Below are 57,671 nucleotides of genomic sequence, written 5' to 3' on the forward strand. Positions count from 1 at the left end.
CTGTGGGGGACGGTCTTCGACCCGTTCGACCAGCACGTCTTCGAGCAGGGCGTCCGGCAGTGGGGATCGGAGACCGGTCGGCAGACCGGCGGAATCGCCCTGCGCACCACCAACTTCAGCAGCGCCCTCTTCGGCAAGGGCAACGGCCTCGCCGACCTGGAGATCATCTGCGACCAGGCCCCCGTCCACATCGGCAACCGGACCTGGTTCGACACCGACCACGACGGCCTCCAGGACCCGGCCGAACCCCCGGTCCCCGGCATCAAGGTCACCGCGACCGACAAGGCCGACCCGACGAAGTCGATGACGACGACCACCGACTCCAACGGCGAGTACTACTTCGGCACCGCCCAGGGCCTTAAGCCCAACACCGCCTACGACCTCGTCTTCGACTACAACGGCATCGACCCCACCACCCTCCCCGGCTCCCCGAACATGGACGACCTGCGCTGGACCAAACAGACAGCCAGGACACGGGCCCAGTCCTCCACCTACATCGACTCCAACGTCGACCCGGCGGGCAGGACCTCCTGGACCGTCGGCTCCCCCGGCTACGTCGACCACACCATCGACGCCGGCATCCACGCCCAGCCCAAGGCCCCGCTGAGGATCGTCAAGAAGGACGCGGTCACCGGAAAACCCCTCCAGGGCGCCGTCTTCACCGCGTGGAAGGACAGCAACGGTACGCCGGGCCTCCAGACGGCGACCGACACCAAGGTCGGCACCTGCACCAGCGACAAGTACGGCACGTGCGCCTTCCCGAACAGCCTCGACACGGACGCGACCTACTACGTCCAGGAGACGACCGTCCCCACGGGCTACCGCAAGCCGAAGACGACCGCCTTCGGCCCCTACACCCTCACCACCACCGGCCGGACCATCACCCTCACCAACCAGCCCGACCTGCGCCTCACGGTCGCCAAGAAGGACGCCACGTCGGGCTCCGCACTCGCCGGCGCGGTCTTCGAACTATGGCGCGACACCAACGGCAAGAAGGGGCTCCAGACCTCCGGCACCGCCAAGGACACCCGCCAGGGCGCGGGCTGCGCGACCGACGCCAAGGGGCGCTGCTCCTACACCGGCCTGCCTGCCGGTACGTACTACCTCCGCGAGACGGCCGTCCCCGAGGGGTACAAGCGGCCGGCGAACCCGGTCACCGGGCCGTACGTCCTGACCGCGGCCGACGCGGGCAAGGGATCCGGCAAGGTCGTCCCCCTCAAGAACCAGCGGGGGGAGGTGTGTTCGGGCAAGAAGTGCTGACCTGAATCCACCTGATCAAAGCCCCTCCCGGCCGCGCGAGCGCCCCCGCAGAGGCGGAACACCGCGCTCATGCGGCCGGGTATTTCCGTGGCGAACGGTGACGAGGTCCTGCGCGTCGGCACGCCCGCCTCCGCCGGCATCCTCCACTCTCACCCATCCACGACGGCACGCTTCACTGCGTCTCCGCCACGGGAACGAACCGGTCCGTGTCGGAGAGTTCCAGGACTCGGTGAACACCGTCGATAGGAGGCGAGTCGTTGTCGGTCACGATGATCTGCAGCCGATCGACGTTCTCGGTGGCCATCTCCAGGAGGGTGGCGTACATCTTGCGCAGCCGTTCCAGGTCGACGCCTTCGTGGCCGACGTTGCCGCTGATGCCGTCGATGACGAGAAGGTTCGGGAGCGGAACCCCGTCGTCATGCGGGGCTACCTTCTGGTGGGCGAGTACGTGCGCGACGTTCACCAGCACCTCGACCCCTTGTGACTGGAGGTCGGCGAAGGAGCGGCCGTCGACGACAGGCATGTACGTCTCCCGGTTGACGCGAGATCCCGGCCGGGTGTCGAAGCACGGTGCGTCAAAGCTTCGGAGCGTGGCTTCGAAGGCTTCGTCGAGCTTGTCCAGCCTGTCCTGGACAGCCAGGTTGCTGTGTCGAGAGGCGGCAATACGGTCGTTGAGGTCTTCCTGTTCGCGTTCCAGTTCGGCGATCCGTCCGCTCTGTCCCTGGAGACGATCGTGCAGGGCGAGGGCGTCGTCGATCCGGGCCAGGTGTTCCTCCAGCCGGGCCTGCTGAGCGGCGACTGCGCGGATGCGTTCGGCCTGGTCGGTGACGTAGGTGGCTGTGGCCCGGTCAAGTTGCTCGCCGAGTTCCACGCGGTGGCGCGTCTGGTCGGCGCGGGCGGCCTTGAGTTCGTCGAGACGGCGTTCGCTTCGCTCGATCAGTTCCTCGGTCTCGGCGACCTGTTCGATGACACGGTCCTGTTCGGCGGCGAGCGTGGACGGGGCCGGGTTCTGTGGCGGGGTCTGGAGACACAACCTGCAGGTGTCGTCGTCCCCTCGTTCTGGCACTCCGGCGCCGCAACGGGGGCAGGTGTGAAACTCGAAGTCGTTGAGCAGCCGCTCGGCGACCAGGGCCCGTGTGAGGCGGCGGCTCTGCGCGATGAGTTGGTCGCGCAGTTCCCGAAGGCGGGAGACGGAGACCTCTTCCGCGGAGGACGCGTCCGAGATGTGGGCGAGTTGAGCCTCCGCGTCGCCGATCCGGGCACGCAACGAGACGGTCGCGGAATCCGTGAGTTCACGCGTCAGATTCAGGTCGCTCCGCCGGACCTGCGCCAACGCCTCTTCGGTTTCCTGCCGTTGCGCTTCGAGTCGCGCGCGGGAAGCGAACGCGGTGGTGTCCAGAATGCGTTCCAGGGTGGTGGCGTCCGCCGTCAGGGCGTTGAGTTCGGTCGTGACGGCGCGGAGGCGTTCACGTAGTCCTGCGGCTTGTGGATCGTAGAGACCGTAAAGGATCTCGAAGACGTACTTGCGCTTGATGTTCTTCTGCGCGTTGTCCGGTGTCCCGAAAACGGAGGTGTCGATCTCCTTCTGCCGCAGAACGCGGTACATGAGGTAGTCGCTGATGGTGACCGGGACCAGGGGACTGGTCTCATCGGTGGGAGCACGCGGGACGCGGATGCGGGGCAGTCCCAGCATGGCCGGCCACCAGTCACGGAAGGTCTGGTCATAGCCCGCCTGCAACTGGCCGGCCGGGAGACGCCACACCTCTTGCTCACCGCCGATCTCGGCGATGTCGACCTTGTCGGTGGTGGTGACCAGTTGCCGCACGATGCGGAACCGGCGATCGCCTATGAGCACGGTGCCGGAGACGGCCCGCCCCCTCAGCTCAGGCACGACGCTCCCCTCGGCGCCCAGCAGCGCTCGCAGGCAGCTGACCGTTGCGGTCTTGCCCCCGCTCATGGAACCCACGATGGCGTTCATGCCGGGCTCGAAGCGCACGGTGCGGCTGGTGCCGACCAAAGTCAGCTCTTCGATGCGCAGTCTCACAGGTGAGTCCCCCAGTCCGCCTCGACGATGTCGGGGAACGTCTCGTAGATGAGGTCTTTCAAAGTCGTGCCGGTCAAGTCGAAATGTCGGCGCAGCAGCCGAGCCCGGTCGCGGACCGGCCGCCAGCTCTCGGTCCCGGCAAGAGCACGCGCGACGTCGTGGCCGGACCGGGTCGTGCAGTAGGTGGCGACGGCATCCTCGTGCTTGGGCTCGATCAGGCCCTTGCCGGTGAGCGCGCCGAGCAGGGCATAGTAAGCGGGGTCCCATGGTCCGTAGCGGTACCGGATCATGCTCTGCTCGATCGCACCGGTCAGCCAGGGGTCCTCGCCGGCATCGACGCCGGGCCGCCGCGCGGACAGAAGTTTGCGGAAGTGCCCTGGGTAGCGCAGCAGGAAGTCGAGCTTGGCAAGCTTCATCCGTCCCTCGATGCCCTTGCTCCCCTTGGTTTCGGAGAAGACATCGATGAGCAGCAGGAGGCGCGCCTGGGCGTCGATGGAAGGCGGTCGGCCATCGGCGGGCCGGTCCTCCAGCGGGGGCTCGGCGTTCTCAGGAGGCATCACGCGCGTCCCCCCATTACCGTCTTCGTAGCCCCGCAACGGAGTTACCGGCCTTCGGGTCGTCCATCCGCGGCGAACAGCCCTCACGGAGAGGAAACAAGCAGCTCAAGCGGGCCTTCTTCCTCTCCGCGTTCGCCGCACTGGCCGACCCGGCCTCCCGCACCTACTACGACAAGAAGATCGCCCAGGGAAAGCACCACACCCAGGCCATCCTCTGCCTCGCCCGACGCCGAGCAGACGTGCTCTTCGCGATGCTCCGCGACGGCACCTTCTACCAACCACCAACCCCAGTTGCCCCTTGACCGAAGTCATAGGGGCACCCCCCCGCAGGGAGCCCCACCGAAAGCCCCGCCGCGAGGGGTGCGTGCAGTGCCGCCCCGCACGACAACCCCCCGTCGGCGAGCACCGTCTGTCCGGTGACGAACCCCGCCTCCTCGCTCGCGAGGAGCACCACCAGCCGGGCGAGGTCGGTCTCGGTCGGCAACCTCCCCCACGGCGTCGCGGCCCCGGTCGTCCGCTTCATCCGCTCCGCGTCCGGGAACATGTCACCGACCCGGTTGTCCATCACCTGGCATCCGGCGACGTTCACCCGCACCCCCCGGGGCTCGAACTCCACGGCGAGATACCGGCTGAGGCTCTCCATCGCCGCCTTGGTGACGCCGACGACGCCGTAGTGGGGGACGACCTGCCGTGCGCCGTGGCTGGAGACGTTGACGACGCTGCTGCCCGGGCGCCGCGCGAGCAGGTCGAGTGCGGCGAGCGAACAGTGGCGCACGGCATGGAGGTTGAGGTCCAGCGTGCGCCTCCAGTCCTCCTCGGTCAGCTCCGCGAGGGGCAGGAACGCCCCTCGGGCCGCGTTGTTGACGAGGATGTCGAGACCGCCGTGCTCCTCCCCCACCCGCGTCATCATGCGGGTGACGTCCTCCGCCCTGGCCACGGACGCCTTGATCACCTGCGCGGACAGCCCGCGTGCGGCGAGGCCGGCCACCAGGCGGTGGGCGTCCGGCTCGCTGTGGAAGCAGTTGACGACGACGTGGGCGCCGCGTAAGGCGAACTCCTCGGTGATGAACCTGCCGACGCCGCGCGCCCCGCCGGTGACCAGGACGGTCTTCCCGGCGAACGGACCGCTCACCGGGCGTCTCCCGCGACGTCGGCGAGGAGGCCGGCCACCCGTTCCAGGGTGGTGTAGGTGGTGACGCGCAGCTTCGCGTCCGGCTGCGGCAGCCCGTAGCGGTCGAGGGCGCGGGAGAACAGTTCGATCTGTTTGACGGAGCCGACCGCGAGATCGGCCTCCAGATCGGCGTCCGCCGTCATCACGTCGACCGGGTACTCCAGATCCCCCGCGTACAGGGTCCTCAACTCCTCGATGAGCGCGGCGCGTTCGGGCAGACCTCCGGCGCGTTTACCCGGCGTCGGCAAGGCCGGCGCGTCGCCCGTCAGGGCCGCCCGCAGGCCGTCGAGTCCGACGCGGGTGCGCAGCGGAGCGACGCACACGGCGGCGGGCAGGGACTGTTCCACGAGGTCGGCCAGGGTGGCTTTGGGGCCGGTTTCGACGAAGCGCTCGACGCCGTCGCCGTACAGCGTGGTGACGGCCCGTCGGAAGTCGACGGGTTGCACGAGGTGGTGCGCGAGGGCTGAGCGGATGGACTCGGTGTCGCGGTGGTGGCCGCCCTGGGTGGGCGAGTGGACGGGGAGCGCGGGCAGGGACACGGCGGTGTCGGCGACGGCCGGTCCCAGGAGGGCTGCGGCCGGGGCGAGCAGCGGGCTGTGGAAGGGGTACGCGGAGCTCAGCCGGAAGTGGCGCAGGCCGAGCGTGTCGAGGGTGGCCGCGAGGGTGTCGAGTTCGTCGTCGGGTCCGGAGACGACCGTCTGGCGCGGCGCGTTGTCGGCGGCGACGTGCGTACGGGTCAGCCCGCACCCTTCGAGGAGCCGGGCGATCCGGCGGGCGCCGAGCGGGACGGCGAACATGCCGCCGGGCGGAGGCGGGGCGGCCCGCAGCGCGGCGTCCCGGGCGGTGAGGAGCCGGGCTCCGTCGGCCACCGTGAGGGCGCCGGCGGCGACGAGCGCCGTCAGCTCTCCGACGCTGTGGCCGAGCACCAGGTCGGGGGTGAGTCCGAGCGGGCCGGTCAGGAGCCTGAAGGAGACGAGTGAGGCGGCGTACAGGGCGAGGTGGAGGCGTTCGGGTTCGTCGCGGACGAGGGTGTCGGCGTCGGGGGCGAGGCGGTCGGTGAGCAGCGCGGACACGGACGCGGTCCCGGCCTCGGTGGCGGCCTGGTCGGCCTGGTCCAGTACGTCGCCGACCGCTTCGGCGGCGCGGGCGTCGCGGTGCAGTTCGCTGAGGGAACCGGGCAGGTAGGCGCCCTGGCCGGGGAACATGACGGCGGTCGCGGGCATGGGTGTGCTGCCTTCGGGCCGGTGGCCGGGGGGTTCAGTCGAGGCGGGCGTCTCCGTAGTACGCGGTGCGCATGAGGGTCTCCAGCTCCGTGCGCAGCGGCAGGCGCGGGTTGGTGGAGACGCACGGGTCGTCGTAGGCGTTGGCGGCCTGTTCGGGGAGCCGGTCGAGGAAGGTGTGCTCGGGTACGCCGAGCGCTTTGAAGGACGACTCGATGCCGGCGCTCTCGCGCAGGTCCTCCACGGCCCGGGCGAGCGCGCCGACCGCCTGCCGGGGGTCGTCCGCCGGGAGGCCGAGGTGGCGGGCGATGTCCTGGAGGCGTTCGGGGGCGCGGTAGGTCTCGTACGCGGGCCAGGCGGTCGGCCGGGCGGGGACGGTGCCGTTGTAACGGATGACGTGGGGCAGCAGCAGCGCGTTCGTGCGGCCGTGGGTGATGCCGTAGGTGGCGCCGAGGGTGTGGGACATCGCGTGGACGGCGCCGAGGAAGGCGCTGCCGAACGCCATGCCGGCGACGGTGCCGGCGTGGTGCAGACGGGTCCTGGCCTCGGGGTCGTGCGGGCCGCTGCGGACGGCGCGCTCCAGGTGGCCGAAGACGAGCCGGATCGCCGTGAGGCAGAGTCCGTCGGTGAGGTCTCCGGCGTGCACGGAGACGTACGCCTCGATGGCGTGGGTGAGGGCGTCGAAGGCGGAGTCGGCTGTGACGGCCGGGGGGAGGTCGGTGGTGAGGGTGGCGTCGCACAGGGCGACGTCGGGGGTGAGGGTGGGGTCGACCAGGGGGTGTTTCAGGCCGGTGACGGGGTCGGTGATCACCGCGAAGGGGGTGACTTCCGAGCCCGATCCGGCGGTCGTGGGCACGCATACCAGCCGGGCCCGGGGGCCGGTGGCCGGTGCGGTGACCCGTTCGCGGAAGTCCATCGACTTCTGGCGCAGCGCCGTCAGGTCGACGTCCGGCCGTTCGTACAGCAGCCGCATCACCTTCGCGGCGTCCATGGCCGAACCGCCGCCCAGGGCGACGACGGTGTCGGGGCAAAACGCGCGTAGCCGGTCGGCGCCGCGCCGGACGGCGGGCAGGGCGGGGTCCGCTCCGATGTCGTCGAGGACGTCCGTCTCGACGGGTGCGGGGCAACGGCGAAGGACGTCGAGGACGCGTCCGACGTGCCCTCGGCCGCGGGCGCCCGGACCGGTGACGAGGGTGACGCGGCGCAGGTCCGGGAGGTCGGCGAGGCGGCGGAGGCTGTAGGGCTCGGTGTGGATGAGGGGCGGCACGGTGAACCGGCGCGGGCGCGGGGTGCGTCGTCCGACGCGTTTGACGTTGAGCAGGTGGCCGGCCTGGATGTTGCCGGCGACCGCGTTGCCGCCGTAGGTGCCGCAGCCCAGGGTGAGGGAGGGCGGAAAGGCGTTGTAGAAGCCACCGATGCCGCCGAGGGAGGAGGGTGAGTTCCAGACCACGCGGGCCGCCTTGACGCGTCGTCCGAACTCCGCCACGAGGTCGTCGTCCGTGCCGTGGACGGCGGCGGTGTGCCCGAGGCCGTCGAAGGCCACGGTCTGTTCGGCGAGCCGCATACCGTGCTCGCGGTCGGCGGCTCGCACGACGGTCAGGACGGGGCAGAGTTTCTCCCGGGTGAGGGGTTCGCGGGGGCCGACGGCGGCCACCTCGGCCAGGATGAGCGAGGTGGAGGGAGGTACGGCGAAGCCGGCGGCCTCGGCGATCTGTGCGGCGGAGCGGCCTACGGCGTCGCTGTTGAGGTCGCCCGGGGCGCAGGAGGATCGGGCCGTCTCGGAGTCCCCGGTGCCGTCGGCGTCGCTGCCGAAGAGGTAGCGCGTGAGCAGCCGGGTCTCCTGCGCGGTGGTCACGTGGGCGTGCAGGCGCCGGAACTCGCGCAGGGCGGCGTCGGCGATGGTCTCGTGGAGGATCACCGTCTGTTCGGAGGCGCAGACCATTCCGTGGTCGAAGGTCTTGGAGAGCACGATGTCGTGCACCGCACGGGGGACGTCGGCGGTGTGGTCCAGGTAGGCGGGGACGTTGCCCGCGCCGACGCCGAGAGCGGGTTTGCCCGCCGAGTAGGCGGCCCGTACCAGGCCGTTCCCTCCGGTGGCCAGGATCAGCGCGACGCCGGGGTGGCGCATCAGGCGGTCGGTGTTCTCCCGTGACGGGTCGTCGAGCCACTGGAGACAGTCCAGGGGTGCCCCGGCGGCGACGGCGGCCTCCCGCAGGATCCGTGCGGTCTCCGCACAGCAGCGCTGGGCGGCGCGAGGGAAGGAGAAGACGACGGGGTTGCGTGTCTTGAGAGCGATGAGCGACTTGAAGATCACCGTGGAGGTGGGGTTCGTGACCGGGACGACGGCGTGGATCACCCCGACGGGGTCGGCGATCTCCACGACGCCGTCGATGTCGTCACGTCCGATGACGCCGACGGTTCTGAGGCCGTCGAGGTGGCGGGCGACCCGCTCGCAGGCGAACAGGTTCTTCGCCGCCTTGTCCTCCACGAGTCCACGTCCCGTCTCCTCCACCGCCAGCCGGGCGAGATGGGAATGGCGCCGCAGCACCGCCTGCGCCGCCGTCTCGACGATCCGGTCCACCAGTTCCTGGCCCATCCGCTCGAACGCGGCGAGCGCCGCCGTGGCGCGGTCCACCGCGCTGTCCACCGGACACGGCTCGCGGCCGTCTCTCTCCTGGGTCGAAGCGGGTTGGGACATGCTCACTCCTGTTCCGGGAAATGACGGGGCCTTGAACGTGCCGCTGTCTCCTGTCCTCAGCCATGAGAAAGGGGACCCGCCGCATCGCACCACCTGCCGGACCGCTCCAGCGGGTTGAACGGGTTGAACCGGAGTGCTTACCCTGTCCGGTCTCCGTCCCTCTCCTCTCCTCACTCTCCGGGCGAGCAGGCGGCCTTGTGGTGGAGTTCGCCCTTGCGGTACAGGTTCCAGGCAGTGGCGCGCTGTGGCTTGCCGCTTGTCGTCATGGGAATGCCGCCACGGCCGACCCACAGCACGTGCAGCGCCACTTCGCCGCCGGTGAAGAGCCCGACAGCTTCCTGGATCTGGTGCAGATGCGGTGCCGGATCGAAGGTCGTCAAGACGAGCAGGGCCGGTTCTCCCTCGTCGCCGCCGGCGGCCAGGACACGCCGTGGTCCGATGCCGAGGCGTCCAGCGAGCCCGAGTTCGATGTCTTCCATGAAGACGGTGCCGTGGTCCAGACGCAGCGTGTCCGCGAGCCGACCGACGACGTACAGCTCACCCTCGTGCAGGAAACCGGCGTCGCCCGTGTACAGAACGTCCCCCGCCAGCCGGGCGGTGCCGCCGACGTTCCCGGCGAGGTAGTCCGTGGCGAGTGCGGGGGAGGTGACCCGGATCTCGCCGAGCGAACCGTCGTCCAGAGGCCGGTCCTCCTGGTCCACGATGTCGATGCGTACGCCGCGCAGAGCGGGGCCGCAGCTCGTGTGCCACAGCCAGGGCTCGTCGACGGGTGTGCCCGACAGCCGGCGTTCTCCGTCGTTCGGCATCCGCCGGCCGATGGACCGGGCACCCTCGGGAATCCGGATCAGCCGGGCAGGGGTCGCGTCGGGGGTCCCGCAGGTCACCGCGAGGACCGTCTCGGCCATCCCGTACGCGGGCGCCACCGTCGTACGGTCGAATCCGTACGGCTCCAGGAGGGACGTGAAACGGGCGAGGACAGCGGAGTCGACGCGTTCGGCGCCGGTGATGACCGTGCGCACGTGGGAGAAGTCCAGACCCTCCAGGTTCATCCGGTCCAGATGTTTGTGGACGCGCTCGAACCCGAAATTCGGCATCGTCATGATCGGATACGGACTGCGGCCGTACTCGGTGAGCCAGGCTCCTGGATTCAGGACGAACTGCTCGGGGCGCATCAGGGCGTGTTCCCACTGCTTCGCCACGGGAAGCAGCAGATTACCGATCAGTCCCATGTCGTGATAAAGGGGCAGCCACGAAACCCCGCACCACCCGGTGTCGGGAAGAGCGGAGGAGAGCAGAAGCAATTGCGCTCGCAGGGCCTGGTCGGACACCAGCAAGGCACGCGGGAGACCCCGCGATCCCGAGGTGAACTGGATCAGGCCGTTGCAGTGGGCCTCCACCGCACCGTCGGGCTGTGCGTCACATTCCGGACCCAGCACCGTGATGTCCCAGCCGCAGGCGGCCGCGGCCTCCGTCACGGCGTCGGCGTACTCGGGCCAGGCCACCGCGAACCGGGGCGGGCAGAAGGCGGCGAGGTCCGCGAGGTAGGCGCTGTAGGGGGTTCGGCCGCTCAGCGCCCAGGGCAGCGGCAGGACCACGGGCCGCGCACCCGCGAGCAGGGTTCCGTAGAAGGCGGTGACAAGGTCCGGGCCCGTGGGCATGACGATCGGCACGACGTCGTCCGGGCCCACCCCGGCGGCGCGCAGCGCCGCCGCCCGGCCGCGGCTGTCGGTGGCGAGTTCCGCGTAGGTCAACCGCTGCCATCCGCCGTCCTCTCCGCAGAAGCGGATGCCGCGGTCGTAGCGGGGGTACTTGATCCAGTCGGTCATCGAAACGGTGTCGGAGAGACGGGGCACGGAGAACTCCAGGAATTTCTCGGCGGACTTTTTCGGTCGCATACAAGCGACGGGAAAATAGTTACCGATTCCCTCCGCCCGGTCATGGATCCCCACTTCTCTACGGGCAACCGAAAATGAAATGAACACATCGGAGATCCCCTCAAGGTCCCGGCACATTCAACACTCCGAGTGAATCCCGATATGCTGATCAGTTGCCCGGAACGGTTCTGCTCACCGCGATTCACGGATCTCCCTTCAACATGTTCAACACCGATGAAGCTCCGGGTGTCGCGGGCAACTCAACTGCCTGTCAGCGCAGACGCAGTACCGGCCACCCCTGCGCGAGGGCATGACGCCGCAGAGCCGTGTCCGGATTGACGGCATGGGGCCGGCCGACCATGCCCAGCATGGGCAGGTCGCTGTGGGAGTCGCTGTAGGCGTAGCTCGCCGCCAGGTCCCAACCGTGCTCGGCGGCGAGAGCGGCCATCGCCGGGACTTTCGCAGCGCCGTAGGGGTAGTCCGAGACGGCGCCGGTGTAGTGGCCGTCCTCGACCACGAACCGTGCGGCGATCACGTGATCCGCGCCGATCAGACGGCCCACAGGTTCGGCGATGACGCTGCTGCACGCCGTGACCAGCACCACGGGGCGGGCGGCAGTGCGGTGTTCGTCGATGAGTGCCTGGACGCGGGGGTGGATCAGCGGTGCCAGGACGGTGCCGACGTGTTCCTCGACGATCTTCCCGACCCGGTCGTGGGGCCAGCCCCTGAAGAGCGTGGACAGTACGGCGCGCAGCCGCTCCACGTCCTGGTCGTCGGCGCCCTTGAGCAGGAACCGCGCCTGGCCGAGGGCGGCGCGGAGCATGGTGGAGCGACGGATGAGTCCGGCCCTGCGGAAGGCAGGGGCCAGGGCGAGCGTGCACGACTTCAGCGTCACGGTCTTGTCCAGGTCGAAGAACGCGGCGGCGACACCGGACCCGCTGTCCTCGCCGCTCCCCCGCCCTCCCCCGCTCCGTGCCTTCGACGCGTACACGTCGACGTACTCCTGTCCCGACAGTTCCCCGATCCGCCGCATCACGGCGCGGGTCACCCGCTCCAGTTCGCCCCTGTCCGGCGAGCCGTCGACCGCCTGGGTGAACGTCATGGGTGCCCCGATGCGGACGGTGGGCCGGGCGAGCCGGATACCGCGGGTGCCGCGTGGCTGGATGCGGTCCGTACCGGTCAGGCCGACCGGTACGACAGGTGCGCCGGAGGTGAGCGCGTTCATCGCGACGGCCCCGACGCGCCCCCGGTAGAGCCGGCCGTCGGGCGAGCGGGTGCCCTCGGGGTAGACGCCGAGCAGCCTCCCCTCGTCCAGGACCCGTGCGGCCGAGCCGATGGCGCGGACGGCGCCGCGTGCGTTCGCGCGGTCGACGGGCAGTTGGCCGGTGCCTCGGAAGAAGGCGGCCATGGCTCGCCCTTTGAGGCCGGGCCGGTCGAAGTAGTCGCTCTTGGCCAGGAAGGTCAGGGGCCGCCGGACGACCATGGCCAGCAGCAGGGAGTCGCAGAACGCCAGATGGTTCGCCGCGATGATCGCGGGGCCAGTGCCGGGGACATGGTCCAGGCCCTCGACCTTGGGCCGGAACACGACGCGGCAGAGAGGGCTGAAGCAGGTGCGGATCAACCGGTAGAGCAGGGGAGCCTTCTCTCGTCCGGTCATCGCACGGGCACCTGGAGCGTCGTGGTAGCGCTGTCGAAGGTCAGGGAGCCCAGAAGGGAGTTGCGGCTGACGTACAGCGGGTCGCGGCTGTCGATGACCAACTGAAGGCGGTGGCCGGCGGGGAGGTCGTAGGCGGTGGCCGAGAGGTCGAGGTCCACCGGGAAGGGGTGGTGAGGGGCGCGGTCGTGGAAGGAGTGGGGGGCGTGGGTGATCAGTCTGCCGAGGCCGGTGGGGCCGACGTCGTACAGGTAGGCGTAGAAGGTGCCTTGGGAGGTGCCAGGGGTCACCGTGGTGTGCAGTCGGGGGATGCCGCGCAGGCGTTGGACTCCGTCTGCGGGCGGTGCGCTCCAGACGGCGGCGGAGCCCGGCGGCAGCAGAGGGGCGGCGGCGAGCGGGGGCAGGCCGACGAGTTCGTCGGTGATCCCGCCGAACTCGAATCCGGCGTCGGCTCCGGAGTCCAGGGCGGTGAGGACCGTCGGGTGTTGTCCGGTGACCGGGGTGAGGGGCGGGGTGAGAGTGCGGGCGGAGATCGCGGACCAGGTCGCGTAGTGCTCATCGTCCTGAGGCTCGGACAAGAGGCCGTTACGGGGCTGGAGGACGAGCGGGGTGGTGATGTCGGGGTCGCCAGTGGTGTGCCGTAGATGCCGGTCGAACCAGCGGCGGGTGTTCTCCCAGGGGAGGGTCGCGAGGCCGGTGAAGCCCTCGATCTCGCGGGTGGCGTGGTCACCGGGGCGGATCTCCAGCCGTTTCGGTCCGGTGTAGCCGTCGAAGAAGTCGGCGATGCGGTTGGGGGTCTGGGCGGTGTCGAACCAGGTGGCCGCCATGAACACGGCCGGGTGGTGGGCGTTCAGCCGGTCGAGCCGGGTGAGGGGGGAGCGAGTGCGCGCCCACTGCTCGAAATGGGGGCTCGGGTCCGGGTTCTCGGCGTACTCGGCCAGGATCTGTTCGAGGTCGGCGTCCGGCCGTGCCTCGGCCCGGATGATGGTCTTCTGCGTGAGGAAGGTCTGAAGCCGCCGGGTGTCGCCGCCGTAAAGTACGTCCTGTTTGTCCACCCAGCCGGCCAGGGAGGCGACGGCTTTGATCCGGGGGTCCTCGGCGGCGGCCAGCAGGCTGACGACGGCACCGTAGGAGACCCCGGCCATGCCCACCCTGCGGGGGTCGGCGGTGGTGTGGGCGAGGGCCCAGGAGGTCAGCCGGGACGCGTCCGCGACGTCGGCCGGGCCTGCCCAGCCGCAGGTCCCGCCGGAGCCGAGATAGCCGCGCGGCTGGTAGGCGACGACGACGTAACCGGCCTCGGCCAGGCGTTTCGCCTGAAGCAGATACGCCTCCACCGGGTAGAGGAACGGACCGGGCATGACGATCAGCGGATGCGGTCCGGGGCCGGCGGGCTCGTACACCTCGGTCCGCAGCCGTACCCCGGGTTCGACCTCGACCGAGGTGATCGCGGGCAGGACCGAGAGGGCGAGATGACCGGCCGGGGACGGCGGTTGCTCGGCCGCGGAGGCACCGAGGGCTCCTTGGGCGAGGGCGAGCGCTGCCGCCATAGTGACGACGAGGGGGCGTGCGGGCACAGTGGGCTCCGTTCCGGAAGCTAGAAGGGGGTGCAGTGCGGGAGTCCGGCCGTGGGGCGGCCGGCGAAGAAGTGCCGGAGCATCTCCACGTAGCGCTGAGGGTGTTCCAGGAATGCCACGTGGCCGGCGTCGTCGAAGGTGACGCACACCGAGCCGGGGATCATGCGGGCGACATCGCGTCCGACCTCCGGCGGAGTGCAGCGGTCGTGTTCCCCGGTGACGACGAGGGTGGGGACGGCGGCGTGCTCGAAAGGGCGCAGCCGGGGGTGTCGCAGGTTGCGCAGGGCGTTCTGGAGCAGTTGGTCGGTCTCGTCCCGCGACATACGGCAGAACTGAGCGCGCAGCATCTGGCTGAGCGCCTCGCTGCGGCCGGGGTCGGCGCTGTCGGCGCCCAGCGACATGAGCGAGAGCATCGCCTCCGCGAACTCGAACGTGCGGCTGGCGTCAATCAGCTCGACCATGAGTTCGTAGGTGGTCCGCATGAGGGTGGGGACACCGTCGAACACGCCGTTGAGGACCATGCGGGCGACCAGGTCCGGGCGTCGCCGGGCCAGCCGGTAGGCGACGAGGCTGCCGTAGGAGATGCCCACCAGGCTCACCCGCCGCAGCCCGGTCTCGGCGAGCACGTGTTCCAGCGCGTCGGCCTGGAAGTCGTGGCCGTAGCGCGCGGGCAGGCTGCCGGCGCTGCCGGAGCCGGGCAGGTCGACGGTGACGACGTCGGCGTCGGGGCCGAAGTACCGCTGGTGGGTCCACCAGGAGTCCTTGTTCTGAAGCGCCCCTCCGACGACCACCACGGGGTCGGCGACGGGCGTGCGCCGCCCGAAGACCCGGCAGCTGCACGGATAGCCCTTGAAGACGAAGTCGCGGACGGTGTCGGCCGAGTCCATGGGCAGGGGAGGGGAGGTCGGGACGCACAAGAGAGCGGCTCCTTCGGACGGTGGGAAAAGTGGGTCGGTGCGGATTCCCCTGCGCCACGGCGGTGCACGGGAATCCGCACCGGTCGGCTCAGGACGGCCGGCGTCTGAGCCTGGGGAGCGTGCGCCGGGCCAGATCGTCGAGGTCGGTGGCGGTCATGACCTCCAGCGACGGAAGATCGCAGCCGAACCGCCGGCGGACGGCGACGACGAGTTCGGTCGCCATCAGCGAGTCCAAGCCGAGTTGGCCGAGCCGGCGGGACCGGCCGACGCGGTCAGCGGGCAGTCCCAGGACGCGCGCGGTCTCTGTCACGAGGGCGTCCGCCACGATGGTCAGCGCCTCGCCGTCAGGCAGTTCGGCAACCTGTTTCCGCAGGTCCACGCCGTCGCCGTCATCGTCCCGGACATCGTGCGCGACGCCTTGGGTGAACCGTGCCGTGTCTGTCGCCGGCATGACCTGCCGCAGCCGGGCCCAGTCGAAGTGTCCGACGACCACGTTCTCCCATTCCACGGCCAGCAGCTCGCCCAGCGCACCACATGCCTCGGCCGGGGCCAGGGGCCGCAGCCCGGTGTGGCTCAGCCGGTCGCCGATCCGCCGGTCGCGGGCGGCGACGCCGGTCTCGCCAAGGGCTCCCCAGGCGACCGCGAGACCGGACCGGCCTTCGCGGCGCCGGCGCCGTACGAGCGCCTCGATGAAGAGGTTCCCGGCGGCGTACGCGGCCTGGCCCATCATGCCGACGGCGGCGGAGACCGACGAGTACCCGACGAAGAGGTCCAGCGGGCCGGTCACCTCGTCGAGCAGCGCGACCCCGAGGAACTTGGGCGCGAGGACGGCCCGGACACGGTCCTCGGTGAGGTCGGCGAGCGGCGCGTCGTCGAGGTGCAGGGCACTGTGGACGACGCCGCGTACGGGGTGCCCCTGCGCGTCGGCTTCCTTGACGATCCGGCGCAGCGCCTCCGCGTCGGTCACGTCCGCCGTGTGCACGCGGGCGTGGACCCCGAGGCGGTCGAGATCGGCCAGGAGTTCGGTGGCGCCCGGGGTGCGGGTGCCACGTCGGCCGGCGAGCGCGAGATGGCGTGCCCCGTGCGAGGCGAGCATGCGTGCGGTCTCGGCGCCCAGTCCACTCAGTCCGCCGACGACGAGGTAGGTGGCGTCGGAGTCGAGCGGGGCCGGTTCGGAGGGCCGTTCGACGGGAGGCGGGGCGGTGAGGTCGACGACGATCTTGCCGATGTGCCGGGAGCGCTGAAGGGTGTGCAAGGCCCGGTCCAGCCGCACGGCCGGGAACACGGTGTGCGGCAGGGGCGGATACAGACCCGCGTGGACATCGCGGGTCACCTCGCGCACGGGGATTCCGGCCGCCTTCGGGGTGAGCGCCGTCAGCCGCAGGACATCCACCACGAACACGCTGATGTTGTCGCGCAGCAGCCGCATCGGCAGCGGGCTGTTGCCGTAGACGTCCTGTTTGCCGAGTTCGACGAAGCGGCCTCCGGCACGCAGCAGTTCGAGGCTGCGGGTCAGTGCCTCGCCCGCGAGGGAGTTGACGACGACGTCGACGCCCTTGCCTCCGGTGGCCCGCCGGACATTGTCCGCGAAGGTGAGGGCACGGGAGTCGAAGACGTGCTCGACGCCCAGCGCGCGCAGGATGCTGCGCTTGGCCGGAGTGCCGGCGGTGGCGATCACTCGCGCGCCGCACGCACGAGCGACCTCCAGGACGGCGAGGCCCACCCCGCCCGCGCCACCGTGCACGAGAACGGTCTCGCCGGGGGCGATACGAGCCAGAGAGCGCAGGCCGTGATGGACCGTCAGGTAGACGGCGGCCAGGGTCGCGGCGGCGGTGAAGGCCATGCCGTCGGGCATCCGGCCGACGAGATGCTGGTCGGCGAGGGTGTGCGAGGCGAGCGAGCCGACGGCGTTGGCGAACACGCGGTCACCCGGAGCGAACTCCGTGACGTGACTGCCCACGGCGGTGACCACCCCGGCGCACTCCAGGCCGAGGCGGTGGGCGTCGGGGATGCCGGCGTCCGCGCCCGCGGGCATCAACCCCGCGGCGGACAGCGCGTCGTGATAGTTCAGTCCGGCCGCCCGCACCTCGATGAGGACCTCGTCGGGTCCGGGCGTCGGGAGCTGGGCGGGTACCCAGGCCAGCCGGGGGGTCAGCGCGGGTGTGCGCAGTTCGAGCCGGTAGGGTCCGTGCGCGGGTTCGGTGACGGTGCGCAGCGGGACCAGCCGGGGGACGAATCGGCCTCGTGCGGTGAGCACGACTTCCGTCTCGTCGGCGGGTCCGGTGAGTTCCCGGGCGAGCCGCCGGGCGTCGTGCGCCGCGTCGCTCCCCCGTTCCAGGGACACTCTGCGGACCGTCACGGACGGGTGCTCGTTGGCGAAGGTGCGGGCCGCTCCCCACACCGCCGCGTCCCGGACGTGGGTGGCGGCCTCAGGTACGGGCAGAGCGCCCGAGGGACGGGTGATCACCGTGAGCGCGGCGCCCTGGGCCGCGACCAGGTGGGCGCAGGCCGCGAGTTCCGTCAGTGTGCCCAGCCTTCGTACGGCCTCGTCAAGCGCCGTCCGCGCGTCGGCGGCGGCGTCCGGGTCCTCGTCGAGCAGGACGACGACGTGCGGCTGGCCCTCGCACGGCACCAGTTCGTGGACGCGGCCGTGTGCCGAGCGGACGTCGGCCACGGACACCCGCGTCCCCGGGGTCTCGCTCAGAGCGTCGGCCAGCCCCCGGACCAGGCCGCCCGTGGCGTTCTCGGCGAGCAGGAGCCAGTCGGCGGGTTCCAGGCGTGAACCGTCTCCGGTCGGCGTCCGGACCGTGTCGGACCGGCGGGCGAGGACCACGGACCGGTCCAGGGCCGCCGGGTCGGGTGTCTCGCCGGTGTGGCGTACGTCGGTGAAGCCGCACTCGGCCAGGAGCTCGGCCCACTGCGGGGCGGTGAGCTGAGGGAAATCGTCGCGCGGGCCGGTGTCATGGAGGAAGAGGGAGCGGAAGCCGTCCGGCAGGTGCGACTCGACGGCCAGCAGCTGGCCGCGCGGGGCCAGGAGCCGTTCGACATGGCCCAGGTTCACGCGTGGGTCGGCGGTGGTGTGCAGCATGTCGGAGGCCACGACCAGGTCGAAGGAGCCGTCCGTGAAGCCCTGTTCGGCGGGGTCCCGGTCGAGGTCGAGGGTGGCGTACTCGACGAAGTCGTGGCCGGCGAACCGCTCCTGCGCTCGGGGCAGGGAGGCCGCCGAGGTGCCGGTGAGGACGTAGTGGGCCCGCTCGGGCGGCAGGACGTCGAGGAGGGTCTCGGCCAGGGCGCCGCCGAGGTCCAGGATGCGCAGCGGCTGGTCGGCGGGCCAGGCGTCGACGGCGGCGCGCAGCAGTTCACGGGCTGTCTCGTGGTACAGGCGGCTGTCGGCCGTCCGGGCGCTGTCGATCAGGTGGCGGTCGCTCTCGCCCAGCAGGGTCTCCTCGCGCCCGCACAGGACGTCGGTCAGGTGCCGGCCGCAGTGACTGTACAGGGCGAGCGCGCCGGGGTCCTGGTGCCGGCCGGCGCGCGGCGCCTCCTCGGGCCGGCCCCGGTCCAGGAACCGCCAGCGGTCCGCACCGCCTGGCTCCATGAGCCCGTGTTCGGTGGCGAGGGACAGCAGCAGCCGGCACAGACCGGCGTACGTCGGCCGCACTCCGGCATCGAGGAGGTCGGCCAAGGCGAACTCGGTGCGGCCGGGCAGCAGGCCGGCGACGGCCTGGGCCGTGTAGTGGGCCTGGAGCAGGCGCAGGTGACGCCGGTTCGCGGCGGGCGCCCCGGCGTGCCGGGCCAGGACGGCCGCGCGAGCCTCGGCGGAAGCCTCGAGGAGTGTGGAAGGAGACGGCAGGGCGGAGGCGAAGGGCTCCCCGGGGACGGGGGCCGCGCGCAGCACGGTCTCCAGGCGCTGGGCCCGGGCGGTGACGCGTTCGACGCGGCGCAGCCGGCATCCTTCGATCTCCAGGACGACACGGCCCTGTTCGTCGGTCGCGGTGAAGTCGTAGGACGCCTCGAACGGGGAAGCCTCCCGGCAGCGGGCGTGCACCCAGCCCCGGGCGGGCAGGTCGTGCCACAGCCGTACGGCGTCGATCGACGCCGGCAGCATCAGCACGTCGTCGGACAACTCGCTGTGGGAGGTGGTGAACGGTCCGCTCTGGAGGATGCCGTCCAGGAGGGCGGGGTGGGCACGGTATCCGTCGGCGTCGCTCTCCCGGCCGGGGAAGCCGTGGAAGGCGGCGAGCCCCTCGCCCACGCCCCGGTACAGCTCGGTCAGGACCCGGAAGACGGGTCCGTAGGCCAGGCCGAGATCCGCTGCCGCCGCGTAGCCGCGTTCCGGGGCGACGGCCGGGCCCAGGCGGGCTCGGAGCGCGGCGATATCGAGGGGGCAGGCCGGGCGCGGCCGGTACAGACGGCGGACCTGTCCCGCCGCGTGCTCCCGCCAGTCGTTGTCGTCCGCTCCCCGGCCCGCGATGCTCAGGTGTCGGCCCCTCCCGGTGAGGGAGACCTGTACCTGGAGGTCGCCGGAGGGTTCGTCCCAGGGCACGAGGAGGGCCTTGGTGACCGTGAGGTGCCGTACTTCGACGGGCCCGTCGTCACCGTTCTCCCTGGCCGCCGCGAAGGCCGTCTCCAGATAGGCGGCGGCTGGGACGACGACGCTGTCTTCGACCCGGTGATCGCCGAGCCACGGCACCTGTGCGGGCCGCAGGGGGCCGGTCCAGACCGGGTCGGCGGTGGGGAGCCGGTCGCCCAGCATCGGGTGCGCGGCCGGCTGTCCGGCCGTGCCGGTGCGGGTCCACCACGACGGGTCGCCGTTCCAGTGGTGCTCGCGCTGCCAGGGGTAGGCGGGCAGGTCGGTGACCCGGCGCGGCTGCGGGAAGAACGCGGTCCGGTCCACGGGGGCGCCCGCCGCCAGAAGTCGGACGACGGCGTCCTGGACGGCGGCTGGTCCGTCGCTGTTTCGCCGGCCGGTGGACACGACGGCTGTGGGCAGGGCGCTCGGCGCGGTGAGCCGGGTGAGGTAGGTGGTCAGCACCGGGTGCGGGCCGATCTCGACGAACAGGTCGCACCCGTCGTCGAGGGCGGCCTCGACGGCGTCGGTGAAGCGGACGGGTTCGCGGACGTTGCGCCACCAGTAGGCGGCGTCGAGCTTCTCGTCGTCGCCGAGCAGGCGTCCGGTGACCGTGGAGGCGAAGGGGAGGTGCGGGCGGGCGGGCCGCAGGGTGGCCAGGGCGGCGCGCAGCGGCTCCTCGACGGGGGCCATGAACCGGCTGTGGAAGGCGTGGTCGAGGTCCAGCATCCGGAAGAAGACGTCGCGCACGGACAGGACACTGCCCAGGTGGAGGAGGTCCGCCTCGGGACCGGCGAGCGTGACGTCCTGAGGGCTGTTGACCGCCGCGATCTCGACACGTCCGGCATAGGCGGCCAGTTCGATGCGGGCGTCGGTCTCGGACAGGCCGGCCGCCGCCATCCGGCCGCGCCCCGCGGTGAGGGCCTGGCCCTGGCTGCGCGCGGCGACGACCGCCGCCGACGAGGCGAGGTCCAGGGCTCCCGACGCGTGGGCCGCCGCGATCTCGCCGACGCTGTGGCCGAGAACCAGTGCGGGGGTGATCCCGGCGGAGGCCAGCAGGGCGGTCAGCCCGGCCTGGACGGCGAACAGGAGAGGCTGGGCGACCTCGGTGGCGGCGAGCCGGCCGGGGTCGTCGGCTTCCCGGGCCAGGGTCTCCGCGACCGACCAGTCCAGGTGCGCGGCCAGGGCCGCGTCCACTTCCTCGACGGCTTCCGCGAACACGGGTTCCGCCGCCATCAGGTCCGCGCCCATGCCGGCCCACTGGGAACCGTTGCCGGAGTACACGAAGGCGATCCGTCCCTTGGGCACGGCCTCGGCGAAGGCGGTGGCCGGGGTCGGCTGCCCCTCGGCTAGCGCCCGCAGCCCCCGGACGGCGTCCTCGGCACCGTCTGCCAGGACAACCGCGCGGTGCTCGTGGTGGCCCCGGCGGCAGGAGGAGGTGTAGGCGACGTCGTGGAAGTCCCCGGTCCCGGTCCCGTCCGGGGACTCCAGCCGCTCGGCCATGCGGACGGCCGCCTGGATCGCCGCCTGCCGGGTGCGGCCGGAGACGGTCACGGGAACACGCCGCGCCGGCCTCGGCACGCGGGTCGCGGGGTCGGGGTCGGGGTCGGGGTCGGGCAGGGTCAGCACGGCGTGCGCGTTGGCCCCGCCGAAGCCGAAGGAGTTGACCCCGACGACGGGACGGCCCGTGGCGTGCAGGGCGCGCTCCTCGCGCACCGGGTCGAGGCACCAGTTCTCGAAGGGGATGTTCGGGTTCAGCGTCTCGGCGTGCAGGGTGCGCGGAATCCGGCCGTGCCGCAGCACCAGCATCGCCTTGAGCAGCCCGGCCATGCCCGACGCCGCCTCCAGGTGGCCGAGGTTGCTCTTGACCGAGCCGATCGGCAGCGGCCCCGCGTCCGGGGAGCGCCGCCGGGCCAGCCCCTGGCTGAGGGAGGCGCACTCGATGGGGTCCCCGGCGGGGGTCCCGGTGCCGTGCGCTTCGACGTAGCCGAGGTCGTCCGGACCGACACCGGCCCTGGCGTACACCTCGCGCAGGAGGGCCTCCTGAGCGGCGGAGTTGGGCAGGGAGAGCCCGGCGGTGCGGCCGTCGCTGTTCGCGCCGGTGGCCAGGAGGACCGCGTGCACCCGGTCGCCGTCGACGACCGCGTCGGCGAGCCTCTTGAGGAGCACGGCTCCGCCGCCTTCGGCGCGTACGTATCCGTCGGCGCCCGCGGAGAACGCGCGGCAGCGTCCCGTGGGCGAGATCAGGCCCGCCGCCGTGAAACTCATCTGCGTGGCCGGGCTGATCAGTACGTTCGCCCCGCCGACGAGGACGGCCCCGGCCCGGCCGGCGCGCAGGTGTTCGCAGCCCCGGTGCAAGGCGGTCATCGCCGACGAGCAGGCGGTGTCCACGGCCTGGCTCTCGCCGTGCCAGTCCATGGCGTACGAGACCCGGTTGGCCGTGTTGGCGGCGGCGCCGCCCGCCGCCGTGTACGCGTTCATACCAGTGGTGTCGGCAGTCTGGAGATCGAAGTAATCGTGTCCGCAGACGCCCACGAACACGGCCGTGCCGGAGCCGGCCAGCCGGCGACGGTCGTAGCCCGCGTCGTCCACGGCCTCGACCGCCAGCTCCAGCATCAGCCGCTGCTGCGGGTCGAGACGCGAGGCTTCGCGGGGGGAGACCCCGAAGAACTCGGCGTCGAATCCGGCGAGGTCGTCCAGAAAGCCCCCGGCCGTCGAGCGCAACTGCCCTCGGCGCAGAAGCCTGTCCGCGTCGTAGCGGTCCGGCGGCACCGTGGTGACCAGGTCGCGGCCCTGGACGAGCGCTGTCCAGAACGCGGCGAGGTCATCGATCCCGCCAGGTAGCCGGCATGCGGCGCCGACCACCGCTACGGCATCATCTGAAAATACCAAGGGGAAACTCCTCCGAAGAAAGGGAAGCAGAACTCACGTCCGGGTGAACACCGTCACCGCATTCTGACCGCCGAACCCGAACGAATTACTCATCACCGCGTCGAACCGCATCAGTCGCGGCACTTTCGTCACGATGTCCAGGTCGATTTCAGGGTCCTGACAATCAAGGTTCACAGTCGGCGGGACGAGCTGTTTTTCGAGGCTGAGCACACTACAGACGGCCTCGATCCCTCCGGCTCCGCCGAGCGCGTGGCCGAGCACGCTCTTGGGGGCGGTCACGGCCGGGGGGCAGGAGAACACCTGGCGCAACGCACGGAATTCGACGGCGTCGTTGAGCGGAGTCGACGTGCCGTGGGCATTGACGTGTCCGATGTCCCCGGGCGCGAGCCCCGCGTCACGGATCGCCTCCCGCATCGCCTGCACGGCTCCCCGTCCTTCGGGGTGCGGAGCGGTGGGGTGGTGGGCGTCGCACGAGCTGCCGAAGCCCGCGAACCGCGCACGGGGACGCACGCCACGGGCGAGCGCGTGGGCAGCGCGCTCCAGCACCAGCACTCCGGCGCCCTCGGCAAGAACGAAGCCGTCCCGGTCCCGGTCGAAGGGCCGGGAGGCGCCGGCGGGGTCGTGCGTGCGGGTGGACAGCGCCCTCATCTGCCCGAACGTCGCGGTGTAGATCGCACCGCAGGTGGATTCCGCTCCCCCGGTGACGGCGATGTCACAGCTTCCGGAGCGCAGCATGTCGCGGGCGACGCCGAGCGCGGAGGCTCCGGAGGAGCAGGCGGTCGAGACGGCCAGGTTGGGACCACGAGCCCCGATGCGGAGGGCGATCTCCGCCGGCACCATGCTGGGCACACTCCGGGTGATCATCAGCGGGGAGATACGCTCCGGCCTCCCGTCGGCGAGCCGCCCGAACGCCTCCGGGTACCGCTCCAGGCTGTTGCTGCCCACCCCCAGGACCACCGCCACACGCACGGAACTCCTACCCAGGTCTTCGAGACCGGCGTCAGCCAGCGCCTCCCGCACGGCGACCAAGGCGAGCTGGGTGCCACGGTCCAGTCGGCGGGCCAGCTGACGGCCGAGCCGCTCGTCACCGTCGAATCCCGGCACGCGGCAGCTGAAGTCGACCGGCATACCGGCGAGCAAGGGGTCGCGCGCAGCGGTCGGCCAGCCGCCGACGAGCCCTTCCCAGGCAGCCTCGACACCGATGCCGGACGGGGCGACCAGCCCGAGTCCGGTGACGACGACTTCCTCTGGAGCCGTCATGATCGCCTGTCTCTGTCCGGAGATTCTTCACATGAAAACAGCGACATACTCAGCCACCCCTCAGGAGAGAACACGGGAGATGGTGGCCATCATTCACGCGCAAGTCAAAAACGAATCACCCACCCGCTCGAATTAATCAATTAATCGCCAGGAAGAATCGTTTCCGTCCATCGACCACATGTCACGCGTTCCGTCCGGAAACGCATTCGCGAGACCCGCTGTGCTAATTTTCGCGAACCATGCACCCAGCACTCATGCGCAATCCCTCGACCAAGTCGGAGATCCCTCGACCCGAGAAACTCTCCGCATCCCGTCAAATGAATCGAGTAACCCTGTTCGCCGCCGTCGTTCTGGCTGCCTTGTGCGGTCTGTTCGGGGCGATGACGGGCGACCGGCTGACGGCGAACGGGTGGTTCCCTCCCGAGGCGCCCGCTCTGCGCGCCGAACAATTCCTGGGACGGGAATTCGAGCGAGGCACACCCGACCTGATCCTGATGGTGCGGGCCCGCGACGACCGCGACAGCGCGGACACCCCGGCCGTGGCAGCCGTCGGCGCGGCCGTCGCCGACACGGTCCAGGGCGCCGCCCGCACCCACTACGTCACCTCGTACTGGAGCACGCACGACCCCGGCCTGCGCTCCGCCGACGGCCACGGTGCGGTCGTCGCCGCCAAGTTCGAGGGCGACGACGACACCGTGCACGACGCGGTGAGCCGTGCCGTGAAACGCCTCGCCGGCGAGCGCGCCGCCGCCACCGTCACCGCGGTCGGACAGCCCGTCGTCCACGAAGCCCTGGAGACACAGGCACACGAGGACCTGCTCCGGGCGGAACTGTTCACCGCGCCCCTGATCCTGCTCCTGCTGGTGGTGATCTTCCGCAGCCTGCCCGCCGCGCTGCTGCCGGTCCTGGTCGGCGCGATGGCCACCACCGTCACCTCGGCGCTCCTGGGCGCCCTGGCGCTCCTCACCCCGGTGTCCGTGTTCGCCCTCAACATCACCACCGCGCTGGGTTTCGGACTCGCCGTGGACTACAGCCTGCTCATGCTCACCCGGTTCCGCCAGGAGGTGTCCCAGGGGGCGCGGGTCCCGGCCGCTGTGCGCACCACCCTCTCCACGGCGGGCCGCACGGTCCTGTACTCCGGCCTCGCGGTCTCCCTGTGCCTGACCGCGCTCCTGGTCTTCCCGATCATGTTCCTGCGGTCCATGGCGTACGGCGGCATCCTCGTCACCGCCGTGTCGGTGGCCGCGACACTGACCGTCCTGCCGGCCGCCTTCGCGCTCTTCGCCTCCCGGCTGACCGGCACCGGAGTGCTGGGCCGCGGCCGGCCCGCCGCCACGGAGAGCCGAGGGCGCGCGGGCGAGGCTCTGTGGGACCGTGCCCTGCGGGGCGTACGCCGAGCGCCGGTCACGGTCGCACTGGCGACCACCACGCTGGTCTGCCTGATGGCGGCCCCGTTCACACAGGTGTCCTTCGGCCTCCTCGACGACCGCGCACTGCCCGCCGGCGCCGCCGTCCGCACCTCCACGGACACCCTGCGCGCGGACTTTCCCGCCCTTGCCGCCACCCGGCTGCCCGTCGCCCTGCCCGGCTTCCGGGGCCCGGACGCGGAACTCGCCCGCTACAGCGAACGGCTCTCCCGGCTGCCGGACGTCGAGCGGGTGACGGGACCCGCCGGAACCTATGCCGCAGGCCGTGTCACCAAGCCCGCCACGCCTGCCCGTGACGGCCGGGGCAGCTGGGTGGAGGTGACCGTGCACGGCGCCCCCTTCGACAGGTCGGCACTGCGCGCACTCGACGCCGTCGAATCGGTACCCGCTCCGGCCCGCCCGCTCACCGGCGGCCCGACCGCGCTGCTGCGGGACACCCGGGCCGCGCTCGCCGACCGGCTGCCGTTCGCCGTGGCGCTGGTGGCCCTCGCCATGTCCGCGCTGCTCTTCGCGTTCACCGGCAGCGTGCTGATCCCCGTCAAGGCCCTGGCGCTGACGGCGCTGAGCATGACGGCGGCCATGGGCACCATCGTGTACGTCTTCCAGGAGGGCCATCTGCGGGACCTGGTCGGACCGTTCACGGTGGTGGGCACCGCCGACCTCAGCATGACGATCCTCGTGATCTGCATCGCCTTCGCCCTGTCCATGGACTACGAGGTGTTCCTGCTGTCGGCGATCAGGGAACGCTACGTCGCCACCGGGGACAACACGACGGCCGTCTCGGAAGGGCTGCGCCGCACCGGCCCCCTCATCACCTCCGCGTCCGTCCTGATCGCCGTCGTCTTCCTGGGCCAGGCGACCTCCACCATCACTCCGCTCAAGACACTCGGCGTGGGTGTGGTCGTCACGATCCTGCTGGACGCCGTCGTGATCCGGATGCTCCTCGTCCCGGCCTTCATGTTCCTGGCAGGGCGGGCCAACTGGTGGTCGCCTCCGCTCCTCACCCGCCTCCACGCCCGGGTGTCCCTCTCCGAGACATGACTCCGATCCGACAACGGGAGACTCCGTGAACCGGTCCCTCAGCGATCCGCAGACCCACGACCTGACGTCCCGAATCTGCGTGTCACCCCCGTACTTCGCACTGGACGGCCTGCACAGCCCCGCCCCCGGCACCGCCGTCGCCCGCTTCCCCGTCGAAATGCCCACAGGACGGCAGGCCGTACCGCTGGGGGTGGCCGAGACAGGCCGTCATCTCGCCATCCTCGGGCTGTGTGCGGCGGCCGGCCTCGTCGACGGTCTGGGACGGCGCTACTACCTGGCCCGCGAGGCATGGGCGACCTTCGCTCCTCCCTGTGAATGGCCGGCAAAGATGAGGGAAGCGGAAGGTGAGGCACGGGCCGAGTTCCTCACGCCGAGGCGCGCGGTCGCGGACACGCATGTCGTCGGCACCGGGAGAATCGACCTCGCCACGATGCGTGTGCGCTACGACGTACTGACCGAGCGAGTCTTCCGCCGGTTCTTCTCCCCGCCCGGTCACCGAACACCGTCTCCGCCGCACAACCCGTACCGAAGCCCCCTCCCCCTACGGACGGTGTTCTGCGCGCCGGACTCCATGACGGCGGAACTGGACGTCGTCCCTGAACTGTGCGCGGGTCACTTCGAAGGAGCCCCTATGCTCCCCGTCGCTTTCGCCGCCCAGGCGCTCACCGCACTCTGGGATCTCCTCCTCGACGACCTGCCCGAAACTCGCGAACGCCGCTGGGCGCCACGCTCGGTGTCCCTGTCCGCCGACGACATGGCCCGTGCCGGTGAACGGGCGACACTGACGGTCTCCATGGATCTGGACGGCGAAGAGGTCCGGTGCGTGGGAGAAATCAAGGTGGGCGAGAAGGTCATCAGCAGAGCGGCGGCCGAGGGGGTGCTGGTGTAAATCCTGAGGTGGCTGCTCTCGGCGTCATCTGAAAACGATTCAGCCGCCGCCGACACGTGCATCCGTCCAGACCGTCCCTCCGGTTCGACCTGCACAAGGTCGAACCGGAAGACCATTCGACGATTCTGCGGCTGCGGGCTGCACGCCGTGCTGCGAGACCTGCTGCCCGGCGGTGCCCGCACCCTCCTGTCCGCAGGGAAGGCCGCTGCCCGCTGTCACCCGCTCCGCCCGAGACATCTCGCCCTCACGATCACCTCCCGAGCCATGTGGTACGGCACGTGCCGCACGCCATGGGGCCCGGCAGTCCACGGCAGGCCGGATCGGTCACGCGTGACGCGGTCTACCACATCGAGTGAGTCGCCGCGACGACCTCACTTGCGGGGTACCGTCAGCAGGAAATCTGCCGGTAGGCGGGCGCGAGGGTGGTGCCCCAGATCGAGTAGCACTCGGTCACAGGGGATTCGAAATGCTTGGTGAAGATGGTGGTCTTCAGGGCGGGCAGCCAGTACTCCTCGACCTTCAGGTCGATGTTCGTGGCACCGGCCGGTACCTCCAGTTCCTTGGTGACACCCAGGGTGAAATTTCCGCTCTTCTCGGTGGTGCGACGGCCGTCGAGGTCGTACGCAACGTCGAAGGTGGCGACGTACCCCCCGTCGTTCCTGACGAGGAAGCTGCCCGATTCGGCGCGTGCAGCCTCGGCGTGGGCCGCCGGGGCGCTCACCGCCCCGGACAAGAGCAGCGCGCCGAGGGCGGTGACTGTCAGTGAGTACTTGGTGATTCCAGGCATGTGATCATCCTTCGGTGCGAGGGGCGGAATACCGCCATGACAACAGGCACCATAACGACTACTTTGTGTAATCAAGTCCGACACGGCCGTCTCCCATAGGAGCTATGGGCATCATGCGCGTCGTCCCCAGGTTCGATCTGACCGCTCCCTCTTTCCACCACGACCCGTACTCCGTCTACCGGAAGTTGCGGGAAGCGGAGCCCGTAGTCCGCACCCCGTACGGCTCCTGGGTCGTCACTCGGTTCGCGGAGGTGTCCGCGCTGCTGCGGGACTCCCGGCTGAGCGTGCGCTTCCCCGACGACCCCGACTGGGTGACACGCCACGGCGGGCCCGGCAGCGTGACGGTCGAGGACGGGCGGCGCTGGATGCTGCTGCGGGACGGGGAGGACCACCGCGGCATCCGAGGCGTCTTCCATCGCCACTTCACACCGGCGGCCGTCGAACGGCAGGCGCGGAGAGTGGCGGACGCCGTCGACGCTGCCCTCGGCGCGCTCGCGCCCGGCGCGGTCGTCGACGTGGTGACGGGCCTGGCGGAGCCTGTGGTGGCAGAGGTCCTGTGCGACCTGATCGGGTTCCCTGCGGACCGCCGCGGACGGTATCTGGAGTGGTCATCCGCGATCGCCAGGATGACCGGCCCCGTACCCGGCACCGGGGTACGCGAGCGGGCGGAGACGGCGATGGCGGAGTTCCGTACGGAGATCGGCCGACTCGCCCGCGAGGGCCGGCTGTCGGGGATCGCCGCCGGTCTCCTGGGCGAGGAGACCGGCCCGCGCGAGGCGGAGTTCGTGGCGAACACGGTGATGCTGGCCATGGCCGGCACGGACACGACGGTCAGTCAGATCGCTCTGTCCGTCCACGCGTTGCTGCGTCACCCGGAGCAACTGGAGCAGGCCCGCTCCGACCCTGGGCTGGTCGCGCGGGGGACGGCGGAGTTCGCCCGGTACGACAGTCCGGTACAGCTCGTGACCCGCCGGACGCTCCTCCCCGTGCGGGTCGGTGACACGACCGTCCCGGCAGGCGCGAAGGTCATGCTGTCCCTGGGCGCCGCCAACCGTGACCCCGACCGCTACCCTGCCCCGGACCGGCTCGACCTGAACCGCCCGGACGTCGCCCGCCTCCCCTTCGGCGACGGCCCGCACTACTGCCTCGGCGCCCGCATGAGCAAGTTGGTCACGGGCACCACCCTCGCCGAACTCCTGCGCCGCCACCCCCGCCTGACCCCCGTCGCCCCCCTCGACCGTCTGGAGTGGCGCCCCAGCGTCGTGGCCCGCCGCCCGCGACGGCTCCTGATCCGCCTCGGCTGACCGGCATCTCCATGCCGTCCGCCGCACTGCCGTCGCTGACCGGCCCGACGTCCGTCCTGGAGAGCGTGCTCCACGCCGCCCGCGATCAGGGACGGACAGCACTGATCGGTTACCTCCCCTCCGGGTTTCCCCACCGCACCGACTCACTCTCCCTGCTGGAGGCAATGGCCGAAGGCGGCGTCGACGTCATCGAATTGGGCTGGCCTGCCCAAAACCCCGCCCTCGACGGGCCGGTCATCCGCATGGCCCAGGAGACGGCTCTGCGGGGCGGATGGCGGCCGGACGACCTGCTGCGCACCACGGCCGCCCTCGCGGAACGCGGTGTACCCGTGTTGTGCATGACGTACTGGCGTGAGCTGCGCCGGTACGGGACCGAACGCTTCTGCGCCCGTTTCTCGGCGGCGGGCGGCTGCGGCCTGGTGACCCCCGACGCACCGCCCGAGGACGTGCCAGGCTGGGCCGGCGCTCTCCGGGCACACGGCCTGGACCGCGTCCTGCTGGCCCCGCACGGCACCGGAACCGAACGGCTCGCCCTGCTCCGGTCCCACGGCAGCGGCTTCGCGTACGTCACGGCCTCGGCCGGAAGGACCGGCGATCCACGGGTCGTACACGACCGGGTGGAACAGCTGACACACCGCGTACGCGCTGCCCTCGACCTCCCGGTCTGCGTCGGCGTCGGTCTCTCGACAGGCCCCCAGGTCGCCCGCGCGGCCCGGTACGCGGACGGCGTCGTCGTGGGCACCGCCTTCGTCCGCCGCGTCGCGGAGGCGGACGACACGCTGAGTGCCGCCCGCGCGCTCCGCGCGTTCGCCCGGGAGCTGTCGGAGGCGGTACGGCCGCCGCGCACCGGCTGACACCGGTCCCGCCGATCGTCAGCCCGCGCCGGCGGACACCGTAGCCCGGTCCAACCTGGGCGCGAGGGCGGCGGCGCACAGCACCGGCACCAGCCCGCCCACCAGCAGTCCGGCCCTCGGGCTCAGGGCGTCGGAGATCCAGCCGACCAGCGGCGCGGCGAGTGGGGTCGTGCCGACGGCGGCCATCTGGTAGAGCCCCATCACCCGCCCCCGGATGTCGTCGTCCACCCGGTGCTGGACGTACGACCGGGCGGACGCCGTGAAGTGCGCCATCGACACGCCCAGTACGACCAGGGCGAGGACGAACACGGCGAACGTCGGAGCCAGCGCGCAGACGGCCTCCAGCGCGCCGAAGACGGCCGCCGCGCCCGCGACCCGGCGGCCGTCGCGCGGCCGGCCCAGCCGCGCGGAGAGGAAGGCGCCGCCCAGTGCGCCGACCGCGAGCGCGGTCAGGCCGGCTCCGAACGAGGTGGCGGAGCGGTGGAAGACGCCATCGGCCATGGCGGCGCACGTGATCGGGAAGTTGAGGCCGAACGCGGTGACCAGCGCGACCAGGACCAGTACGCCCGTGAGGCCGCTGTCGCACCGCACGCGGCGCAGGACGGCACCGGCCGAAGCGCTCTCCTCGGTCACGCCGGAATCCCGCGCGGAGCGTCGCCGGGCGCGTGGCAGCATCGGCAGCGCGACCAGGAGGAGTGCGGAACTCACCAGCATCGTCGACGGCACACCCACCTGCGCGAGGGACACCCCGGCCAGGGCGGGCCCTGTCAGGCGGCCCACGTTGAACGTGGCACCGTTGAGGGCCAGCGTCCCGTGCAGCAGACGGGCCTCGACGATCTCACCCAACAGGGACTCGTTCGCCGGCCGCTCCACCGCCGTGACGAACCCCTGGACCAGCGCGAACCCGTAGACGACCAGCGCTCCGGCACCGTGTGCGGCGCACGCTGCCAGCCCCATCCCGAGCAGTGCCGTGATGCCGCGCGCCCAAGTGAGCACCCGGTGCTTGGGGTACTGGTCGCACAGCGCGCCCGTCCACAGTCCGAACAGCAGAAGCGGCAGGTACTGGAGTCCGAGCACGACGCCCATGGCCGCGGCTCCGCCCCCGGGAACGTGCAGCACCATCCAGCTCTGTGCCGTCCGCTGCATCCAGCTGCCGCAGAACGAGACCGTCTGTGCCGCGACCAGCCGCCGGACGACCGGGTCACGCAGCGGCGCGCTCATTCCCGGGCATCCAGGCGGGCGGCGCACGCGGCCAGTACGGCGGGGGTCACCTCGGTCATCTCGGGCCGCCAGCCCATGTTGGCGTTCACCTCGCACACGGTGAACGTGCCGTCCGGGGTGAAGAGCAGGTCGACCCCGGCGACGTCCGCCCCCACCGCCGCCGCAGCACGCACGGCCAGCTTCTCGGCATCGGGAAAACGGCCGGTGCACACGCTCACTTCGCCGCCCTGACTGATGTTCGCCTTGAACGTGTCCCGCCGGGCACGGCGCACCACCGAGGCCACGGGACGGCCGTCCACGACGACGACCCGCAGGTCACGGCCCCTCGAATACTCCTCGTAGGTCTGGAAGACGTACGGGCACCCGTCCCGCAGGCTGCCATCCAGATCACGCAGCAGCGCCGCCGACGAAACGAGGAAGACCCCCTGGCCCTTGTTTCCGCGCACCCGCTTCACCACGCACGGCTCGGGCACACCCGCGTCGATCACACTCGCCCAGGGCGCGTCGACATAGGTGGTCGTGTCCTTCACCGGCAGCCCCGCACGAGCCAGTTCCTGAAGCTGCCAGAACTTGTTGACGCAGGTGAGGAAGGCCCGGACGGGGTTGACGAGCACGGCGCCCATGAGCTCCAGATGGCGCAGCAGGGTGATCTCCCGGTCCGTGGAGAGCGTCGGTGTGGACAGCCTGGCGTACACCACCCGCGGCACCTCGACCGGCTCGCCGTCCAGTCCCCGCAGTTCGAGACGGCCTCCCCGGACGCCGGGCAGCAGTTCCGCCGTCCGCCGCACCTCGGCCCGGTCACCTCGGTCGCTGAAGAACCGGGGGAACGCGGTGACGAGTTCACCCGTCGCGTTCTGCTCCTCTGCCCCGGGCCCCAGCAACAACCACACGTCCTTCATTCCTGCCTCCGTCCGGTGTCCCGTCGTCGTCCCCAACGGGACGAGGCGTCAGGCACGGACGGCTTCCCGCGCAAATGCACCGGCTCGGCGGAGCGCGTATGCCCTCCATTACTCACGCGCCCGCGTGCGCGGGCCTCAGCCGCTCCCTCTCGCCGTGAGGGTGTCGAAGCCGGCCCGGTCCAGCGCCGCCGACCACCGGGTGTCGGTGAGGAGGGTCTGCCCCATGAGGGCGTGGACGAGGGTGAACTCCGGGTTCACGCCCGGCCCGTCCTGGACCACGCGGGCCGGGCCGACCTCCATCGCGAGGAGGTGGGCACCGGGCGGGACCGGTACCGGGGTGTCCTGGGCCGGGGGGCCGCGGGTACCCCGACCGCCGCCGACCCCCGGCTCGTCGGCGGAGACGTCGCCCTGTCCTGTGCGGTCCCCGGGTTCGACGCCGTCCGGCTGCTCGGCGGCAAGGTCACCTGCCGGACCGGCCGCTGCACGCGGTTCGTGCTGGTGGCCGCTGCCGAGGCGATCGCCGACACGGGTCTCGACCCGGTGCGCCGGGACGCGCGGCGGACGGCGGTGGTGTGCGGGAGCGCGCACGGCGGGACGCCGGCCCTGGAGGCCAACCATCACCGGCACCTGTCCTCGGGCGAGGTGTCGGCGCCGGCCGTGCCGATGATGCTGCCGAACATGGCGCAGGGCGAACTCGCCATCCGTTTCCGGGCGTGGGGGCCGAACCTGTCGCCCGCCCTGGGATACGTGCGTCAGTCCTGGGCGGTGTGGCATGACTTTTCCGGGGGCGTTCTTCACCGGGTTTCGGCGGACGGCCGGGCCTGTCCTCGACGGTCCGGTGCCCCGTGGAGGCCGTGGTTCTACGGCGTGCCGCCCTGTCCGCTGTCCGTGCCGTTCCCGGTGGGCCGGAGCGTGCCTCGCGCACGGGGCTGTTTCTGGCGGGGTACGGCGGGCGGGCACAGCAGCCGGGCGACCGCTTCGTGGCCCTCGCGTTCGGCGTCGTTGAGGGGGGTACCGCCCCAGCGGTCGACGGGGGCCTGGGGCACGCCCTGTTCCAGCAGGTAGCGGGCCACGTCGAGGCGTCCCTCGGAGGCGGCCAGGTGGAGGGCCGTGCGGCCGTCGTAGTCGGCGGCGCCGAGTTCCACGCCGGAGGACGCGAGGCGCCGTACTTCGTCGAGGTCGCCCTGGCTGGCGGCCCAGCACAGGGCGACGACGCTCTCCACGGCGCTCTGGTTGCGGCGCTTGCGGGGGTCCTTGCGGGCGGCGCGGGTCTCCTGGGCGGCGTGCGGGTGGACCTGGAAGGTCTCGACGAGCCGGCGGCAGAACTCGATGCCCCGGACGCTGTTGCCGAGTTCGTCGAGGCGCGGTGACCACACGCAGATGCCCATGAGCTGGGGGACGACGACCATGAGGGCGCCGGAGACGCCGCTCTTGGCGGGCAGGCCGATGGTGAAGGCGAACTCGCCGGAGAAGTCGTACATCCCGCAGGACGTCATGAGGGACAGGCAGTGCTGGACGGTGGTCTCGCCGAAGATCCTCTCGCCGGTCAGCGGGCACACCCCGCCGGCCGCGAGGGTCGCAGCGACGACCGCCAGCATGCGGGCGTCCAGTTCGACGGAGCAGCACTGGAAGTAGAACTCCAGGGTCTCGCGCAGGTCCGTGCCGGGTGGGAACGCCTGGCGTTCACGCATCGCGTAGCCAAGGGCGAAGTTGCGGTCGGCGGTGTCGCGTTCGGAGAGATAGACAGCGTTGTTGAATCCGGGGCGGCGGCCTCCGGCGAGGCGCTGCCAGGTCTGGGCGACGTGGTCGAAGCGGTCGGCGAGCGGCAGACCCGGCCGGATCAGCGAGCAGCTCATGATCGCACCCGCGTTGATCATCGGGTTGTGCGGCCGGCCGTGCCGGTTGAGGGTCAGTTCGTTGAAGCTCTGCCCGCTGGGTTCGCGGCCGACGTGCCGGTGGGTGATGTCGGCGCCGTGCTCCTCCAGCGCCAGGCAGTAGCTGACCGTCTTCGACACCGACTGCACGCAGAACGGGGTGTCCGCGTCGCCCAGGTCGTGGCGCTGTCCGTCGACCGTGCACAGGGAGAGGGCGAGCTGTTCGGGGTCGACGCGGGCCAGCTGCGGGATGTAGTCGGCGACGCGGCCGGAGCGGATCGGCAGGATCTCCTGGTACATGCGGTCCACCTCGGCAGCCAGTCCCGGGAAGTCGGGGACGGCCAGGGTGCCCTGTATGGCCCGCTGGATCAGGCCGCTGTGCTGCTGGATCAGGGCGACGAAGGCGGCGAAGTCCATCTCCGCCTCGCCGGCCGCGTCCAGGATCGTGCGCACGCGCGGGTCGTCCTCCTTGATCCCGGCGGTCCCCAGGTGCCTCACCAGTTCCGCCCGCGAGAGGGTCTGGCTCCTGTCGTCGTCGAACGCGTCGAAGAGGGTCCGGTAGGCGGCGGCGACCCCGCCCGCCTGTGGTGCATCCGGCGTCATGTCGTCGGCGGCCTTTCGTGGTCGGCGTGGTTGCCGTCCCCGGTGACATGGCCGCGCGGCCCGGTGGTTACGCATGGCGTTCACCCGTGTGAGGGGGGGCGTGCGGAGGGCCGTCCGGAGCGGGAGGTTCCCCTGCGGGACACCCGGCGTGCGCACGGCGGGGCGCCGGCCGCTCCGTCCGCCTTCCACGCTCCGCCGCCCCACTTGTCGCCCCTGACGCAACCGGGTGCGCCCTGTGCGGTCGGCCGGGCCCTGGGAACACTGGGGCCCACGACACGGCTGCGCGGACGGGCCCGTCGTGCCCGCGCCGCGGGCGTTCGCGCGCAGGAACGGAGCGCCGCCGGTATGCAGATCCCCGTCGCCGTCCTCGACATGGACGGCACCCTCCACCCCGGATTCCTCGCCCGCACCATGGTCCGGGAGCTGCGCACCCTCCCGGGCGCCGACCACGCCGCGGCGAACGCGGCGCTGGAGCACCTCCGGCGCTACGCGGCCCGGGAGATCTCGCACGAGGCGTGCGCCCGGGGTTTCTACGCGGCCTACGCGCGAGCCCTGTACGGCCTGCGCGCCCCGCTGCTGCGCGAGGCCGGGGTACGGGCCTGGCAGCGGGAGCGGGCCGCTCTCTTTCCGCACGCGCGCCCGCTGGTGGCGGCGCTGCGCGCGCACGGCCTGGTGACCTGTCTGATCTCCGGCAGTCCCGTCGAGGTGATCGCGCCGGCTGCCACCGACCTCGGTGTCGACCGGTTCTGGGGCGCCGTACCAGAACTGTGCGCGGGCGCCGCGACCGGCCGTCTGCTGCGCGGCCCGGCTCTGCCCGGCGGCAAGGGCGCGGTTCTCACCGAACTCGGCCGGGAGATGACCGTGGACTGGGCCGCGTCCCTCGCCGTCGGCGACTCCTCCAGCGATGTGGAGACCCTCGAACAGGTCGGCCTGCCTCTCGCCTTCGAACCCGATCCGGTCCTGCACCGTGTGGCGCGTAGCCGCGGCTGGCCGGTCGAGAACCGCGACACCCTGCTGAACGCCGTCCACCGACTCCTGGACGGCCCACGGCCCTGTGTGCCGCGTCGGGACCCGCAGGTGACACAGCGGTCCCGGGCCCGGACGACGGAGAGCTGAGCACCCTGCCGACCGACCGCGGACGGGCCTCGACACGGCCCGTATCGGCTCGGACGGCGTGCCGTGACGTCCGTGCCGTCGGGAGACGCCTCAGCGGATGTTGAACGTGTTGTACGGCGACCACGCCCCGGACGGCACTCGAACCCGCAGGTCAGAACGGGCCGTCCAGGGTTCACGGACAGGGCGCCGGGGGTGCGGGGGCAGTCGGCACAGGGACACGGAGATGCCCCGCCCGGAGCCGGACGGCCAGACTGGCATCCCCGGTCCCCGGTCCGCGTACAGCGGCCGGCGGGGCCGCTTGTCCGGCGAGAGAGGCAGCATGACCAGTCCCGCTGATTCCTGGCCCACCTATGACGAGGGCGACACCTTCCTCACCGGAGCCGACGAGGCCGCCGCGATCCGCGCGGTACTGGGACGCCGGTACTACCGCTACGACGCGCGCCCGCTCCAGGAGACCTGGGCGGGACGGCTGGAGGAACGGCTGTCCCGGCTGCTGGGCGCCCAGCACGTGCTGGCCTGCACCAGCGGCACGACAGCGATCGCCCTGAGCCTGCTGGCCCTGGACCTGCCGAAGGGTTCCCCGGTCGCCTGCCCGGGGTTCACGTTCGCGGCGACCCCCAGCGCGATCCTGCTCGCGGGCCACCGTCCGGTGCTGGTGGAGTGCGACGACGACCTGCACCTGGACGTCGCCGACCTGCGCCGGGTCCTCACGGCCGGAGCCGCCGCCGTCGTCGTCGTGCACATGCGGGGCATGGCGTCGGACATGCCGGCCGTGTGCGCGGCGGCGGACGAGTTCGGGGTGCCGGTCGTCGAGGACGCGGTGCCCGTGCTGGGTGTTTCCCTGGGGGGACGGCCTCTGGGCACCCACGGCCGGCTCGGCGCGTTCTCCACCCAGGCCGACAAGCCGGTCAACACCGGTGAGGGCGGCTTCCTCGTCACCGACGACCCCGACGCCTACGCCCGTGCGGTGATCCACTGCGGCGCGTACGAGGGACGGCTCGCCCGGCACTTCCCCGGCGGGGTGCCAGCGGTCGACGAGCGGTCGCTTCCGGTGTACGGCTGGCGGATGGACGAGATCCGGGCCGCGCTCGCGGTCTCGTCCCTGGACCGGCTGCCCGAGCGGATCGCCCTCCAGCGCACGCACCACGACCGGATCGCCGGGGCCCTGGAAGGGGTGAAGGGGATCGCGGTCCGCAGACCCGTGGCCCCGGACGCCTGCTCGGGGCAGCAACTGCTGTTCCGGGTCGTGGACGCCGACGCTCCGCTGGCCGCGCGTTTCGCCGGGCGCCTGCGCGAGCGGGGCGTGCCCGCCCGCACCTACTCCGGCGAAGGGCCCGGCTACAACGCCCGCGCCTACTGGAACTGGCGTTTCCTGGACCTCCCCGAGGACGCCCTCCCCCGCACCCGGCGCCGCCTCACGGAACTCGTCGAGGTGCCGCTCTCCCCCAACCTGACCCCGGCCCACCGCGAGCGGCTGATCAACGCGGTGACCGAGGCGGCCGAGCGATGTCCCGGCCGCGTCCCGTGAAGAACCCGATCCCTCCCCGGAAAGGCTGCCTCCCATGATCGATCCGTTCGACGTGTCCCCCTCACCCGTCCTCTCCCCGCACGCCCCTCCGCCGCCGCCTGTCCATCGCCCCGAGTCCGGCGAGCACCCCACCGGCCGCAACCCCGACGGCTCCCCGGAGCCGCGTACGGTACACCGGCCGACGACCGCGCCCTGAGCAGAGGACCGGCCCGCGGGATCTTCACCGGCCGCAGCGTGCCTCGGCCGGTGCGCGGCATGGCGTCAGTCAGACCGGGTCGGCTCGATGCTGCCGGAACGGCCGGCGGATGCCGTGCTGGTCCTCACCGCTCTTCGGCAGCACCCGCCTCCCGCCGTCCCTGAACCACCCGCTTCCCGCGGTCCCGGGCGGTTCTCGTGGCCAGTGAGCGGCGCAGCGCGGCGGACGGCACCGTCAGCGCCGCTGTCCTCAGTTCCGCGCATTCCCTGCTCAGCGGGCGTTCGTGCTGGAGCGCCTCGTCGACGCGCCCCTGGGACAGGAGGGCGGCGGCCAGGCGCAGGCGGGTCATGGCGGCACCCCGCCGGTCGTCCCGGGAGCGGGCGGACAGGGCGTCCTCGAAGGCGCGGACGGCGGCGCTGCCGTCGTGCAGGGCCAGCAGGGTCTCGGCGCGCTGATACTCGAAGTCCGCCCTGCCATAGCGTTCGGCGGACGGCTCGTCGGCCCGGTCTCCGGTGGCCCTGTCCGCTCTGGCCAGGGCGGACAGGGCGTCGGCGCGGTCGCCGCGGTGTGCCGCCACCACCGCCAGCTGGGTCTGGGTGAACGCCTGGACGGCCGGGGGTGCCTTGCGGGCGGCGTCGGCGGCCAGTCCGGCGGTGGTCCCGGCGATCCGCCGCTGGCCGAGTTGGTGGGCCTGGGCGCTCAGGGTGCGCAGCGCGATGACCGCGGGTTCCAGGTGCCGGGCCTCGGCCGCCAGCCGCCACGCCTCTCGGTAGCAGTGCTGGGCCGCTCCGTGGTGGAGGTCGTCGGCGTACATGCGGCCCAGCAGCAGGGTGAGCCGTGAGGCATCGGGCGAGAGCCGGCGCCGTTCGGCTTCGCGGGCGGTACGCAGCCGTTCAGCCACCGCCTCCGTCAGGTAGGTCCGCAGTGTCTCCCGGGCGAAGCCGCCGCCCTGCTCCAGGAAGGCGCGGGTGAAGAAGGTGACGGCGCCGCCGAGGGGCCCAGCCGCCTCCTCGCGTGGCACCCGCCCGAGACGCTCGTGGAGTTCGCTCCTGGCCGCCGGCCCGGGCAGCGAGCCGGCGGGCCGGTACGGGGTGTGGACGGACAGTCCGCTGGCCAGCTCGCGCAGGCGCCGGTCGGGTTCGCCGGACGGACGCGCGGTCGGCTGCGGGACGCGAGTGGTGAGACCCGCGTCCTGCGGGGTGACGGCCCTGCGGGTACGCCGGCTGAGCACTTCGCACACGAGAGGGACGGTCCGCTCCGCCGGCCGGCTGCCGGCCAGCCAGTGCGCCACCGAGGTGCGGTCGTAGCGCAGGGTCAGGCCGATCTCGGCGCCTGCCGCGTTGACGGCGCGGGCGAGTATGTCCTGGGTCAGATTCGCTTCGTTGAGCAACTCCCGCAGGCGTGCGTTGGGGTTTCGGGTCCGCGCCATGCGCTCCTCCAGGCGGTTCTGTCGTCGTGCAGCGCGTGTGCGCGGACATCGCATCACGGTCTGCTGGGCGCAGAACAAGGGCGCATTTGCGGTGAAAGGTTTTATCTAGGGAGATTTCACCTCTATCGGTGCGGCTTCCTCAGGGCGTCACGAGAGCGAAGTCGGGGTCCGGGGCCTCCAGCAGGCCACCCAACGTGGCCAGAACCGTGGCGTCGCCGTCGAGCGTGACGCGGCCCGCCGTGATCTCGTCGAGGAACGTGGTGGTCCGGGCGAGGACGCCGTTCAGAGGGCCGTCCGGGACAGCCACAGCGTCACGTGGGGCCGTTCGCCGCGCGGGGCGTCGCCGGGCATCGGGGTGAGGGCACCGTTGGACAGCAGCAGCGTCCAGGTCTCGGCGACCTGCCGGGGGGGGTGCGCGCCTCGACGATGTCGGGGGCGGAGCGGGTGGGGGTGCCCAGGATTCCCTGGCGCAGTTCTGCCGCGCCCATCAGGTAGAAGTTGCGCCAGGTGCCGTTCTCGCTGCCGTGGCCGAGGCGTTCGAAGGTGTCGGTCCGGAGGGCGCGGTGGCTAGGGCGGTTTCTTTCGGGGTCTGGCGCAAGTTCCGGGCTCTGTCGCGGATTTGGGGGTGGGTGATGATCAAGACCAGGCGGGCATCACCTGTGCGTGGGGGATGTGCTTTGTCTCGCTGCCCTGCTTCTCCCTGAGGCCGGTGTGACGATAGATGCGGTTGTTCTTGAGGATGCCGAGGTTCGTCTTGCAGTGCGGTCCACGGCGGAGGCCGCCCCCTGTCCGGGATGCGGCTGGAGATCCTCGCGCGTGCACGTCGTCTCGTCTGCGGCCACAAGAGCTGCGAACGCCGGACGTTCGCCGGGCAGATCCCGGACCTGACACGGCGCCACGCACGCCGCACGAATGCGCTCACCGCTCATCTCACCGACATCGCCCTGTTCCTGGGCGGACGTGCCGGCGCCGGCCTGTGCGGACGCATGGCTGTCAGCACAGGCAAGGACACCCTGCTCCGTCTCCTTCGCGCCCTGCCCCTTCCACAGCCGCAGTCCGTCCCGTGTCTCGGCGTCGACGAGTTCGCCGTGCGCCGCGGCCGTACCTACGCGACGATCCTCGTCGACATGAGCACCCACCGTCCCGTCGATGTCCTCGCGGACCGCGCCGCGCGCACCTTCGCCGCCCGGCTGCGTGAGCATCCTGAGGTGCGGACCGTCTGCCGCGACCGCGCCGGCTCCTTCCGCGACGGCGCCCACGCCGGCGCACCACAGGCCCGGCAGGTGGCCGATGCCTGGCACCTGCCGCACAACCTCGCCGAGGCCGTCGAACGAGTCGTCGGCCGACACCGCACCGACCTGCACGAACCTCTCACCGTCCGCACCGGCGCACGACAACGTCCACTCCGCTTCCCCGGGCGAACTCGACGTGCACGGACGGCCCCGGCCGCTGGTCGCCCGCACCCGTGAACGCCACCAGCAGATCCACGAACGCATCGAACGCGGCGACAGCCTGCGCGCCATCGCCCGTGAACTCCATCTCAGCCACGGCACCGTCCTCCGCTTCGCCCGAGCCGCCGACGTCGAACAACTCCTCGTCGCAGCGACCCACCGCCCAAGCCTGATCGACGACTACCGGCTCTCCCTCCATCACCGCTGGACAGAGGGCTGCACCAATGCCGCCGCGCTCACCCGCGAGATCCAGCAGCTCGGCTGTCGCGGCGACATCAACACGGTCCGCCGCCACCTGCGGCCCTACCGAACCGGGACGATTCCGACCGAGGCGCCGTTGCCCCACCTGACCGTCCGCCGGGTCACCGACTGGATCATGCGCCGACCCGAGCGCCTCACCGACACCGAGCGCAAGTGCCTCGACGAACTGTGCGAACGCAGCCCCGCTCTGGCCACAACCGCCCAGTACGCCCGGCGCCTGGCCGCGATGGTGCGCGAACGCCGCAGCGAGCACCTGGCCCTCGACATCTGGCTCGCCGACGTCCGCCTCGACGGACAACGAGAATTCCGCACCCTGGCCGCAGGTATACGCCGCGACCACGCAGCCGTCCTCGCCGCTCTGACCATTGAGCCAGAGCCACTTGAAGTGAACGAAGCCAGGCAATGGAGGGTTACGTCGTGACAGGGCTGCTCACGGCCCGATAGACGTCCAGGATGCCCCGGCTCCACAGGTCGACGGTGAAGTGCTGGGCAACCTGGTCGAGGCAGGAGCGACGGTAGCGGTCGCGGCCTGCGGTCAGGACGTCCAGCAGCCCGCAGGCGAGGGAGATGGGTTCGCGGGCGGGGACGAGGGCGCCGCAGCGGCCGTCGACGACGCTCCAGGCGAGGCCGCCAACGCGGGTGGCGACGACGGGTGTCGCACAGGCCATGGACTCGATGGCGACCAGACCGAACGGCTCGTAGTGGGAGGGGACGGCGGTGACGTCGGCCGCACTGTAGTAGAGAGGGGTGAGTTCGTGGGATACGGATCCGCGGAACTCGGTACGGTCTCCGAAGCCGAGCTGCGCGGCGAGGTCACGCACAACCTGTGTCTCGTGCGCCGTGCCGCCCACGACGACGAGCCGGGCGTGGGGAAGAACCACGGATACCCTCGCGAACGCCTTGACCAGGTCGAGGCAGCCCTTGCGGGCCTCAAGCCGCCCGACGAACAGCACAAGCGGTACACCGAGTGGCAGCCCGAGCCGCTCGCGGGCCGCTGTCTGGTCGAAGGGCCGCAGCACCGCCGTATCCACTCCTGGCGGAACGAGGTGGACAGCTTCTGCCGGAGTACCGAGCAGGTGCTGCATGTCGGCTGCCTCGGCTGGGCAGTTGGCGACGACGGCCGCCGCTTCACGGCCGATGCGGCACTCCTGCTGATGCCGTTCGTCGAACAGCTCCGGTGAGGTCGTGACCGGCTGGTGAGTGTCGAGGCTCTGCCGTCGGACGGCGCCGATGGAGTGGTGGCTGTGGACGACCGGCAGTCCATGCCGGGCCGCGAGGCCGAGTGCGGCGACGCCGGAGAACCAGTAATGGCTGTGGACGACGTCGTACCCGCCGCGCTGTTCGCAGAGGTCGTCGACGCCACGGGAGAAGGCGTCCAGGACCGAGCCGAACCGGTCGCGGGGCATCGGCGCTCTCGGCCCTGCCTCGACCCGGACCACCTGGGCCCCTTCCGCGATCGGCTGCCAGGCGGGGAAGTCCGGCGCGTCCGCGCGGGTCGCGACGTCGACGTGGCAGCCCGAGGCGGCCAGACGGGTGGCCAACTGACGCACGTAGACGTTCTGGCCGCCGTGGAAGTTCGAGCCGGGCAGAGCGAGCGGATCGGCGTGGTCGGAGATCATGAGGACGCGCATGGGAGCGTGCCGTTCTGTACGAGGTGAGCGGTGTCGTTGTGGGTCTGGAGGTCCCAGCGCAGCCCCAGTTCGGGCTGGTACTGGTCCCAGGGCTGTTCGCGCCAGCGGGTCAGGGAGGCGTTGTCGACGGTGACGCCGAGCGGCCCCGGCCACCCCATCGGCAGGTCGAGGAAGAAGTGGTGGGCGGCGTTGACGGTCTCGCCATGACAGACGGCGAGGACGCGCTCACCCCGGTGACGGCGGGTGAGTTCCCGCAAGGCCTGTCCGGTGCGCTCGACGAACGCCGTCCACGACTCGGCGCCGTCGGCGAGCGGGCGGTGCGGCAGATGGGCCGGGATCACGCCGAGTCCCTGGTGCAGCTGGTATCGGGGGACGCCGTCCGCACTGCCGAGGTCCTGCTCGCGCAGCCCCTCCTCGATCCGCACGGGCAGTCCCAGCGCGTGGCCGGCGGCGACGGCGGTCTCCCGGGCCCGGCGGCGCGGACTCGCGTACAGGACGTCGGCGTGCTCTTCGGCGGCCAGCCGGGCGGCGAGACGCTCGGCCTGTTCCCAGCCCACCGGGGTCAGCCCCCGGCAGCCGAGCGGGCCGCCCACGATGTCCTCCACGTTGCACCACGCCTGCGCGTGCCGGATCAGCAACAGTTCGGTCGGACCGGTCATGCCGCCCACACCCCCCTGCGCCGCACGACCGACGTTCCGCATCCGGCCACCAGCAAGACGGCCATGCAGACCAGCAGGACGGGAACGGCGGTGAGTGCGTGGCCCAAGCCGATCCGGTCCGCCGCCGTCCCGATCACCAGGGGCGCCACCAACGCGGCCAGCCCCACCAGCACATGCACCCTCGCCACGGACCGAGCGCCCGAGGCACGGCTCACCCCGACCGCCGCGGACAGACCCAGGGGAAAGAACCGGGAGATGCCGAAGCCCGCGAGCGCGAGACCGGCGAGCGCGACACCGGGTTCGGCGACGAGCCAGAAGACGCAGAACCCGGTGCAAGCCAGCACGACCGAACGCATCAGCGCCTGGACGTCGCCCCGCTGCGAGGTCCGCATCCCTTCGAGCCGTCCGCACAACTCCCCGGCGTAGTAGGCCACCAGAACCAGTCCCGCCGGCTTCATGAGCGCCGGGGAGAAGTAGACGACGGTGATCTCCACCCCCACCCCGACCGCCACCGCACCGGCGACCAGAGCAAACCGCCTGCCCAGCGGAGCCCGGCGGTCGCCGTCCGGCACAGCGGCCCTCTCCCCGCTTTGTTCATCGCGGGGCACCAGCGTGGTGAGTCCCAGGAACAACAGTGCCACCGCGCACCACACGAACCTCCATCCCCCGGAGACGTCCGACACGGCGAGCAGGGAGGCGGGTACCAGCAGCGAGGCCACACTCGCGCACAGGGTCCCGGCCACCATCGACCGTGCGCGTTGCGCCGGTTGCTGCCCCGTCAGCAGGGCCAGACCTCCCGTCTGGACGAACGTCGAGGTCAACCCCACACACAGGGTGGCCGACAGGAGGACCGAAGGTCCCGGTGCCAGGGAGAACAGCACGGCGCTTCCCGCCACAGCCACCATTCCGGCGCGCAGGACGGTCCGCTGCGGCAGATGTGCGGCATACCGGTCGTACACGAGCCCTGCGACGATCATCGACGCGGCGACGAGGGAAGCATGTGCGCTCACGGCGGTGTGGGACAGCTCCCAGGGGTCCTGTACCTGCGCGAGTGTGGGACTGATGGCAGAAAGACACGCACCGTAGCCGAACTGGCTTCCACACAGAGATCTTATAGGCGTTTTTTCAAGCGGAAAGCGCCGAATAGCGCAATTAACCCTCACCCTTGATAACGTAGCGTAATGGTCGCTATTTTTTGTTCAACCGCCGGGCCTTCCACGCGATTTCATCCGTTCGTGTAACCCTCCTTGACGGGCTCTCGTGAGACATTGAGAACAACCGACTCTTCTGTTGTTATGACTCTGCTGGCGATAACTGAGCGAGGTCCGTCCGTGACATGCGGACGGCCGCGCGGGTTTTTCGAGTGAGATCAATGGCATCTCCCACCAACATCTCGACGATTTGACCGAAGAGTTGGCCGAGCCGTGGCGTGCTCCGCGCGAAGCAGAGCTGCATGAGCGGCGCGGCCACGAGCTCGTTGAGCACGTCGCCTGCCTGCGGAAGCTCCGCTGCTTTGACCAGGCACTGCTCACGCTGGTCCACCTGCGCAAGAACGATACGTTCGCCCAGGTCACTCATTTCGAGCTTCACGCCCACAGATCATCGGCGTCGGGTGGGCAGCCTCCACACAGCCTCATTTTCACGGCTGCGCCGACGTCTGGTGTGCCGGATACAAAGACTCGTCGGTCTCCTCACCCGCGTCGAGCCGGGCCAGTACCAGGCCGCGGACGTGGTCGCAAGGCAAGCGGCGAGCAGGTGGATCTTCCGGCCCTCGGCCCTAGCCGCCCCGCGCAGGCTCTTGCCGTCGATCGCCAAACCACGCAGCCGACCGCTGGTGCAACCGCGTCGGTCGGCCAGTCAGCAGCCCACCGCCCGGTCCAGCCCATCGCCGTCGATGCGGCCCAGCAGTCGCCGAACAGTTGTTTCCGCACACAGACACCGCTTCGGGCACAGCGGATCGGGCCGTACGCCCAGACACTCCAGGACCGCGGACGGGGCATCGACGATCCGCTCGCCGCCCGCCGGCAGGGAGATTGCTCCGGCCAGTGCCGCGCACGCGATCAGCTCAAGCGCTACGACCCAGAGCGTGCCGCACACCGCGCGGGTCGGGCACCTCGGCCAATCGCTCCAGCAGGTCCGGCACCTCCTCGGGCACGACCGCACGATGCTCGTGGAGTTGGTCAAAGACAGGCGGAATCGCCAATAATGCGTCGACAGGCACATTCCTCGAACTACACCGGGCTCGCAGATCATCACGAATCGGACGTCGAGTGACTACGCCGAAGCCCTGACCCGCACGTGAGCCGGCACTCAGGTTCGCTGCCGACCAATTCCCCGGCGCATTTCCTAAAAGGTCCTCATCCCGAACCTGCTGACGCATCCCCCGGAACCTTCCGAACAGACCGCGCATCTCTGACGAGAGCCACCAGTTGCCTGGAGCGCCCCGCCCCGATACGCAACTCCTTGCGCAGCGTCTCCGCGGAGATCGGACGCTGGTGAACCTCTCGGTGCCGGACATCAAGTATCCGTGCCTGGCCCAGCAGTGAATCAGCGTCTTCTTCTCCGTACTCCACCTCTGCTTCGCTCCCCGCCCGCTCCGAACCATGGACGAGGAGTTCCACCGAGAACAGCAGCGCGGCGGGAGGCCACCCCGCAACCAGCACCGGCTGCCATTCCAGGGCCGGCGCCGCCGCGATGTTCGCCGCCAGCGAGACCACGATGCCCAGCAGGAAAGCCGACCACACCGTCCCCCGAGCCCGCCGGGTGGTGTCCGCACGGGGCTTCAGCAACCCGGCGGTGGCCAGCAACAACAGCCCGTCGACCGACAATGGCCACAACGACGCGCTGACCTTGTCCGCACCTCCCTGGAGAGCGAACTCCCGCTGGTGAACGTACGAGGCGTACGCGGCGACCCCGGCCACCACGAGGGCGCACAGCGGCCGGACCCACGCATCGACCCGGAAGCCGCGCTTCCCAAAGACCGCCCTTTTCGCCGGTGCCCTCACCGCTTCCACCGCCCGGCGACCGGCCGCGTGGGTGCCCAACGCTCGTGTGCATACCCGCCGACTCCCAAGTACCGGCAAGCCGATCGGGAGAACACAGCGACATGGGAAGAGCATCCGGCCCGTCCATGAGCCCAGGTCAAACCCCCGATGCGGAACCGCCCGAGCCGTGCAGCCGGAACGGCTGATCCCACCCGGCCCGTTGCACATTTATTGCACAACAGGCCGGGAACTCCCGGGAAATCGAGGGAACTGGCGGGAAGTCCTCCGCCACCGCCGACGCCGCTTCCCCGGTCAGCGGACGTGCAGCTCAGCCCCAGGCCGTCACCGGCACGAACGAACTGTCCTGGCGGAACAGCTAGAAGGCAACAGGTACCTCTCCCCCAACGCGAAGCGCGTCCTGGTCGGCTACCTCACTTCTACTCTCCTTACACCCTTGGCCGAGCAGGTCGTCCCGTCCCTCGCCGCGCCTCGTATCACCGATGGAAGGTCAATCAGCGCCACCACCGTTGAGACTGCCCCTGACAACCGCGGCCAACTGCCTGGAGCGATGAGCCCCCACACGCAGTTCCTTCCGGAGGGTCTCGGCCGAAACCGGCCGCTGATGGAGTTCCCGGTGACGGGAATCGAGCATCCGCGCCTGCGCCAGCAACGGATCGCCGTCTTCCGGAGGAGGATCGGCAGTCTCCTCTTTCTCCTCCTGGTCCACCGGACCGGGACGATGCACCAGAAGCTCGACCGACAGCAGCAACGCGACCGGGGGCCAGCCCGCCACCAGGACCGGTTTCCATTCCAACGCCGGAGCGGCTGCGACGTTCGCCGCGAGCGAGACCACGATCCCCAGGAGGAAAGCCGACCAGATCGCCGCCCGCGCCCGACGGACACGAGTCTGAGCGGGCCTGAGCAGGCCGACCGCGGCCAGCAGGAGAAGCCCGTCCACGGACAGCGGCCACAACGAGGCACTGACCCGGTCCGCCCCGCCCTGCAACGCGAACTCGCGCTGATGGACGTACGAGGCGTACGCGGCGACTCCGGCAACCACGAGAGCGCACGCCGTACGGACCCAGCCGTCCAGATTCTCCATCCGGCGCTGGAGATCGGGACGGCCGTTCACAGGGTCACTCATCGTGACCACCGCCCCGTTCGCCGCCCGGCCCAGAGGGCTCAGGGGCGGTCCCGACCGGGGCTCCAAGATCCGTTCCCAGTGCACAATCAGTGCATATTTTCTGGGGAACTCCCGGGAACTCGCAGGTAGAAGCGGGATGCCCTCCGGGGCGGAAACGAGCCCCGACCGGTACATAAGCCCAGGTCAGAGCCATAAAAGCAGACGAGCCGGGCCGTACGCCGGGTTCTGCTTCCTCCGCATGTTCAATCCCCAGGACGGCCGTTGCGCCCCGCCCGCACCAAGGCCATCAGTTACCGCGCCCCTCCCGCCCCGACCCTCGATTCCTCGCACAGCGACTCAGCAGACACCGGCCGCTGATACAACTCCCAGTGATGGGCGTCCACTTGCCGAGCACGCGCCAGAAGCGGATCAACGAGGTCGCTGTCGTCCACGGACGATTCCGCCTCACCGTCATCCCGTGTCATCACCAGTCCGGCACCCCAGAAATTCCACCGCCAACAGCAACGCCACCGGAGGCCGGTCACCAGCACTGGCTTCCACGCCAACATTGGAACGGCAGCCACATTCGCCGCCGGCGACACCGCGATCCCGAGGAAGAACGAGGAAGAACACCACCCTCACCACGTACCGGGCACGACGAACCGCGCACCATCGTCCACCTCGCACTCGCCCCGTCCGAAGACAGCAACGGAAGCGTCATCACCGTGACGACGGCCGCCGCCCGGCGCGGCATCCCGCCGCGCCGACGCGGCGCGACGCGGGACGTCACGGAGGCCGTCGCGTCCCCGCCCCGGACCAGGCGCCCGGCGTGAACGGCGGCTACAGCACCTGAACGGAGTTCTCGAACCAGGTCGGGCCGTCCGACTGGGCCTGCTTGACGCGGGCGACGGCGAAGTCCGGGAGCCCGGCGGGGAGTTCGTCCACCGGGAACCAGCCGACCTCAAGGGACTCGTCGTCGTTGACCCGCGCCTCGCCGCCGGTCGCCCGGCAGCGGATCGTGATGTCCATGAACTGGACGGTGTCGCCGTTGGGGTAGGTGTGCTCCTCCAACGCCTGGACGAGGACGACGCGTTCGGCGACGCAGTGCACGGCCGTCTCCTCGTAGACCTCGCGCACCGCGCACACGGCGGGCTGCTCGCCCGGGTCGGGGATACCGCCGATCACCGACCACTCGCCGGTGTCCGAGCGGCGTCCGAGGAGCACCCTGCCCTCGTCGTCGAAGACGACGGCGGTGACCCCGGGGAGCCAGAGGAGTTGGTGGCCGGCGGAGGCCCGGATCGTGCGGATGAACTCAGGAGTTGCCATGCTCCGACCCTAACCGGCCGATCTTGGCGGACCGGCCGGTGTCGGGAGGCGTACGCCAGGTGTACGGCTACGCGTCACCGGCGCGCCGGGCGCGCAGCCCGGAGCCGATCGCCCAGCCGAGGCCGCCGGCGGCGACGAGGACGAGCAGCATCTCGGGCAGGATGCCCATCGCCGTCGCGGGCGTCTCGGAGGAGCGCAGCGGCACCTTCTGGACGAGGTGGTCGGCGACGAACATGCCGGTCTTCTGCGTGATCCGGCCGTCCGGCATGATGATCGCGCTGACGCCGCTGGTGACCGGGACGACGACCGTGCGGCTGTGCTCCACCGCGCGCACGCGCGACATCGCGAGCTGCTGGTAGGTCATCTCGCTGCGGTCGAAGGTGGCGTTGTTGCTGGGCACGGAGATGAGCTGCGCGCCGTGCGTGACGGTGTCGCGCACGGCCCAGTCGAAGGCGGCCTCGTAGCAGGTGGCGATGCCGACCTTGGTGCCGTCGATGGTGAACACGCCCGGCTTGGAGCCCCGGGCGAAGTCCGCGTGGGCCATCTCGGTCCAGTTCGAGTTGATCGCCCCGACCAGCCCGCGCAGCGGCATGTACTCGCCGAACGGCTGGATCTGCCGCTTGTCGTAGGTCTGCGTGGGGCCCTGCTTGGGGTCCCACAGGATCTGCTCGTTGAACATCTTGTCGTCGCGCTCGACGACACCGCCGACGGAGATCGGCACGCCGATGGCGTCGACCGCCCGGTTGATGACGGCGGCGGCGTCCGCGTTGGCGAAGGGGTCGACGTCGGAGGAGTTCTCCGGCCACAGCACGAAGTCCGGTCTGGGCGTCTTGCCGGCCTTCACCTCGGCGGCCAGCCGCTCCGTCTCGCGCGCGTGGTAGTCCAGTACGGCGCGCCGCTGGGCGTTGAACTCCAGCCCGAGGCGGGGGACGTTGCCCTGGATCGCGGCGACGGTCGCGGTGCCGTCCTCCGCCTTGTCGCTGACCAGCGGGCGCGCTGCGACGGCGCCGACGACCGGGACGGCGACGCTCAGCAGGGCGACGGCGGCGGCCGGCCGCGTCACCCCGCGCGCGAGGCGGCGTTCGCGGGCCAGCCGGACGACGTCGTAGAGGCCGAAGCCGCACAGCACGACGGCGAAGCCGAGGACGGGCGTCCCGCCGACGGCCGCGAGCGGCAGGAAGATCCCGTCGGCCTGGCCGAAGGCGATCTTGCCCCAAGGGAAGCCGCTGAACGGCGCCCGCGCGCGTGCCGCCTCCCCGGCGGTCCACAGGGCCGCCGCCCACAGCGGCCACCCGGGCAGCCTGGACACGGCGGCGACACCGACGCCGACCAGGCCGACGAACACGGCCTCGATCGCCGCGAGCGCGAGCCAGGGCAGCGGGCCGACCTCGACGCCGGTCCACTTCAGCAGCGGCACCAGGAAGCCCAGCCCGAAGAGGTAGCCGAGCCCGAAGGCCGCCTTCCACCGGCGCTCCCGCACCACCCACGCGAACCCGGCGAACGCGGGCAGCGCGAGCCACCACAGGGTGCGCGGCGGGAAGCTGACGTAGAGCAGCACTCCGGAGAGCACCGCGCCGACGGCCGGGACGAACCGCAGGTAGCGGCGTCCACGCGGAGCGGACGCGCCCTCGGGCGCCAACTGGCCAAAGGGCCCTGCGGGGGGTGCGGTGACGGTCACTCCCGGAGTGTACGGCGAGTGACCTTTCGGCCGACAGGACGGTCCTCACACCGCGGGGCCTCACAGGTTCTTCACAGGCCCCGCGCGGGACGCTCCCCTGTCCGCCTCGCGCGCGTGCGCCTCTCCCCGTCCGCCCGCATCCTCCGCCTGCACAACTCATCCACAAACCCCCGCCCACCCGTTACGGTGTGCCCAGCCCTGGTGAGCGGCCGGTGAGGCGCGCGGCTGGGGCGGAGACGGTCGGGGGACCGGGTTCGGGGGGCTGGGTGGGATCAGCGGGGCATGCGTCCGTGGGCGGCGACGGCACGGACGGCGACAGACGAAACGTTTCCGACGCGCTCGGCATGACCGTGCTCGCGGCGTGTGCCGCGTGGGCGCTGGTCTCGGCGGGCGCCCACGACGGGCGCGCGGAGGGCACGCTGCTCGCGGTGCTGGCGGTCGCCGCCGGGTACGCGGCGGGCCGGATGTCCGGGGCGCTGCTTCCGGTGGCCGCGCCCTGCGTAGCGGCCCTCGCGGGGCTGGCACTGACCGTGGCGGCGCCGGAGCTGTCCCCGGGCCCGGAGAGCGCGGCCCCGCTGGGCCGTGCGGGCGCCGAGGCGGCCGTCCTGACGCTCGCGGCGGGCTCGGCGTGCTGCGCGGCCTGGGCGACTCCCGTAGCGGCGCTACGGCTCGCCCTGCGCCTCGGGACGGCGGCCCTGGCGGTGACCGGCGCCGCCCTGGGCTCGGTCGCGGCGGTGGTGACGTGCTGCGCGGTCCTGCTGGCCTCGGTGGCGGCCGGGCGCGCGCGCCGGGGTACGGGGGTCGCGGGCCTGGCCGTGTCGACCGCGCTGCTGACGGGGCTGGTGTGGGCCATCGCCGCGGGCGCTCCGCGCGGGGGTCTCGGCGACGCCCTCGCCGGACAGCTCACGCCCCGCCGGATCGCGCTGTGGCGCGAGGCGCTGCACCTGGCCGAGACGCATCCGGTGCTCGGCGCGGGCCCCGGCAGCTTCGCCGAGCTGAGCCCGACGTCCGCCCAGTCGCCCCTCTCGGACGGCCTCCCGCACTCCGCGCCGCTCCAGCTGGCCGCCGAACAGGGCATCGTGGGCGTCGTCCTCCTGGCGGCCGCGTTCGGCTGGCTCCTGCACGCCCTGTGGCGCTCCCCGCGCCCCACCCCGGTCGCCCTCACGGCGGGCGCCGCCCTGACCGCCCTCGCGGCCCTGGCGCTCGTGGGCAACGTCCTGAGCTTCACGACCGTCTCGGCCGGCGCGGGCCTCCTCGCGGGCATCGCGACGGCCCGCCCGCTGCCGCAGGAGGCACGGGATCCGGACGGGGCGGTGCGGACGTACGAGGAGGACGTGGCGGGGTGACACCCGCGCGCACGCGTGGACTCAAGGGCACGCGCATGGTCAGGCGGACGTCGCGCGCGTGCGCGTCAGTGCGCCGTCCCTGGCGCCCCGGGCGTCGTCGGCCGCAGCCGGTCCCGGATGACCCGTACGGCCGCCTCCGCGTCGTCCACGGTGATCGTGAACGTGTGTCCGTCCCACAGCCGCAGCACGACGCCCTCGCCCCGGCGGACGACGACGGCGGTGCCCCGCTCGGGGCGCCAGCGGTAGCCCCAGCCGCCCCAGTGGCGGGGGGTGACGTGGGGGTCGAAGTCGGCGTCGGCGACCTGCGCGAGGGGGATGCGGCGGCGCGGCAGCCCCATGTGCCCGCACCGCACTTCGAGGGCGTCCCGGTCGACCTTGAGGGCGACGTGGAGGAACGCGAGGGTGCCGAAGAGGACGAGCAGCCCGGCGGCGATGCAGCCCACGACGGACATGGCGAGGGACACGACGCCGGACGTCCAGGCGGAGTCGACGGCCAGTTCGATGCCGAGGGCGAGGCAGGCGGCGCCGGCGAGCGCGGGCAGCCACTGGAACCGGTTGGTGGCCCGTCCGGTCCACACGTCCGGATGCGGGGTCTTCTCGTCGCGGGGGTGGTCCCTCATGCCTACGAGGTTACTCAGGTTTCCCGCCGCGGGGAGTCCGTCGCGAGGAGTGACTGGTCCGGGCGGGGGTCATCGGGCGCCCGCGCGGGACAACCGTCAGGACGCGACGGTGGCCATCGGCAGCGCGCGCCCCTCGGCGTACGCGAGCGCGGCGTCCGGCAGGACTCCCTCGCGCCCGTTGAGGAGCACCGTGAGCCCGCCGGTGGCCGGCGCGTCGGGCGCGGGCGCGGCGCCGATGCGGCGCAGTGCCTGGGCGGCGACGGCGTCGGCGGAGGCGTGCAGGACGATCGGGGGCCGGCCGGGGCGCTGGAGGGCCGCGCGGATGCGTTCGGCGAGGAGTTCGTAGTGGGTGCAGCCCAGGACGAGGGTCGTGACGTCGTCCGGCGTGAGCGCGACGGCGGCGGTGATGGCGGCGTCGATCGCTGCTTCGTCGGCGTGCTCGACGGCTTCCGCGAGGCCCCAGCAGGGCACCTCGGCGACGCTCACGCCGCCCGCGAAGTCGCGGATGAGGCCGCGCTGGTAGGCGCTGCCGGTGGTGGCGGGCGTGGCCCAGATGGCGACGGGGGCGCCGAGGGCGGCGGCGGGCTTGATCGCGGGGACGGTGCCGACGACGGGGATGCCGGGCTCCAGGCGGGCGCGCAGGGCGGGCAGGGAGTTCACGGTGGCGGTGTTGCAGCCGACGATCAGCGCGTCCGGCGCGTGCTGCGCGGCGGCCTCGGCGACGTCCAGGGCGCGCGCGGTGACGTCCTCGGGGGTGCGCGGGCCCCAGGGCATGCCCTCGGGGTCGAAGGAGAGCACGAGATCGGCGTCGGGCCGCAGTCGCCGTACCGCCGCGGTGGCCGCCAGCAGGCCGATTCCTGAGTCCATGAGCGCGATCTTCACCCGGCCACGATAGACGATGGCCCGGTGGCGGCCCCTGGTGTGGGGCACACTGCGCGGGTGAGCGCCGTCGTGTGGATCGCTGCCCTGTCCCTCGTCTCCTGGCTGTGGCTGCTGCTGTGCCAGGGCTTCTTCTGGCGCACGGACGTGCGCCTGCCGCCCGCCCCGCGGGATCCCGTCGACTGGCCGGACGTCTGTGTCGTCGTCCCCGCGCGCGACGAGGCCGCCGTGCTGCCCGAGAGCCTGCCCTCGCTCCTGGCGCAGGAGTATCCGGGGCGCGCGGAGGTCTTCTTGGTCGACGACGGCAGCACGGACGGCACCGGGGACCTCGCGCGCGCGTTGGCGGGGCGGCTGGGCGGGCTGCCGCTGACGGTCGCCTCGCCGGGTGAGCCGCCCGCCGGGTGGACGGGGAAGCTGTGGGCCGTGCGGCACGGCATCGCGCTGGCGGGTGCGCGGGAGCCGGAGTTCCTGCTGCTGACGGATGCCGACATCGCGCACGCGCCGGACAGTCTGCGTCGCCTGGTGGCGTCCGCGCGGGCGGGCGGCTACGACCTGGTGTCGCAGATGGCGCGCCTGCGCGTGGAGAGCCTGTGGGAGCGGCTGGTGGTGCCGGCGTTCGTGTACTTCTTCGCGCAGCTCTACCCGTTCCGCCGGATCGGCCGCAGGGGCGCGCGTACGGCCGCGGCGGCGGGCGGCTGCGTCCTGCTGCGTACGGAGGCGGCGCGCGGGGCGCGGATCCCGGACGCGATCCGGCAGGCGGTGATCGACGACGTCGCGCTCGCGCGGGCCGTCAAGGGCGCCGGCGGGCACATCTGGCTGGGCCTCGCGGAGCACGTCGACAGCGTGCGCCCGTACCCGCGCCTGCACGACCTGTGGCGCATGGTCGCGCGCAGCGCCTACGCCCAGCTGCGGCACAGCCCGCTGCTGCTCGCCGGGACGGTGATGGGGCTCGCGCTGGTGTACCTGGTGCCGCCGCTCGCGCTGGTCGCGGGGATCGCCCTGGGCAGCGTCCCGGTGGGCGTCCTGGGCGCGGGCGCGTGGGCGGTGATGACGGCGACGTACGCCCCGATGCTGCGCTACTACCGCCTGCCGCTGTGGACGGCTCCCCTGCTGCCGTTCACGGCGTTCCTGTACCTGCTGATGACGGTGGACTCGGCGGTGCGGCACTACCGGGGGCGGGGGGCGGCGTGGAAGGGGCGGACGTACGCGCGCCCGCAGGCCGTTCCCGGCGAAGAGGAACCTCTGTGTGAAAAATAAATAAGGGCTGTTTCCTATTTCCGGCCCGGGGTCCAGTTCATGCCCCAGCCATAAGCCCGGTCGACGGTCCGCTGCGGGCTCACCCCGCGCTCCGGGACGAGATACCGCGCCTCCCTGCGGACGACGAGTTCGCCCCCGGTGTTCGTGATGAGCGCGAGCGCGCACACGGTCGAGGGGACGGTGCACTCGTCGAGCGAGAAGTCGACCGGGGCGCCCCGCTGCGGCCGCAGCGTCACCGTGGCGTGCAGACCGGCGAAGGAGCGCGCGCCCGCGTAGACGGTCACGAAGACGAGGACGCGCCTGAGGTCGGTGGCGTGGTCCAGGTTGACGGTGAGGTTCTCGCCGGCTGTCAGCGCGCCCGTGCGGTCGTCGCCGTCGAGGTGGATGTACGGGGGCCGCGCCAGCGAGCCGAAGGCGTTGCCGAGCGCCTGGACGACGCCTTTGCGGCCGTCGGCGAGTTCGTACAGGGCGCACAGGTCGAGGTCGAGGCCCGCCTGCGAAGTGCCGGGCGGTGTCTGCCAGTTGAGGTTGACGTGCAGGGTGCCCGAGGTGGCGCCCTGTTTGGTGAGCGAGACGGCGGGGGCGGCCTTGGTGAGTGTGACCTTGGTGAGCTGTACGGGAGGCGCGGTGCGCTGGGGTTCGTCGACGGTGATGCCGTAGTCCGTCGCCAGGCCCTCCAGGCCGCTGTCGTAGCCCTGGCCGACCGCGCGGAACTTCCAGGCGCCCTGGCGCCGGTAGAGCTCGCCCAGGACGAAGGCGGTCTCGACACTCGCCCCGCTGCTCTCGAAGCGGGCGACGACGGTGCCTCGGGCGGCGTCGCGGACCTCGACGTACAGTCCGGGCACGCTCCCGAAGGAGCCGCCGTCGGCGGAGGCGGCGAGCAGGACGGTCTCGACCTCGGGCTCCACGCGCGCGAGGTCGACGAGAAGGGTCTCGGTGACGATCCCTCCGGACGTCTTCTTGCCCTCGTGCCGGACGGTTCCCGACGCGTGCGCGGGCTGGTTGTAGAAGACGAAGTCGTCGTCGGAGCGGACCTTTCCGCCGACCAGGAGCAGGGCGGAGGCGTCGACGTCCGGGACGCCCGGTCCGAGGCGGCGTCCGCACTCGATGCGCAGTGCCGTCGCGGGCACCGGCACGTTCGCCCCCTTGGGCATCGACGGCGTAGACGGCATCGGCATCGTGTCCCTTTCAACTCCCGCCGGGAGTACGAGAACACGTGCGTTCGGCCCCCGGAAACCCTGCTGGAACCTGCTCTTTACACAATTCCAACCAGCATTGTCGCCCCTTTTTCCCATGTTCGCTCGTATTGGGGATACGAGGCCACAACCGGCGCGGAAAACAACCCCCATACCCGTCTCCCCAACCGGCGCATCGTGGGCTTACCTTATGTGCCATGACCTCCCCCCGCTCCACCTATGGTGGCGGCTACTACTCGTCCGCCCCTTTCCCGGACACCCCGATCTACGACTCCCTCGTGGCCGAGCGGGGCACCCCGCAGATCGCCCCGATCCGGGTCCCGGCCGCCTACGACGTGCCGAGCGTGCCGAGTATGCCGAGCGGCAACCTGCCCGCGCTGCCGTCGGCGCTGCCCGCCCTCCCGGCGGGCCCCTCCCAGGCCGCCTACGGCTACCCGCAGGCCCAGCAGCCCGCGCCGCTCCAGCAGGCGCCCGCCGCGTACGTGCCGCCGCAGGGCGGCATGCCGCGCGCGTACCCGGCCGCGCAGGCGCCGATGCAGCCCCAGCCGGGACCGATGGGCGGCGGGACGATGGGCGGCGCCATGGGGACGATGGGCGGCATGAACCCCATGGCCGGCGCCACCGGCTACGAGGCGATGCGCCCGGCGGCGCCGCGCCCGAACCCGGCGCCCTACCAGGACCCGTACAACAACCAGCAGCAGTACCGCGGTTACTGAGCCGCGTCCCCGGGAGCGGTCCGTGCCGCCTGGCAGGATTGCCCCCATGGGGAATGCGCGGCTGCTGTCGATCCATGTCCATCCGGTGAAGGCGTTCCGGGGGGTGAGCCCCCGGGAGGCCGTCGTGGAGCCCTGGGGGCCGGTCGGGGACCGGCGCTGGGCGGTGGTCGACAGCGGGGGGAAGGTCGTCACACAGCGGCAGCAGCCGCGTCTCGCCCTGGCCGCCGCCGAGCCCTTGCCCGGCGGCGGCGTCCGGCTGTCCGCGCCCGGTCTCGCGCCGCTGGAGGTCGCGGTGCCCGAGCCGGTGGAGACGGTCGTCGTGGAGATCTTCCGCGACAAGGTGGAGGGGGTCCCCGCCGGTCCCGCCGCCGACGCCTGGTGCAGCGCCCTCCTCGGCGCGCACGCGCGTCTGGTGCACATGGACGACCCGGCGACCCGCCGTCCGGTCGACCCCGCGTACGCGCTGCCCGGCGAGACGGTCGCCTTCACCGACGGCTACCCCCTGCTCGCCACGGCGACGGCCTCCCTGGACGCCCTCAACTCCCTCATCGCGCGCGGGGAGCACGCCGCGGAGGGACCGCTGCCGATGAACCGCTTCCGGCCCAACGTGGTGGTGGACGGCACCGAGGCGTGGGCGGAGGACGGCTGGTCGCGCCTGACGGTCGGCGAGGTCGCGTTCCGGGCGGCGAAGAAGTGCGGCCGGTGCGTGGTGACCACGACCGACCAGACCACCGCCGCGCGTGGGCGGGAGCCCCTGCACACCCTCGGCCGGTACCGCCGCATCGACGGCAGGCTGATCTTCGGCCAGAACCTGGTGCCGCTCACCCGCGGCGTGATCCGGGTCGGCGACCCGGTGCGGATCCTGGACTGACAGCGCCCCGGGATTTCCTCCCGCGTCCCGGGAACCAGCGGCCCGACCTCGGGCGTTGACGCTTCGTGAGAAGTTCATGAGAGACCCCGGGAGCGGGTGATTTCGCTCTCTCTTCGACCGGGATCGAGGATGAACGGCCGCCTGGAGGGTTATCACGGAGCGGGAAGGGGGTGCGGTGGCGGTGCGAGCGATCGGCGGACTCTGGCGCTGGCGGCACAACCCGGTGCGCCGTACGACGGACCTGGTCGAGGCGTGGGTGGCGGCCGGCGCCCTGCTGCTGGTCCTGGTCGTCGCGCCGGTGGCCGGAACGGTCGTCGGCTCCTTCGTGCAGGACGCCCTCCTGAGGTCGGTGCGCGACCAGCAGTCCACCCGCTTCGAGATCACGGCGACGGTCGTCAAGGAGCTCAAGGCGAACGCGTTCGTGACGGATCCGGACGCGGTCTCCGGCCGGGACGCCCGCAGCCGCGTCGAGGCCGACTGGACCGCCCCGGACGGCAGCGCGCACCACGGCCCGGTGACGGCCGCCCTGGACACCCCGCACCCGGGCGACCGGTTCGCCCTGTGGACCGACGGCGAGGGCCGCCCGATGAGCCGCCCGCTCGACGCCGCGACGGCGAACACCCACGCCGTGCTGGCCGGCGTCGGCGCCGCCCTGTGCGCGGCGGGGCTCGTGGAGGGCGCGCGGCGGACGATCGTGTGGTCCATGGTCCGGCGCCGCTACGCCCGCTGGGACCAGGCGTGGGACCGTGCGGGCCCCGACTGGGGCCGTACCGGCACCGGCAGTTGACGGCGTGGCGGCGGGCGCCTCGCCGGTGGT

The 57,671-nt window shown here is 71.7% G+C and carries 43 protein-coding genes and 4 pseudogenes (1 of these 47 only partly in view); 17 read left to right on the forward strand and 30 right to left on the reverse strand.

The features are described 5' to 3' along the window. Nucleotides 1-1,260: the 3' portion of a SpaA isopeptide-forming pilin-related protein gene (locus tag IAG44_RS04840; protein WP_187745884.1), read on the forward strand. It extends 1,713 nt beyond the left edge of the window; 1,260 of the gene's 2,973 nt are visible here — the last part of the coding sequence; its start codon lies beyond the left edge, outside the window; its stop codon occupies nt 1,258-1,260. Nucleotides 1,261-1,432: 172 nt separating this feature from the next. On the opposite strand, the gene IAG44_RS04845 is transcribed toward IAG44_RS04840, so the two are convergent. Together IAG44_RS04845 and IAG44_RS04850 are read right to left on the reverse strand one after the other, a co-directional pair. Beyond that, nucleotides 1,433-3,304 carry a hypothetical protein gene (locus IAG44_RS04845; RefSeq protein ID WP_187745885.1) on the reverse strand — a complete coding sequence of 624 codons (1,872 nt, stop codon included), beginning with the start codon at nt 3,302-3,304 and terminating at the stop codon, nt 1,433-1,435. Continuing rightward, entirely contained in the window at nt 3,301-3,861 is a 561-nt protein-coding gene (locus tag IAG44_RS04850) for a hypothetical protein (RefSeq protein ID WP_187745886.1), read from the reverse strand. The genes IAG44_RS04845 and IAG44_RS04850 overlap by 4 nt, the downstream gene beginning before the upstream one ends. A gap of 56 nt (nt 3,862-3,917) precedes the next feature. Here IAG44_RS04850 and IAG44_RS04855 point away from each other — a divergent pair. After that, nucleotides 3,918-4,163: pseudogene (locus tag IAG44_RS04855) on the forward strand (IS110 family transposase); the annotation flags it as partial. Here IAG44_RS04855 and IAG44_RS04860 read toward each other — a convergent pair. From IAG44_RS04860 to IAG44_RS04900, 9 genes are all read right to left on the reverse strand, one after another. Continuing rightward, nucleotides 4,133-4,993 (reverse strand): SDR family oxidoreductase, encoded by an 861-nt coding sequence (locus IAG44_RS04860; RefSeq protein ID WP_187745887.1) that lies wholly within the window; start codon nt 4,991-4,993, stop codon nt 4,133-4,135. The pseudogene IAG44_RS04855 and the gene IAG44_RS04860 overlap by 31 nt on opposite strands. After that, a complete protein-coding gene (locus IAG44_RS04865; protein ID WP_187745888.1) occupies nt 4,990-6,255 on the reverse strand; it encodes an acyltransferase domain-containing protein in 1,266 nt (421 codons plus the stop codon). Before IAG44_RS04865 ends, IAG44_RS04860 begins: the two co-directional genes overlap by 4 nt. Before the next feature lie 34 nt (nt 6,256-6,289). Next, on the reverse strand, nt 6,290-8,950 hold the full coding sequence (gene adhE / locus IAG44_RS04870) for a bifunctional acetaldehyde-CoA/alcohol dehydrogenase (RefSeq protein ID WP_187745889.1): 2,661 nt from the start codon (nt 8,948-8,950) through the stop codon (nt 6,290-6,292). A 170-nt stretch (nt 8,951-9,120) separates the two neighbouring features. Continuing rightward, complete coding sequence (locus IAG44_RS04875; protein ID WP_187745890.1) at nt 9,121-10,845, reverse strand: AMP-binding protein; 1,725 nt, start codon at nt 10,843-10,845, stop codon at nt 9,121-9,123. Between the two features lie 250 nt (nt 10,846-11,095). Further along, entirely contained in the window at nt 11,096-12,481 is a 1,386-nt protein-coding gene (locus IAG44_RS04880; protein WP_187745891.1) for an HAD-IB family hydrolase, read from the reverse strand. Beyond that, a complete protein-coding gene (locus IAG44_RS04885; RefSeq protein WP_187745892.1) occupies nt 12,478-14,052 on the reverse strand; it encodes a CocE/NonD family hydrolase in 1,575 nt (524 codons plus the stop codon). The genes IAG44_RS04880 and IAG44_RS04885 overlap by 4 nt, the downstream gene beginning before the upstream one ends. Before the next feature lie 20 nt (nt 14,053-14,072). Then, nucleotides 14,073-14,969: an alpha/beta fold hydrolase gene (locus IAG44_RS04890; protein ID WP_187745893.1), complete on the reverse strand. Its 897-nt coding sequence runs from the start codon at nt 14,967-14,969 to the stop codon at nt 14,073-14,075. A gap of 88 nt (nt 14,970-15,057) precedes the next feature. After that, the gene (locus IAG44_RS04895; RefSeq protein ID WP_246561496.1) at nt 15,058-22,401 is read right to left on the reverse strand and encodes a type I polyketide synthase; all 7,344 of its coding nucleotides are present in this window, start codon (nt 22,399-22,401) and stop codon (nt 15,058-15,060) included. A 60-nt stretch (nt 22,402-22,461) separates the two neighbouring features. Beyond that, nucleotides 22,462-23,688: a beta-ketoacyl-[acyl-carrier-protein] synthase family protein gene (locus IAG44_RS04900; RefSeq protein WP_187745894.1), complete on the reverse strand. Its 1,227-nt coding sequence runs from the start codon at nt 23,686-23,688 to the stop codon at nt 22,462-22,464. Between the two features lie 317 nt (nt 23,689-24,005). Between IAG44_RS04900 and IAG44_RS04905 the strand changes: the two genes are divergently transcribed. Further along, on the forward strand, nt 24,006-26,156 hold the full coding sequence (locus IAG44_RS04905; protein WP_187745895.1) for an MMPL family transporter: 2,151 nt from the start codon (nt 24,006-24,008) through the stop codon (nt 26,154-26,156). Nucleotides 26,157-26,181: 25 nt separating this feature from the next. After that, the gene (locus IAG44_RS04910) at nt 26,182-27,045 is read left to right on the forward strand and encodes a hypothetical protein (RefSeq protein ID WP_187745896.1); all 864 of its coding nucleotides are present in this window, start codon (nt 26,182-26,184) and stop codon (nt 27,043-27,045) included. A 388-nt stretch (nt 27,046-27,433) separates the two neighbouring features. Here IAG44_RS04910 and IAG44_RS04915 read toward each other — a convergent pair whose 3' ends face one another. Beyond that, nucleotides 27,434-27,832, reverse strand: a complete 399-nt coding sequence (locus IAG44_RS04915) for a hypothetical protein (RefSeq protein ID WP_187745897.1) — start codon at nt 27,830-27,832, stop codon at nt 27,434-27,436. Between the two features lie 104 nt (nt 27,833-27,936). On the opposite strand from IAG44_RS04915, the gene IAG44_RS04920 reads away from it, so the two are divergent. Both IAG44_RS04920 and trpA read left to right on the forward strand, forming a co-directional pair. Beyond that, nucleotides 27,937-29,136 (forward strand): cytochrome P450, encoded by a 1,200-nt coding sequence (locus tag IAG44_RS04920; protein WP_187745898.1) that lies wholly within the window; start codon nt 27,937-27,939, stop codon nt 29,134-29,136. A gap of 11 nt (nt 29,137-29,147) precedes the next feature. Further along, on the forward strand, nt 29,148-29,990 hold the full coding sequence (gene trpA / locus IAG44_RS04925) for a tryptophan synthase subunit alpha (protein WP_187745899.1): 843 nt from the start codon (nt 29,148-29,150) through the stop codon (nt 29,988-29,990). A gap of 18 nt (nt 29,991-30,008) precedes the next feature. On the opposite strand, the gene IAG44_RS04930 is transcribed toward trpA, so the two are convergent. The 3 genes from IAG44_RS04930 to IAG44_RS04940 form a co-directional block, all read right to left on the reverse strand. Continuing rightward, a complete protein-coding gene (locus tag IAG44_RS04930) occupies nt 30,009-31,211 on the reverse strand; it encodes an MFS transporter (protein WP_187745900.1) in 1,203 nt (400 codons plus the stop codon). Beyond that, nucleotides 31,208-32,110: a RimK family alpha-L-glutamate ligase gene (locus tag IAG44_RS04935; protein WP_187745901.1), complete on the reverse strand. Its 903-nt coding sequence runs from the start codon at nt 32,108-32,110 to the stop codon at nt 31,208-31,210. Before IAG44_RS04935 ends, IAG44_RS04930 begins: the two co-directional genes overlap by 4 nt. Before the next feature lie 135 nt (nt 32,111-32,245). After that, nucleotides 32,246-32,728 carry a hypothetical protein gene (locus tag IAG44_RS04940; protein WP_187753137.1) on the reverse strand — a complete coding sequence of 161 codons (483 nt, stop codon included), beginning with the start codon at nt 32,726-32,728 and terminating at the stop codon, nt 32,246-32,248. On the opposite strand from IAG44_RS04940, the gene IAG44_RS44705 reads away from it, so the two are divergent. Further along, nucleotides 32,609-33,175, forward strand: coding sequence for a beta-ketoacyl synthase N-terminal-like domain-containing protein (locus IAG44_RS44705; protein ID WP_425508514.1), 567 nt, complete (start codon nt 32,609-32,611; stop codon nt 33,173-33,175). The two genes, IAG44_RS04940 and IAG44_RS44705, sit on opposite strands and share 120 nt — an antisense overlap. On the opposite strand, the pseudogene glsA reads toward IAG44_RS44705, so the two are convergent. Continuing rightward, a pseudogene (glsA, locus tag IAG44_RS04945) lies at nt 33,127-34,662 on the reverse strand (glutaminase A); the annotation flags it as partial. The gene IAG44_RS44705 and the pseudogene glsA sit on opposite strands and share 49 nt — an antisense overlap. A 270-nt stretch (nt 34,663-34,932) precedes the next feature. Here glsA and IAG44_RS04950 point away from each other — a divergent pair. Next, the gene (locus tag IAG44_RS04950; protein WP_187745902.1) at nt 34,933-35,703 is read left to right on the forward strand and encodes an HAD family hydrolase; all 771 of its coding nucleotides are present in this window, start codon (nt 34,933-34,935) and stop codon (nt 35,701-35,703) included. Between the two features lie 319 nt (nt 35,704-36,022). Then, nucleotides 36,023-37,231 (forward strand): DegT/DnrJ/EryC1/StrS family aminotransferase, encoded by a 1,209-nt coding sequence (locus tag IAG44_RS04955; protein WP_187745903.1) that lies wholly within the window; start codon nt 36,023-36,025, stop codon nt 37,229-37,231. Between the two features lie 320 nt (nt 37,232-37,551). On the opposite strand, the gene IAG44_RS04960 is transcribed toward IAG44_RS04955, so the two are convergent. The 3 genes and pseudogenes from IAG44_RS04960 to IAG44_RS44710 all read right to left on the reverse strand — a co-directional run. Then, the gene (locus tag IAG44_RS04960) at nt 37,552-38,856 is read right to left on the reverse strand and encodes an NsdA family TPR-like regulatory protein (RefSeq protein ID WP_187745904.1); all 1,305 of its coding nucleotides are present in this window, start codon (nt 38,854-38,856) and stop codon (nt 37,552-37,554) included. 139 nt (nt 38,857-38,995) lie between these two features. Then, nucleotides 38,996-39,163 (reverse strand): alkyl sulfatase C-terminal domain-containing protein, encoded by a 168-nt coding sequence (locus IAG44_RS43275; RefSeq protein WP_246561499.1) that lies wholly within the window; start codon nt 39,161-39,163, stop codon nt 38,996-38,998. Between the two features lie 4 nt (nt 39,164-39,167). Continuing rightward, nucleotides 39,168-39,377 (reverse strand): annotated as a pseudogene (locus IAG44_RS44710) (hypothetical protein); the annotation flags it as partial. A 273-nt stretch (nt 39,378-39,650) separates the two neighbouring features. Here IAG44_RS44710 and IAG44_RS43285 point away from each other — a divergent pair. Both IAG44_RS43285 and IAG44_RS04975 read left to right on the forward strand, forming a co-directional pair. Further along, entirely contained in the window at nt 39,651-40,325 is a 675-nt protein-coding gene (locus IAG44_RS43285) for a transposase (RefSeq protein WP_187745905.1), read from the forward strand. Then, complete coding sequence (locus IAG44_RS04975) at nt 40,285-40,989, forward strand: DesA/ISL3 alpha bundle tail domain-containing protein (RefSeq protein ID WP_187745906.1); 705 nt, start codon at nt 40,285-40,287, stop codon at nt 40,987-40,989. Before IAG44_RS43285 ends, IAG44_RS04975 begins: the two co-directional genes overlap by 41 nt. Here the strand turns inward: IAG44_RS04975 and IAG44_RS04980 are convergent. The 3 genes from IAG44_RS04980 to IAG44_RS04990 are packed head-to-tail and all read right to left on the reverse strand — an operon-like array spanning nt 40,979 to nt 44,021. Further along, entirely contained in the window at nt 40,979-42,199 is a 1,221-nt protein-coding gene (locus tag IAG44_RS04980; RefSeq protein ID WP_187745907.1) for a glycosyltransferase, read from the reverse strand. The two genes, IAG44_RS04975 and IAG44_RS04980, sit on opposite strands and share 11 nt — an antisense overlap. Next, nucleotides 42,184-42,858, reverse strand: coding sequence for a histidine phosphatase family protein (locus IAG44_RS04985; protein ID WP_187745908.1), 675 nt, complete (start codon nt 42,856-42,858; stop codon nt 42,184-42,186). Before IAG44_RS04985 ends, IAG44_RS04980 begins: the two co-directional genes overlap by 16 nt. Beyond that, complete coding sequence (locus IAG44_RS04990) at nt 42,855-44,021, reverse strand: MFS transporter (RefSeq protein ID WP_187745909.1); 1,167 nt, start codon at nt 44,019-44,021, stop codon at nt 42,855-42,857. The genes IAG44_RS04985 and IAG44_RS04990 overlap by 4 nt, the downstream gene beginning before the upstream one ends. Nucleotides 44,022-44,325: 304 nt before the next feature. Between IAG44_RS04990 and IAG44_RS04995 the strand changes: the two are divergent. After that, nucleotides 44,326-44,430, forward strand: a pseudogene (locus IAG44_RS04995) (transposase family protein); the annotation flags it as partial. 285 nt (nt 44,431-44,715) lie between these two features. Here IAG44_RS04995 and IAG44_RS05000 read toward each other — a convergent pair. The 5 genes from IAG44_RS05000 to lnt form a co-directional block, all read right to left on the reverse strand. Then, complete coding sequence (locus IAG44_RS05000; protein WP_187753138.1) at nt 44,716-44,955, reverse strand: hypothetical protein; 240 nt, start codon at nt 44,953-44,955, stop codon at nt 44,716-44,718. 260 nt (nt 44,956-45,215) lie between these two features. Next, nucleotides 45,216-45,872: a DUF2637 domain-containing protein gene (locus tag IAG44_RS44200; protein ID WP_425508515.1), complete on the reverse strand. Its 657-nt coding sequence runs from the start codon at nt 45,870-45,872 to the stop codon at nt 45,216-45,218. Between the two features lie 478 nt (nt 45,873-46,350). Next, nucleotides 46,351-46,974, reverse strand: coding sequence for a DUF2637 domain-containing protein (locus IAG44_RS05010; RefSeq protein WP_246561501.1), 624 nt, complete (start codon nt 46,972-46,974; stop codon nt 46,351-46,353). 831 nt (nt 46,975-47,805) lie between these two features. Next, nucleotides 47,806-48,291, reverse strand: a complete 486-nt coding sequence (locus IAG44_RS05015; protein WP_187745912.1) for an NUDIX hydrolase — start codon at nt 48,289-48,291, stop codon at nt 47,806-47,808. A 67-nt stretch (nt 48,292-48,358) separates the two neighbouring features. Further along, on the reverse strand, nt 48,359-49,969 hold the full coding sequence (gene lnt, locus IAG44_RS05020) for an apolipoprotein N-acyltransferase (RefSeq protein ID WP_187745913.1): 1,611 nt from the start codon (nt 49,967-49,969) through the stop codon (nt 48,359-48,361). A 344-nt stretch (nt 49,970-50,313) separates the two neighbouring features. Here lnt and IAG44_RS05025 point away from each other — a divergent pair, with 344 nt between their 5' ends. Beyond that, complete coding sequence (locus tag IAG44_RS05025) at nt 50,314-51,315, forward strand: O-antigen ligase family protein (RefSeq protein ID WP_187745914.1); 1,002 nt, start codon at nt 50,314-50,316, stop codon at nt 51,313-51,315. Nucleotides 51,316-51,380: 65 nt separating this feature from the next. On the opposite strand, the gene IAG44_RS05030 is transcribed toward IAG44_RS05025, so the two are convergent. Together IAG44_RS05030 and IAG44_RS05035 are read right to left on the reverse strand one after the other, a co-directional pair. Next, entirely contained in the window at nt 51,381-51,935 is a 555-nt protein-coding gene (locus IAG44_RS05030) for a hypothetical protein (protein WP_187745915.1), read from the reverse strand. Between the two features lie 96 nt (nt 51,936-52,031). Beyond that, nucleotides 52,032-52,817: a glutamate racemase gene (locus tag IAG44_RS05035; RefSeq protein ID WP_187745916.1), complete on the reverse strand. Its 786-nt coding sequence runs from the start codon at nt 52,815-52,817 to the stop codon at nt 52,032-52,034. A gap of 39 nt (nt 52,818-52,856) precedes the next feature. Between IAG44_RS05035 and IAG44_RS05040 the strand changes: the two genes are divergently transcribed. Further along, on the forward strand, nt 52,857-54,071 hold the full coding sequence (locus IAG44_RS05040) for a glycosyltransferase (RefSeq protein WP_187752510.1): 1,215 nt from the start codon (nt 52,857-52,859) through the stop codon (nt 54,069-54,071). Nucleotides 54,072-54,085: 14 nt separating this feature from the next. Here the strand turns inward: IAG44_RS05040 and IAG44_RS05045 are convergent, their stop codons facing one another. Next, complete coding sequence (locus IAG44_RS05045) at nt 54,086-55,225, reverse strand: TerD family protein (RefSeq protein WP_187752511.1); 1,140 nt, start codon at nt 55,223-55,225, stop codon at nt 54,086-54,088. 239 nt (nt 55,226-55,464) lie between these two features. Between IAG44_RS05045 and IAG44_RS05050 the strand changes: the two genes are divergently transcribed. The 3 genes from IAG44_RS05050 to IAG44_RS05060 all read left to right on the forward strand — a co-directional run bounded on the left by IAG44_RS05050 (nt 55,465) and on the right by IAG44_RS05060 (nt 57,641). Then, nucleotides 55,465-55,983, forward strand: a complete 519-nt coding sequence (locus IAG44_RS05050) for a DUF6643 family protein (RefSeq protein WP_187745917.1) — start codon at nt 55,465-55,467, stop codon at nt 55,981-55,983. Between the two features lie 46 nt (nt 55,984-56,029). Next, entirely contained in the window at nt 56,030-56,854 is an 825-nt protein-coding gene (locus IAG44_RS05055; RefSeq protein ID WP_187745918.1) for an MOSC domain-containing protein, read from the forward strand. A 181-nt stretch (nt 56,855-57,035) separates the two neighbouring features. Continuing rightward, nucleotides 57,036-57,641, forward strand: coding sequence for an Rv1733c family protein (locus tag IAG44_RS05060; protein ID WP_187752512.1), 606 nt, complete (start codon nt 57,036-57,038; stop codon nt 57,639-57,641). Nucleotides 57,642-57,671 lie beyond the last annotated feature (30 nt).

This window comes from Streptomyces roseirectus (genome assembly GCF_014489635.1).
Classification (GTDB): Bacteria; Actinomycetota; Actinomycetes; order Streptomycetales; family Streptomycetaceae; genus Streptomyces; species Streptomyces roseirectus.

Bases quoted from the DNA above. Each gene is read 5' to 3' on its own strand.
- IAG44_RS05025 (WP_187745914.1), top strand. From the start codon at position 50,314: ATGACCGTGCTCGCGGCGTGTGCCGCGTGGGCGCTGGTCTCGGCGGGC.
- IAG44_RS04875 (WP_187745890.1), bottom strand. From the start codon at position 10,845: ATGCGACCGAAAAAGTCCGCCGAGAAATTCCTGGAGTTCTCCGTGCCC.
- IAG44_RS05055 (WP_187745918.1), top strand. From the start codon at position 56,030: ATGGGGAATGCGCGGCTGCTGTCGATCCATGTCCATCCGGTGAAGGCG.
- IAG44_RS04915 (WP_187745897.1), bottom strand. From the start codon at position 27,832: ATGCCTGGAATCACCAAGTACTCACTGACAGTCACCGCCCTCGGCGCG.
- IAG44_RS04850 (WP_187745886.1), bottom strand. From the start codon at position 3,861: ATGCCTCCTGAGAACGCCGAGCCCCCGCTGGAGGACCGGCCCGCCGAT.
- IAG44_RS04905 (WP_187745895.1), top strand. From the start codon at position 24,006: ATGAATCGAGTAACCCTGTTCGCCGCCGTCGTTCTGGCTGCCTTGTGC.
- IAG44_RS04960 (WP_187745904.1), bottom strand. From the start codon at position 38,856: ATGGCGCGGACCCGAAACCCCAACGCACGCCTGCGGGAGTTGCTCAAC.
- IAG44_RS04985 (WP_187745908.1), bottom strand. From the start codon at position 42,858: ATGACCGGTCCGACCGAACTGTTGCTGATCCGGCACGCGCAGGCGTGG.
- IAG44_RS04920 (WP_187745898.1), top strand. From the start codon at position 27,937: ATGGGCATCATGCGCGTCGTCCCCAGGTTCGATCTGACCGCTCCCTCT.
- IAG44_RS05015 (WP_187745912.1), bottom strand. From the start codon at position 48,291: ATGGCAACTCCTGAGTTCATCCGCACGATCCGGGCCTCCGCCGGCCAC.
- trpA (WP_187745899.1), top strand. From the start codon at position 29,148: ATGCCGTCCGCCGCACTGCCGTCGCTGACCGGCCCGACGTCCGTCCTG.
- IAG44_RS05030 (WP_187745915.1), bottom strand. From the start codon at position 51,935: ATGAGGGACCACCCCCGCGACGAGAAGACCCCGCATCCGGACGTGTGG.
- IAG44_RS04900 (WP_187745894.1), bottom strand. From the start codon at position 23,688: ATGACGGCTCCAGAGGAAGTCGTCGTCACCGGACTCGGGCTGGTCGCC.
- IAG44_RS05050 (WP_187745917.1), top strand. From the start codon at position 55,465: ATGACCTCCCCCCGCTCCACCTATGGTGGCGGCTACTACTCGTCCGCC.
- IAG44_RS04940 (WP_187753137.1), bottom strand. From the start codon at position 32,728: ATGGTTGGCCTCCAGGGCCGGCGTCCCGCCGTGCGCGCTCCCGCACAC.
- IAG44_RS04935 (WP_187745901.1), bottom strand. From the start codon at position 32,110: ATGAAGGACGTGTGGTTGTTGCTGGGGCCCGGGGCAGAGGAGCAGAAC.
- adhE (WP_187745889.1), bottom strand. From the start codon at position 8,950: ATGTCCCAACCCGCTTCGACCCAGGAGAGAGACGGCCGCGAGCCGTGT.
- IAG44_RS04930 (WP_187745900.1), bottom strand. From the start codon at position 31,211: ATGAGCGCGCCGCTGCGTGACCCGGTCGTCCGGCGGCTGGTCGCGGCA.
- IAG44_RS04865 (WP_187745888.1), bottom strand. From the start codon at position 6,255: ATGCCCGCGACCGCCGTCATGTTCCCCGGCCAGGGCGCCTACCTGCCC.
- IAG44_RS04955 (WP_187745903.1), top strand. From the start codon at position 36,023: ATGACCAGTCCCGCTGATTCCTGGCCCACCTATGACGAGGGCGACACC.
- IAG44_RS04980 (WP_187745907.1), bottom strand. From the start codon at position 42,199: ATGCGCGTCCTCATGATCTCCGACCACGCCGATCCGCTCGCTCTGCCC.
- IAG44_RS04950 (WP_187745902.1), top strand. From the start codon at position 34,933: ATGCAGATCCCCGTCGCCGTCCTCGACATGGACGGCACCCTCCACCCC.
- IAG44_RS43285 (WP_187745905.1), top strand. From the start codon at position 39,651: ATGCGGCTGGAGATCCTCGCGCGTGCACGTCGTCTCGTCTGCGGCCAC.
- IAG44_RS04880 (WP_187745891.1), bottom strand. From the start codon at position 12,481: ATGACCGGACGAGAGAAGGCTCCCCTGCTCTACCGGTTGATCCGCACC.
- IAG44_RS05045 (WP_187752511.1), bottom strand. From the start codon at position 55,225: ATGCCCAAGGGGGCGAACGTGCCGGTGCCCGCGACGGCACTGCGCATC.